This window comes from Streptomyces sp. NPDC056486 (genome assembly GCF_042795295.1).
GTDB lineage: Bacteria > Actinomycetota > Actinomycetes > Streptomycetales > Streptomycetaceae > Streptomyces.
Genome location: NZ_JBHTSF010000064.1, coordinates 1 through 51,352, shown reverse-complemented (window position 1 = coordinate 51,352; position 51,352 = coordinate 1). Strand labels below are relative to the sequence as shown.

Here is a 51,352-nt window from a genome sequence, read left to right as displayed (position 1 = left end):
CAGCCAGACCCCCGCTCCTCAAACGCCGGAGGGCTGAATTCTCAGCCCGTCCGGCGATTGAGGACGAACTCGGCGGAGCCGGTGATGACGGTACGCACAAGGCACAGGGCCCCCGCGCCGAGCGGGTTTGTGGGAAGGGGCGGGGTTGGGGAATGAATCAGTTCGCCTGAACCCGCACCCGGATTTCCCCATCAGGCCCCGCCAGGAAAACCGGCGTCCCGGCCCCGCCAAGGTCCCGCACAGCGGCAAGGTCCTCGGCAGACAGCGCCTCCTCGGCGGAGACGACCGCCGCTGCTTCCAGGGACTCCGCGCCGGAGGCGACAGCCATCGCGACGGCGGTACGCAGAGCGGAGAGCTTCAGGGAGTCGAGCGACACCGTCCCGGCGACATACGTACGCCCCGTCTCGTCCCGCACAGCGGCCCCCTCGGCCACCCCGTTCCGCGCCCGCGCCGAACGAGCCAGCGTAACGATCTTCCGGTCCTCAGCATCAAGCGCGTCAAGCGCGGCACTCTCGGTCATACGCCGAGCATACGGAGCAGAGAGAGCTACATGGCCATCGGGGCCACGGGATACATGGACCCCCGGCGTCCCTCGGGCGACGCGAGCCACTCCAGTTTCGCCGCCGTATCCGCCTCCGCCAACGGCGTGTGCAGCACGATCGTCAGGTCGGGCCGCGCCGGCACCCGCAACGCCGTCGACTCGACGTGCAACGCCCCCACCAGCGGATGGATGAGCTCCTTGTGGACGACCCCCGCGGGCCGCACATCCCGCCGCTCCCACAGTTCGGTGAACTCCTCGCCCGCCGACTCCCGCAGCTCGGCGAGGACCGCCTGGAACCCCTCGTCGTCCGGCGTCTCGGAGCACGACGCACGGAACTGCGCGACGACGTTCTCCGCGTTGGTCCGCCAACTCACGCTCCGGGAGCGGTAGATGGGGTCGGTGAAGAAGTCCACGAGGCAGTTCTGGGTGATCTCGGGGCGCATCCCGAAGACCATCCCGGCCGCGTCGTTGTACATGACGCAGTTGTAGTAGCGGTCCATGATGTGCGCCGGGTACGGCATCCATGTGTCGATCAGGCGCTGCAGCCCCTCGCACATGTCCCGGTCGGCCTGCTCGACCTCGGGCGCGGGCGGATTGAGCCCGGCGAGCACGTACAGATGCCGCCGCTCGGCGCTCGACAGCTTCAGGACGCGCCCCACGGAGTCCAGGACCTGCGGCGACACCGAGATGTCGCGGCCCTGCTCGAGCCACTGGTACCAGGAAGCGCCGACCCCTGCGAGCACGGCGACCTCCTCGCGGCGCAGCCCCGGCGTACGCCGCCGCGCCCCGCCGTCCGGCAGCCCCGCCTCCGCCGGGCTGACCCGGGCGCGGCGGCTCATCAGGAACTCGCGCAGTTCACCGAGCCTCCGTGCCTTGGACGCGTCCTGCGGCACCCTCGCCACTGCCTCACTCGTCCCCGCCATGCGCAGTCCCCCCTGCCTGGTGTTCCGACCACCAGCATAAGTTCTGGCTCCCCACGGCTATTCCTGACGCCCGAAGCTCATCTCATGGCGATCGACACCACCACTCCCCCGTCCACCAAGGCCACGGCCCCCACCACGCAGCCCCATGCGGACCAGGCCCCCAAGCTCTCCTCCCGCGACAAGCTCGTCCTCTTCGTGCTCTGCGCCGCCCAGTTCATGGTCGCGCTCGACTTCTCCGTGCTTAACGTGGCGCTGCCCGTGCTCGGCGCCGACCTGGGCATGAGCCAGTCCGCGCTGCAGTGGGCGGTGACCGCGTTCGCCCTTCCCTCCGGTGGCTTCCTGCTGCTCTTCGGCCGCACCGGCGACCTGTTCGGGCGGCGCAAGCTGTTCCTCGGCGGCCTCGCCCTGTTCGGCCTCGCCTCGGTGCTCGCGACCTTCGCCTGGGACCCGGCGTCGTTCCTCGCCGGGCGCGCGCTGCAGGGCGTGGGCGCGGCGGCCATCGTGCCGACCGGCATGTCGCTGCTCACCACCACGTTCCCCGAAGGCCCCCAGCGGGACCGGGCGCTGGGGATATCCGGCACGCTGCTCTCGCTCGGCTTCACGGTCGGCATGGTGCTCGGCGGCGTACTGACCGACACGCTCGGCTGGCGCTCCACGATGGGCCTGCTGACCCTCTTCGTGCTGATCGTGCTGCCGCTCGCCCCGGGCCTCCTGCCCGAGTCCCGCACCCCGGACCGCCCCCGCCTCGACATCCCCGGCGCGGTCACGGTCACCGGTGGTCTGCTCGCCCTGATCTACGCGCTCTCCACGGCCGCCGAACGCGGCTTCGGCGGCACGGACGTCATCGTCACGCTGATCACCGGCATCCTGCTGCTCGCGGCCTTCGGATACATCGAGTCGCGCGCCGCGTCCCCCCTCGTCTCGCTGCCGATGCTGCGGCGGCGGACGGTCGCATGGGGCAATCTCGGCGGCCTCGTCACCTTCTCGATGATGTCGGCGGTCATCTTCGCCCTCACGCTCTACCTCCAGGAAGTCCTGAAGCTCTCCGCCTTCCAGACGGGTCTCGTCTTCGGCGTGCAGGGCGTGCTCTCGGTGGTCTCCGGTATCTACGCGCCCAAGGTCATCAGCCGCTTCGGAGCGCGCCGCACCCTCGCCGTATCGCTCCTGGGTCAGGGCCTGTTCATCGCGTCGCTGCTCGGCATCGACGACGGCACCGGCTCCGTCTGGCTCGCCACGGCGGGCGTATCGGTGGCGAGCATGTTCCACCTGGGCGCGATCATCTCGTACGGCGTGACCGTCACGTCGGGTGTCCCGGACGAGGAGCAGGGCCTGGCCACGGGCCTGGTGACGTCCACGCAGCAGGTGGGCATCACGATCGGCATCCCCCTCCTGGGGGTCCTCGCGACCACGAGCACGGATCTCCTGGCCGGGACGCGGACGGTCCTCCTGATCGACGCGGCCGTGGTGCTCGTGGCGGCGGCCCTGGTCACGGTGGGCCTGCGCACCCGACGTAACGCCTAGGTCCTCGTCACGCCTAGGGCCGGTCGAGCCGCAGTCGTACCGCCTTCGGAAGACCCGCGACCACCAGGTCGTACGAGTCCTCGACAAGCTCCCGGACCTGCTGGTCCGGGAGCTTCGCGTCGACCGTCACGGTGTTCCAGTGCCGCTTGTTCATGTGCCACCCCGGCGCGATCTCCGGGTGCGCGGCCCGCAGCTGGACCGCGATCTCAGGCTCGCACTTCAGGTTCACGGTCAGCGGCTTCGCGTCCAGCGAGCTGAGCGCGAACATCTTCCCGGCGACCTTGAACACCGAGGCGTCGGGGCCGAACGGAAACTCCTCGACCACGTCGTTGAAGGACAAGCAGAACGCGCGCAGTTCCTGCGGCTTCACGCCGACGTCTCCTTCTCCGCGCCCTCGGGCGCGACCGGCTCCACGAGCACCGTCACGATCTTGTTCCGCCGCCCCGCCGCGGACTCCGCGGTGAGCCGCAGCTGTCGGCCGTCCGGCAGCGGCACAAGGGCCGACGCGTCGGCGATCGGCACCCGGCCGAGCGCCTTGGCGAGCAGGCCGCCCACGGTCTCGACGTCCTCGTCGTCGAACTCGTCGAGCCCGAAGAGCTCGCCGAGGTCACCGATGTCCAGGCGCGCGGTGACGCGGTAGCAGCCGTCGTCGAGCTCTTCGACGGGCGGCAGTTCACGGTCGTACTCGTCGGTGATCTCGCCGACGATCTCTTCGAGGATGTCCTCGATGGTGACGATCCCGGCCGTGCCGCCGTACTCGTCGATGACGACGGCGACGTGATTGCGCTCCTGCTGCATCTCGCGCAGCAGGTCCCCCGCGTTCTTCGTGTCGGGCACGAACGTCGCCGGGCGCATCGCCGTCGACACCAGGTCCGACTCGCTGTCGCGGTTGATGTGCGTCTTGCGGGCGAGGTCCTTCAGATACACCATGCCGACGACGTCGTCCTCGCTCTCGCCCGTCACCGGGATGCGGGAGAAGCCGGAGCGCAGGGCGAGGGTGAGCGCCTGGCGGATCGTCTTGAAGCGCTCGATGGCGACCAAGTCCGTGCGGGGCACCATGACTTCGCGTACGAGGGTGTCGCCGAGCTCGAAGACGGAGTGCACCATGCGGCGCTCGTCGTCCTCGATGAGGGATTCCTTCTCCGCGAGGTCGACCATCGCGCGCAGCTCGGCCTCGGAGGCGAACGGGCCGCGCCTGAAGCCCTTTCCGGGCGTGAGCGCGTTGCCGATGAGGATCAGGAGCGGCGGGATCGGGCCCATCACGCGGGCAAGGGGCAGCAGGACGTACGCGGCGGCCGTCGCCGTGTTGAGCGGGTGCTGGCGCCCGATGGTGCGCGGCGAGACGCCCACGGCCACGTACGACACGAGGACCATCACCGCGATGGCGACGGCGAGCGCCTGCCAGGTCTCGGTGAACTCGTTCAGGCAGGCGTACGTCACCAGGGACGCCGCGGCCATCTCGCACGCGACGCGCACGAGCAGCGCCACGTTGAGATAGCGGGTGGGGTCGGCGGCGACCTGCGCGAGCTTCGCGCTGCCGCGCCGCCCGGAGCGGACCGACTCCTCCGCCCGGAAGCTGGAGGTACGGGCGATGCCCGCCTCGGCACAGGCCGCGAGCCAGGCGACGACGACAAGGGCGACGGCGCCCGCGATCAGCTGGAAGCTCATGGCGTCAGGAGACGGTGGGCGCCGGAGACGGCCCGGTCAGGCCGTTCTCGGCGCGCCAGCCGTCGACGATGGCCGCCTGGAGGCCGAACATCTCGGCCTTCTCGTCCGGCTCCTCATGGTCGTACCCGAGCAGGTGGAGCACCCCATGGACGGTGAGCAGCTGGAGCTCCTCGTCCATGGAGTGCTCGGTGGGCGATTCCTTGCCCTGCCTGAGGGCGACCTCGGGGCAGAGCACGATGTCGCCGAGGAGGCCCTGCGGGGCCTCCTCCTCGTCCTTGGCGGGCGGACGCAGCTCGTCCATCGGGAAGGACATGACGTCCGTCGGTCCCGGCAGGTCCATCCACTGGACGTGCAGCTGCTCCATGGCGTCGGCGTCCAGCACGATCACCGAGAGTTCGGAGAGCGGGTGGATGCGCATCCGCGCGAGGGCGTAGCGGGCGATGTCGAGGATCGCCTGCTCGTCGACCTCGGTTCCGGATTCGTTGTTGACGTCGATCGACATGGTGCGGCTTCCGCTACTTCCCGTTTTTCTTGTTCTGCTGACTGTCGTCGTACTTCTCGTACGCGTCGACGATACGGCCGACCAGCTTGTGCCGTACGACATCGTGGGACGTGAGCCGCGAGAAGTGCACGTCGTCGATGCCCTCCAGGATGTCCTGGACCTGCCGCAGACCCGACTTGGTGCCGTTCGGCAGGTCGACCTGGGTGACGTCGCCCGTGATCACGATCTTCGACTCGAAGCCGAGGCGCGTGAGGAACATCTTCATCTGCTCGACGCTGGTGTTCTGCGCCTCGTCGAGAATGATGAACGCGTCATTGAGAGTTCTACCCCTCATGTACGCCAGCGGGGCGACCTCGATGGTCCCCGCGGCCATCAGGCGCGGGATCGAGTCGGGGTCGAGCATGTCGTGCAGCGCGTCGTACAACGGCCGGAGATACGGGTCGATCTTCTCGTAGAGCGTGCCCGGCAGGAAGCCGAGCCGCTCGCCGGCCTCGACGGCGGGGCGGGTCAGGATGATGCGGTTGACCTGATGGGCCTGGAGCGCCTGCACGGCCTTGGCCATGGCGAGGTACGTCTTGCCGGTGCCCGCGGGGCCGATGCCGAACACGATGGTGTTCTTGTCGATGGCGTCGACATAGCGCTTCTGGTTGAGCGTCTTGGGGCGGATCGTGCGGCCGCGGGACGAGAGGATGTTCTGCGTGAGGACCTCGGCCGGGGTCTCCGGACCGTCGCCCTCTCCCGCCTCGTCCGCCCTGAGCATGGCGATCGAGCGTTCCACTGCGTCCTCCGTCATCGGCTGACCGGTGCGGAGCACCAGCATCATCTGATCGAACAAACGCTGGATGAGGGTGACTTCATGGGCGTCACCGACAGCGCTGATCTCATTGCCCCGGACATGGATGTCGGCCGCCGGGAAGGCCTTCTCGATCACGCGCAACAGGGCGTCTCCGGAACCGAGCACCGTCACCATCGGGTGGTTCGCCGGGACGGTGAAGTGTGCTCGTGACTGGCCCTGGGCAGGGGTACGAGCTGTGGGTGTCTGAGTCATGGGCCGGCACTATGGCCTGCTCATCCTCCTCATGCGGGGCTTGGTGGCCGCTCGACAGCCTTGCACTGACAAGAGTACGACGCCCCACTGTCACCGCCGTAGGGCTTTTCCACTCCGGTGACGCACAGCTGTACGACCTGTTACGCCGACCTGAACCCGATGGTGGGCACAGCCCGCCGCAGCGGCCACGGACGGGTGGCCTCCGGAAGCAATCCCTCCAGGAACCCGTACCGCCGCAGCGCCACCGGGTCCTGGTCGTCGACCTCCCGCACGGTCCGCCACCACGTGGCGACCTCCGCCCAGCCCGGCGCCGAGAGGGACCCCCCGAACTCCTGCACCGAGAGCGCCGCCGTGAGCCCCGCGAAGGCTAGCCGGTCCGCGAGGGGCCACCCGGCGAGGGTGCCGGTCACGAAGCCCGCCACGAAGACATCACCGGCCCCCGTCGGATCGAGCGCCTCCACCGCGATGGCCGGAACCTCGGCGGTCTCGCCGGTCCTGCCGTCCACCGCGTACGCCCCTTCCGCACCCAGCGTCACCACAGCGAGCGGTACGTGCTCGGTCAGTGCACGGGCGGCGGCGCGGGGGCACTGGGTCCGGGTGTAGCGCATGGCCTCTTCCGCGTTCGGCAGGAAGGCCTCGCAGTGCTCCAGGTCGGCGAGGCCCGCCAGATCCCAGCGCCCGGTGTCGTCCCATCCGACGTCGGCGAAGATCCGCGTGCCCGTGCGCGCGGCCTCGGCGATCCATGGCGCGCGTGTGCCGGGCGTCAGGGAGGCGACGGCGGCACGCGCGCGTGGCGGGCAATCCGGGGCGCCGCCGTCCGGCGAATCGGCGTCGGGGGGCGGCTCGTGCCCGTGGCTGACCATGGTCCGCTCGCCCTCGTACGCCATGGAGACGGTCACCGGGGAGTGCCAGCCGGGCACGGTGCGCGACGTCTGGAGGTCGATGCCCTCGCCCTGTTCGAGCGCGTCCCAGCAGTACTCCCCGTAGTGGTCGTCCCCGAAGGCCGCCGCGAGCGAGGTGCGCAGGCCGAGCCGCGAGAGCGCGGTCGCCATATTGGCGACGCCTCCTGGGCTCGACCCCATCCCGCGCGCCCAGGACTCCGTGCCGCGTACGGGCGCGGAGTCGAGTCCGGTGAAGATGATGTCGAGGAAAACCGTCCCGGTGAGGAAGACGTCACAGAGCGGATCGCCTGCTCTGCGACTTGCCTTGAGCGGGTCGATGCTGGGTTTGAGAGGTACGACCATGCAGGAAACGTAACGGACGAAGCTGATGGGGGCGGCGCTTACGGGCGTGGCCCGCAGGGAGCCAACGCCGGACGAGCTGGAAATTCAGCCCGTCCGGCGCTTGTCCTCGCCCTACTCGCCGAGCTCCGCCTCAACGAGATCGGCGGCCCGAGCCGTCCCTCCTTCGGCCCGCACCTCGGCCTTGAGCCGGGCGGCCCGAAGCGCGACGTCGGGGTCGGAGGTCAGCTCGAGGAGAGCAGTCCGCAGCGCGTCCGGCGTCGCATCGGCGGTGTCGATCCTGCGCGCGACGCCCAGCTCCACGAGCCGGTCCGCGTTGAGAGGCTGCTCGGCGCTCTGGGGCACCACGATCATCGGCACTCCGCTGAACAGCCCCTCACTGCTGCTGCCCATGCCCGCGTGCGTGACGAACGCGTCGGCCTGCTCCAGGATCGCCAACTGCGGCACCCACGAACGCACTTCCACATTCGCCGGCACATCCCCGAGCTCCGCGGGATCCACGTGCTTGCCGATCTGCAGCACCACGTGCCACCCCGCGAGCCCGCCGAAAGCGGCCACGCAGTTGCGGTAGAAGTCGGGCTGCTGGGTGAACGCGGAGCCGAGCGACACGAGCAGCACCTTCTCGGCGCCATCGGGCCGCTGCCAGCTCCCCTGCCCCGACCGGTCCCCGAAGCAGGGCCCGACGAAGTCGACCCGCTTCGGATCGACCCGGTCGGCGGACAGTTGCATGGCCCGGGGGATCATCGCGACGGCACGGTCTGGCGTCCCCGAGAAGGTGCCGACGTCCAGGGTCGTGGCGCCGTTCCCCGCGAGCCACTCCCCGAACCGCGCCTCAAGGTCGAGGGCCCCGGGAAGCTGCCGGATCTGCGCCCCGACCTCCTCCTGGTAGCCCTCCCAGGCCACAAAGGTGGGCGACAGCTGCACGAACGGCCGCTGCTGCCCTTCGGCAAGGGCACGGGCGACGTACGCGCCGATGTCGTACAGATACAGGTCGGCGGGGTCGTCGTCGTAGAACGAGCGCAATTGCGGGAGCACCGCCATCGCGTCGTCCAGAAACAGACCGCTGGCGGCGATCCCGTCCTCGGGCCAGATGTTGTCCTTGAACGGCAACGTCGAGACGCACGGGACGAGTTCGGCGCCGGTGGGCTCGATCAGCTCGCGGGTCGCCGGGTCGTTCGCGTACGTCACCCGGTGGCCGCGCGCCACCAGCTCGCGGATGATCTCCAGGCCGGGCAGCACGTGGCTGACCATCGGCACACCGACCATGGCGATATGGGCACGGCGACGGGACGGTCGAGGATTCATGAGATGGGTTCCTTCGTGTGGTTCGACTGCTACGGAAGAGGACACGACGGCCCGGCGCAGCCGCTGATCAGCGGGGCGCTCGGGCCTATGACGGCGTGTCAGCCGTAGAGCTGAACCATGGAATCCATGAGCGGACCATAACTCCGCCCCGACGATCAGTCGAACGAATATTCCGCGACCTCGGCGAGGTACCGGGTGCGCAGCGCCTCGTCCTCCGCGCTCCCGTCGAGGAAGGACGCCTCGAAGGAGTTGCGGGCGAGCTTGCGCAGCCGCTCCTGGTCGAGCCCGAGGGCTTCCCGTACGGCGTGGAAGGTGTCGTCGACATAGCCGCCGAAGTACGCCGGGTCGTCGGAGTTGACCGTGCACAGCAGCCCGGCGTCCATCATCCGCGCCAACGGATGCTCTTCGAGTACGTCGATGGCGCGCAGCCTGACGTTGGACAGCGGGCAGAGCGTGAGCGGAATCCGCTCACGCACGAGGCGCTCCACGAGCTCCGGGTCCTCGACACACCGCAGCCCGTGGTCGATGCGCTCGACACCGAGCACGTCCAAGGCCTCCGTGATGTACGCGGGCGGACCTTCCTCGCCCGCGTGGGCGACCCGGCGCAGGCCGAGCGCGGCGGCGGCCTCGTACACCTCACGGAACTTGGCGGGCGGGTGCCCGACCTCGGCGGAGTCGAGGCCGACGCCGATGATCCGGTGCAGATGGGGCCTCGCGGCCTCCAGCGTCTCCAGAGCCGATTCGCCCGACTGGTCGCGGAGGAAACACATGATGAGCCGGGTCGAGATCCCGTGCCGCTCCTCGCTGCGTTCCAGGGCGCGCCCGAGCCCCTCGATCACGGTGCCGATACCGACGCCGCGCACCATGTGTGCCTGCGGGTCGAAGAAGATCTCGGCGTGCCGCACGCCCTGCTGAGCGGCGCGCGCCAGATAGGCGTCGGCAAGCTCTTCGAAGTCGTCCTCGGTGAGCAGCACGGCCATCAGCCCGTAGTACAGATCAAGAAAGGACTGCAGGTCGTCGAAGAGATAGGCCTTGCGCAGCTCTTCGGTGTCCGCGTACGGCAGGGTGACGCCGTTGCGGGCGGCGAGGGCGAAGGCCAGCTCGGGTTCGAGCGTCCCCTCGATGTGGAGGTGGAGTTCGGCTTTGGGAAGGGGCATGACGGCGGCTCACTCAGGTGGTTCGTTTGGGCAGAGGTACACGCAACAGGTCTTGTGCGACGGTGAGTTCACCGTCGAATCCCGCATCCCGGGCCTGCTGCTCGAAAACGCCGGGGTCGGGGTAGCGCTGGCTGAAGTGGGTCAGTACGAGATGCCGCACACCGGACTGCACGGCGACCCGGGCGGCCTGCCCCACGGTCAAGTGCCCGTGATCGAGGGCAAGCTGCTCGTCCTCGTTCAGGAAGGTGGACTCGATGACGAGCATGTCGCAGCCGTCGGCAAGGGCGTGGACGCCGTCGCACAGCCGGGTGTCCATCACAAAGGCGAACCGCTGTCCCCGCCGGACCACGCTCACCTCGTCGAGTGTGATGCCCCGCAGCACACCGTCGCGCTGTAGGCGGCCCACGTCGGGTCCGGAGATGCCGCGCTCGGCGAGCAGCTCGGGGATGATCCGCCGCCCGTCGGGTTCGGTGACCCGATAGCCGAAGGACTCGACGGGGTGTGAGAGCTTGACGGCGTCGAGCGCGTAGGAGGGAGCGACGGCCAACGGCCCATCTCCCGCGACGGGTTCGACGACGAGCTGGACGGTCTCGCGATAGGCGGTGGAGTACCGCAGCCGGTCGAAGAAGTGCTGACCGGAGCGCGGGAAGTGCACGGTCACGTCGTGCGGGACCCGGTCCAGGTTGATCCGCTGGATGACGCCGGGCAGGCCAAGCGAGTGGTCACCGTGGAAGTGCGTGACACAGATCCGGTGCAGATCGTGCGCGGCGACCCCGGCACGCAGCATCTGCCGCTGCGTGCCCTCGCCGGGGTCGAAGAGGATGCCCTGGCCGTCCCAGAGCAGGACGTAACCGTTGTGGTTGCGGTGCCGGGTGGGGACCTGGCTTGCGGTGCCCAGGACCACGAGTTCACGTACGGACAAGGCGAGTTTTCCCGTTATCCCGGAGGCCACTGCAGGCCGCGTCCGCCGAGGACGTGGGCGTGCGCGTGGAAGACGGTCTGGCCCGCGCCGGCGCCGGTGTTGAAGACGATGCGGTAACTCTCCGCCTTCTCCTCGGCGGCGACCTCGCCGGCCTCGCGCAGGACGTCGGCGGCGATGGCGGGTTCGGCGGCGGCGAGGGTGGCGGCGTCAGGGTAGTGCGCCTTGGGGATGACCAGTACGTGGGTGGGGGCCTGCGGGTTGATGTCCCGGAAGGCGACGGTCGTGGCCGTCTCCCTCACGAGGGTCGCGGGTACGTCACCTGCGACGATCTTGCAGAACAGGCAGTCTGCCTGCGGTTCTCCCGCCATTGTTGCGCCTCCGCTTCTCACTGATTCACTATGCCCCCGCATGCTATCCGGGCTGCGCCCACGCCCGGCCCCTCCCCTCAGCCCCCGGCACCCCTTCCTCCCCGAACAGACCTCTCCCACCCACCCGCCCGATCACCCCGCATCCACTCCCTGACGAACAAGCTCTCCCGCCCACCCGCCCGATTACCCCGCGGTGCCAAAGGGTGGGGGATGGCACGGGCGGGGGCGGGTGCGATCGGTGCGGACGGGGTGGGGGGCGCGTACAGCAGGTGGGGGTGGGCGGGCGACCTGCACAGCGGGGGCGGGTGCGATCGGTGCGGACGGGGTGGGGGGCGCGTACAGCAGGTGGGAGTGGGCGGGCGACCTGCACAGGCGGGGGCGGGTGCGATCGGTGCGGACGGGGTGGGGGGCGCGTACAGCAGGTGGGGGTGGGCGGGCGACCTGCACAGGCGGGGGCGGTGCCGACGGTGAGCGCGGCGCGGGGCCGCACGTACAGCAGCGCGGCTGGGTGGGTGATCTGCACAGTAGGGGCACCCGGGCCGCAGCGATTCGTGCAGGCGAAGGCCGGGGCGGTGGACGGCGGCTGGGGCGCGACCTGCCCCAGCCACACGCGGCCAGCCCCTACCCGCCCGCAGTCGGCCGCGCACGCGAGGGGACGTGTCGGTATGTCTGCCCGGAGCACGGTACTCAGCGCTCCCCCAGCCGAAGCGGGCAACGACCAGTAGCGGATAGCGAGGACGGACATACCGGCGCGGCCCCGCCCCCACAGACGGACCCGCACCGCAGTACCCGCACCCGCCCCCGGCGAGAACCCGCACCCCACCTCAGACCCCCGGCAGCTCCGGTGCCGTCTTGGGCGGCGTAGCCGATAGCGCGGCAAGCGCCAGGCGGATCGCCTCGTCCAGTTGCGGGTCCCGGCCCGCCGCGTAGTCCTCCGGGGTCGTCACCACCTCCACGTCCGGGTCAACCCCGTAGTTCTCGACGCCCCACCCGTACCCCTCCAGCCAGAACGCGTACTTCGGCTGGGTCACCAGCGTCCCGTCCACCAGCCTGTACCGGCTGTCGATCCCGATCACCCCGCCCCACGTCCGCGTTCCCACCACGGGCCCGATCCCAAGGGCCTTGATCGCCGCGTTCACGATGTCCCCGTCGGAACCGGAGAATTCGTTGGCGACGGCAACGACAGGCCCGCGAGGCGCGTCCGCCGGGTAGCTGAAAGGCTGCGCACCCCGCGGCAGGTCCCAGCCCACGATCTTCCGGGCGAGCTTCTCCACCACCAACTGCGACGTGTGCCCGCCACGGTTCTCGCGGACGTCCACCACGAGCCCGTCCCGGGCCACCTCCACCCGCAGGTCCCGGTGGATCTGCGCCCACCCGGGCGCCTGCATGTCCGGCACGTGCAGATACCCGAGCCGTCCGCCGGACCGCTCGTGGACGTACGCACGCCGGTCCACGACCCACGCGTGGTAGCGCAACGGCTCCTCGTCGTCCACAGGGATCACCACCGCGTGGCGCGGATCGCCGCCGCCCGCGGGCGACACCGTCAACTCCACCGGCTTCCCCGCCGTCCCCACCAACAACGGCCCAGGACCCGTCACCGGATCGACCGGCCGCCCCGCGACGGCCAGCAACGCGTCCCCGGCCCGCACGGCGACCCCGGGCGCGGCGAGGGGCGAGCGAGCGGCGGGGTCCGACGTCTCGGAGGGGAGGACCCGGTCGATCCGCCACGCCCCGTCCGCGCCCCGCGAGACATCCGCGCCGAGCAGCCCCTGCCGCACCGCCGGGCTTCCCCAGGCCCCGCCCCCGATGACGTACGCGTGCGATGTCCCCAGCTCTCCGGCGACTTCCCACAACAAGTCCACGAGGTCGTCGTGCGTGGCCACCCGGTCGAGCACCGGACGGTAGCGGTCCAGTACGCCGTCCCAGTCGATCCCGCCCAGGTCGGGCCGCCAGAAGTTGTCCCGCATCAACCGCCCGGCCTCGTCGTACATCTGCCGCCACTCCGCGGCCGGATCGACCGTCTGGCGGACCCGTGTGAGGTCGACGGTGATGTTCGAGTCGGAGCTCTCGTCGCCGGAGGCCCGCCGGTCGCTGGGCACGACCTTCAGCTTCCCGTCGGCCCACAGCAGCACCCGCTTGCCGTCACCGCTGACGGCGAAGTGATCGGCGTCCGACGACAGTTCCTCGATGCGCTGCTGGACGAGGTCGTAGCGTTCGAGCTCGGTCTGCGGGTCGGGGTCCGACGGGGTCGCGCGGGATGCGCCGAGGACGCCCCGCACGGGGTGCCGCAGCCACAGGACGCCGTCCTTGGCGGCCCTCATGGTCGAGTAACGGGCGGCCTCCACCGGGAACGGCACGATGCGGTCCGCGAGCCCGTCCAGGTCGATGCGCGTGACGGGCGAGCCCTCGCTGTCCGGGGTCTCGTCCTTGTCGGGTGCCTCGAAGGGGCGTCCGTGCCGCTGCGGCCCGAAGGGAGAGGGCGTAGTAGCCGCCAGCGTGATCAAATACGGCCGCGATCCGCCGACGAAGGCGAGGTCGAAGACGTGCTCGTCGTAGACGGGGTCGAAGGCCCGCGCGGACAGGAACGCCAAGTGCTTGCCGTCGAGGGTGAACGCGGGCGCGTAGTCGCGGAAGCGCAGCGGCGTCGCCTCGGACACGGAGAGGTCGGCCGTGTTCGCCAGCTTCAGCTGCCGCAGCGGCCGCGGCCCGGGATGCGACCACGCGAGCCAGGCCGAGTCCGGCGAGAAGACGAGCCCGCCGGCATCCCCGTGCTCACCGCGGTCGACCTCCCGCACCTCCCCGCTCTCCCGCTCCACGAGCAGCACCCGCCCGTCGTGCGAGGCGACGGCGGCCCTGCTGCCGTCGGGCGCCATGGCGAGCCCGAGCACCCTGCCCAGCTGGCCTGCGGCGATCCTGCGCGGCGTCGCCCCCGGTGAGAGCCCCGTGGCGGGCGCGAACTGGAGCGCGTCGTCGCCCTCCGCGTCCGTCACCCAGACGACGTGTTCCTCGCCGTCGACGCGGAACGTCCGCGGCAGCCGCGCCCGCACCCCGTGCTCGACGGCGAGCGCGCGGGCGGGCCCCTCCCGGTGGGTCACCCAGTGCACGCCGCCGCGCACGGAGACGGCGCTGCCCCGCCCCGTGTGGTCGGGGGCTGCGGCGCCGAACCAGCGCGCCGCGCTCACGGGGAACGGCTGGAGGTCGGTGCGCTGGCCGCCGAGGCGGATGTCGACGCGGCGCGGCTCGGCGTCCACCAGGTCGTCGAGGAGCCAGAGTTCACCCGCCGACGCGTAGACGACCCGCGTGCCGTCGGTAGCCGCGTGCCGGGCGTAGAAGCCGTCGATACCGGTGTGCCGCCGCAGATCGGAGCCATCGGCCAGCGAGGAGTAGACGGCGCCGACACCCTCGTGGTCGGAGAGGAAGGCGATCCGTCCCCGAGCTCTCGGCTCCGCTTGAGCAGGGGAGGCCCCAATCCCCACCCACAGCGGGTACTCGATGTTCCCGTCGAGCTCTTCATGGACGCGTACGAAGCGGGCCTCGCCACCCGCGCCGACATCGCCCGCGGCCCCGCTCCGGATCCAGAGCTTGCCCGCCGTGCCGCCGCGGTACCGCTTCCACCAGGCGGCCTCGCGCCCCATCGGCGCGGAGAGCAGCAGGACCTGGCCGTCCCGCGGGCCGTGCGCGACATCGCCCACGATGCCGTACGGCAGGGTGTCCGCAGGGCCGCCGTCCAGCGGTACGGCCCGCGCCCAACTGCGGCGCAGCGAGGCCTGGCCGTACGTGCTGACCGCGAGGACCTGTCCGCCCGGAGTCCAGCCCCGCACCGACGTACGCGAACTCCCCCAGTACGTGAGCCGCTTGGAGGAGCCGCCGTCGACCGGCGCGACATGCACCTCGGGGGCACCGTCACGGGTGGACGTCCAGGCGACGGTCGTCCCGTCCGGGGAGATGCGGGGGTGGTTCACGGGCATGTTGTCGGCGCTGACGCGCCACGCCCGACCACCGTCGAGAGGCGCGACCCAGACGTCGTCCTCAGCCGTGAAGGCGACCAACTCGCCGCGCAGATGCGGAAACCGGAGATACGCAGAGTGCCCAGTCAGTGTCACAAAGCCAGCCTAGGCAGCCGCGGCGGACCCGGGCAGCGTTTTGGATCTCTTGCCTGCACACGAGGTCAAGTCGGCATGGATCATTTGCCCTTGAAGCACGAGCATGTCGGATCGGGCGTCTGTGCCGGTGGATCGGGCGTGGCGGTCACCGTGACGGTCGCTGCGGGCGGCTGATCCGGCTGGTCGCCGCCGTGGTCACCACCGTTGTCGTCGCCGTTGTCACTCCCGTTGTCGTCGCCGCCGTCGTCCCAGCCGCCGTTGCCGCCTCCGTTGTCGCCGTTGTCGCTCCCGTCGTCACCTCCGGAGCAGTCGCCGAGGACGTCGACGCGGAACCACACCTTGTCCTCGACCTTGGCGGTCAGGCTCCCGCGCACACAGTGCCCGTCGACGACGGACCACACCGTGCCCCTGACGGTGATGTCGCTGGTGTCGTCGGAGCCTTTGCCGTCCCCGTCCCTGGCCTGCCCCTGGCAGTCCACCGTGACGTCGCGGTTCTCCTCCGGATCTTCGCTGGACGGTGTGACCCTGTCCTTGTAGCGGGCGGTGCAGCTGAGCCACAGCACGTCGAGATGCTGCCGCTCCAGCTCCTTCGTCGCCTTCTCGTCGGTGGTGACGGCGACGGCAGCGGTGTTCGTGCCCCCGTCGACGGGATCGCACGCGGCGACCCCGATCACTGCCGCCCCCGCGAACCCGACGGCGTACAGCACCCGTCGGCGGCGTCCGCGTACGGCCACCGCACGATCACGTATGCGCCTCAATGCCCCCATAGGCGGCAGAGTGCCAGTGCGGGCGGCCTGACGATAGTCGCCTTTGCGTCCACTCCGGAGGCCGTGAAACGTGCGAACCCCCCGGAAAAGAACGTGCCGGGCGCTCGCCCCGCCCGTAGCCTCCCCCGCATGAGAAAGGACCGCAGACTCCGCCGCCTGGTGGTCGACGACCGCACCACCTACCTGTGGTCGTTCCGGCACCGCCACGACAGCGCCGCAGGCACGGGCGGCGCGGACTGCCGTCACGTCCTGACCCTGTACCGCGAGGGCAGCCGATTCCGCACGGCGATCGTCTTCAGGGAAGGGCCCGGGCGCATCATCTCCGAGGGCCACTGGGAGCACGGTTCGCTCGTGGACATGGGCGAGGATGGTGCCGACCGGAAGTGGCTCAACCTTTACGAGCCCGGAGCCGTCCGCCTGCTCGTCGACGAGGCGGCGGCGCGCGGACTGCTGCCGCGAGGCGCCGACGGATCATCGCGGGATCTTGACGGATGGACCTTGTTCGACGGCGCCCTCAACCGCGAAGCAGCAGCCACTCCTGCAACTCCACCAGGTTCCCCTCCGGGTCCTTGAGATGGGCCACCCGCATGCGGTCCGTCAGCGGCGCGGGGCCCTGGGCGATGGTTCCGCCGCGCTCGACGATCCCCGCGCAGTACGCGTCGAGGTCGTCGACTCGCAGCACCACGAGTGAGCGGTGGCCGGTCGCCGACTCCTCAAGCTCGTCGAGGATCCGGGCCATCATCGAGCGGTCCTGGAGCGCGATCCCGGCGGAGCCGGTCGCCGGGCTGAATTTCTCGTACGGTCCCCCCACCGCCCCCGACTGCGGCTTGAGGCCGAGGATGTCGGCGTAGAAGTGATAGCAGGCGCTGAAGTCCGATACGAGCAGCCGCACTTGGGCCAGTTCCACGACAACCCCCTTACCCGGCGCGGGGGTTCAGGACCAGCGGCCCGTGCGTCCCAGGAGCAGTGCGGCCGCCGCCGTCCCCGCGGTCGACGTACGCAACACGCTACGCCCCAGGCGGTACGGCTTGGCGCCCGCTCCCGCGAACGCCGCGAGCTCGTCCGGAGAGACACCGCCCTCGGGGCCGACCACCAGGACGATGTGCCCGGCTGCCGGAAGATCCGCCGTGGCGAGGGGTTCGCTGCCCTCCTCGTGCAGGACGGCGGCGAAGTCGGCCGTGGCGAGCAGCGCCGCAACCTGCTTGGTCGACGCGGCCTCCGCGACCTCGGGGAAGCGCACCCGGCGGGACTGCTTGCCCGCCTCGCGCGCCGTGGCGCGCCACTTGCCGAGCGCCTTGAGCCCGCGCTCGCCCTTCCACTGCGTGATGCAGCGGGACGCCGACCAGGGCACGACCCTGTCGACGCCGGTCTCCGTCATGGTCTCGACGGCGACTTCGCCGCGATCACCCTTCGGCAGCGCCTGCACGACGGTGATCCGGGGCTCCTGGGGCGCCTCCTCCTGCACGGAGTCCATGCGCAGGATCAGCCGGTCCTTGCCCTCGGTGTCCAGGACCACGCAGTCGGCCCAGCGCCCCGCCCCGTCGGTCAGGACGACGTCCTCACCGGCGTGCAGCCGCTTCACCGATACGGCATGACGCCCTTCGGGACCATCGAGTACGTAGCGTCCGTCGCCGCCCGCGACAGTGTTCTCGAAGGTCTCGACCACGAAGACGGGCGCGGTCACGCCTGGCCTCCGGGCTTGCTTCCCTGCGGCCCTCCGGACGCCAACGCGGCCTTCGCGTCGGCCAGTTCGGCCGCGAGGACCTCCACGAGCTGCCCGGCCCCGAGCTCCCGCGCCATGCGGTGCCCCTGCCCGGCCCAGAGCGCCATGCCCTGCGCGTCACCGGCCTTGGCGGCGGCCTTGCGCAGGCCGCTGGTGAGGTGGTGTATCTGGGGGTAGGCGGCGGGGGCGTAACGGCCGTGCTCGCGCATGAAGCGGTTGACCAGGCCCCGCGCGGGGCGGCCGGAGAAGGCGCGGGTCAGTTCGGTGCGGGTGAACAGCGGGTTGGTCATGGCCTGCTTGTGCAGGACGTTCGCGCCCGACTCGGGGCAGACCAGGAAGGCCGTGCCGAGCTGCGCCGCGTCGGCGCCCGCCGCGAGCACCGCGGCGATCTGCGAGCCGCGCATCAGTCCGCCTGCCGCGACGATCGGGATCTGCACGGTGTCGCGCACCTGCGCGATGAGCGAGAGGAGGCCGAGCCCGGCGCCGTCCGTCTCGGGGTTGTCGCGGTGCGTGCCCTGGTGGCCGCCCGCCTCGATGCCCTGCACACACACGGCGTCGGCGCCGGACCACTGGGCGGTCTGTGCCTCTTCGGGCGTGGTGACGGTGGCGACGGTGATCGTGCCGACCCTCGCGAAGGAGTCGAAGACGTCGCGGGTGGGGCACCCGAAGGTGAACGACACCAGCGGCACCGGGTCCTCCAGGAGGATCGCGAGCTTGGCGTCGTAGCCGTCGTCCCGGCCGCTGTCCGGGTCGCCGAGCTGCGTCTCGTACCAGGTGGCCTCACCGGCGAGCTGGTTGCGGTAGACGTCGATGGCGGCGGCATCGGCGTACTCGGGCTGCGGCATGAAGAGATTCACGCCGAACGGCCGGCTCGTGAGTCCCCGCAACTGTTTGATCTCCTGGTACATCCCGTCGGCGGTTTTGTACCCGGCGGCGAGATATCCGAGCCCCCCGGCCTCGGAAACGGCCGCGGCGAGCTGGGGGCACGAAGCGCCGCCCGCCATAGGGGCCTGCACGATCGGAAGGCGGCAGAGATCGGTCAGTGCGGAGGACATGAACGCATCGTGCCATGCCCCGGGCAACCGTCCGAATCGCGCCTTGCAAGGGCCCCGTCAGGGGCGCGGGGAACGGCGCGAGCAACCACGTACGGCCCCCGGCCGAAGACGGCAAATGCCCCCGGCGCGGGGATCCGCAACCGGGGGCACAAGGAAGACACCGCTCAAGGCGCTACCGCCCGTTGAACGCATCCTTCAACCGCGAGAACAAGCCCTGCTGCCCCGGCTGGAACTGCCCCGTGGGCCGCTCCTCGCCCCGCAGCACCGCGAGCTCCCGAAGGACCCGCTCCTGCTCCACGTCCAGCTTGGTCGGCGTGAGGACCTCGACGTGCACGATGAGGTCACCTCGCCCGCCGCCCCGCAGGTGCGTGATGCCCCTGCCGTGCAGCGGAACCGACTGACCGGACTGCGTGCCCGGCCGGATGTCGACCTCTTCCAGGCCGTCCAGCGTCTCAAGAGGCACCTTGGTGCCCAGAGCCGCGGCCGTCATCGGAATAGTGACCGTGCAGTGCAGGTCGTCCCCGCGCCGCTGGAACACGGCGTGCGGCAGCTCGTGGATCTCCACGTACAGGTCACCGGCGGGGCCGCCGCCGGGGCCGACCTCGCCCTCACCCGCGAGCTGGATCCGCGTGCCGTTGTCGACACCGGCGGGGATCTTCACGGTGAGCGTCCGCCGCGACCGGATGCGGCCGTCGCCGGCGCACTCCGGGCACGGGGTGGGCACGACCGTGCCGAATCCCTGGCACTGCGGGCACGGCCGCGAGGTCATGACCTGACCGAGGAAGGACCGCGTGACCTGCGACACCTCACCGCGACCGCGGCACATGTCACACGTCTGAGCGGATGTCCCCGGCGCGGCACCTTCACCGCTGCAGCTCGTACAGACGACCGCAGTGTCGACCTGTATGTCCTTGGTGGTCCCGAAGGCCGCCTCGTCCAGGTCGATCTCGAGCCGGATCATGGCGTCCTGGCCACGGCGCGTGCGCGACCGGGGGCCACGCTGCGACGCCGTCCCGAAGAACGCGTCCATGATGTCCGAGAAGTTGCCGAAGCCACCGGCTCCGAAACCGCCCGCACCGCCGCCGCCCGCCTGGGACAGCGGGTCACCGCCGAGGTCGTAGACCTGCTTCTTCTGCGGGTCCGACAACACCTCGTACGCGGCGTTGATCTCTTTGAAGCGCTCCTGAGTCTTCGGATCCGGATTCACGTCCGGGTGAAGCTCTCGCGCAAGCCTCCGGAAGGCCTTCTTGATTTCGTCCTGGGAAGCGTCGCGGCGCACGCCTAGTACGGCGTAGTAGTCCGTGGCCACTTACGACTCCGCCAGGATCTGTCCGACGTAACGTGCCACTGCGCGTACTGCTCCCATCGTTCCCGGATAGTCCATGCGGGTCGGGCCGACCACGCCGAGTTTGGCTACTGCCTCGCTGCCCGAACCGTAGCCGACGGAGACCACTGAAGTAGAGCTGAGTCCCTCATGGGCGTTCTCATGACCGATCCGTACGGTCATGCCCGAATCTGTGGCCTCGCCAAGCAACTTGAGCAGGACGACCTGCTCCTCAAGGGCCTCTAGTACGGGCCTGATGGTGAGGGGAAAGTCATGTCCGAAGCGGGTGAGATTGGCCGTTCCGCCGATCATCAGCCGTTCCTCGGTCTCTTCGACGAGGGTTTCGAGGAGCGTGGAGAGCACCGTCGCCACCGTGCCCCTGTCCTCCGCGTCGAAGGACTCCGTCATGTCCTGCACCAGCTGCGGCACGTCCGCGAAGCGACGGCCCGCGACCCTGCTGTTGAGCCGCGCCCGCAGATCCGCGAGCGAGGTCTCACCGAACGGGGCGGGGCAGTCGATCATGCGCTGCTCGACCCGGCCCGTGTCCGTGATCAGGACGAGCATCAGGCGGGCGGGAGCAAGCGAGAGCAGCTCCACGTGCCGCACCGTCGACCGGGTGAGCGACGGATACTGCACGACCGCGACCTGCCGGGTCAGCTGCGCGAGCAGCCGCACCGTGCGCGCCACGACGTCGTCGAGGTCGACGGCGCCGTCGAGGAAGTTCTGGATGGCCCTGCGCTCCGGCGCCGCCATCGGCTTGACGCCCGCGAGCCGGTCGACGAAGAGGCGGTACCCCTTGTCCGTCGGGATGCGCCCCGCACTCGTATGAGGCTGGGCGATGAACCCTTCCTCCTCGAGCGCCGCCATGTCGTTGCGGACGGTGGCCGGGGAGACCCCGAGGCTGTGCCGCTCGGTGAGCGCCTTGGAGCCGACGGGCTCCTCGGTGCCGACATAGTCGTGGACGATGGCGCGCAGCACTTCGAGCCTGCGTTCATTGAGCATCCGCGCACACCTCCACCTTTTTGCCCTGATACCTCTGTGTCCTGCGGCCCGCCTGGCACTCCCCTTGGGCGAGTGCCAGCCATTACCGCGCCCAGTGTACGGCCGTGAGGTACGACCCCGGCAAGGGCCGGACCCTCTATGTCGGTTCGACGGGCGGGGCAGCGGGCGGGGCAGCGGCTGCCAAGGCGCCCGTACAGGGCTAGCGTCGGCTTATGGACGTGGCACTGGCATGGGACGAGGCGGGCTGGGAGCGGCTCGCGCCGCACGTGGGGCGGCGGCGCCTCCCGGTCTGGGACTGTACTGCGGGCCTGGTGGTCGGCGGCGAATCGGCGCTGATGATCGAGGCGGGGGCGACCTTGCGCGAGGGGGCGGAGCTGCGCACGCAGGCGCGCGGCATCATCGGCGGGGGCCGCCGGGTCACCCATCTCGCCCTGACGCACCCGCACTTCGACCATGTCCTGGGCGCCGCGGCGTTCGCGGGCGTGGAGGTGTACGGCGCGGTGGGCGTCGACACGCTCCTGGCGCGGGGCCGCGACGAACTGCGCGCGTCGGCCGTCCGGCACGGGGTCCCGCCGGACGCCGCCGCGGAGGCCGCCGACCTGATCGTCCGGCCGCACCACTCGGTGTGCGGGGAGTGGACGCTCGACCTGGGGGGCGGGGTGCAGGTCCTGCTCGCGAACGTCGGCCCGGGCCACACGGGCCACGATCTGGCGGTCCTGGTCCCCGGCACGGACAGCTCTCCGGAGATCGTCTTCTGCGGAGATCTGGTCGAGGAGTCGGGCGAACCGCAGGCGGGCGACGACGCCGTACCGCAGCGGTGGCCCGCGGCGCTCGACCGGCTCCTCGACCTGGGCGGGGATGACGCGCTGTACGTGCCGGGGCACGGCGCGGTGGTGGATGCGGCTTTTGTCCGCGCGCAACGCGCCACACTGGCGGCCCGCTTCGGCGTGTCGTAGCCGGTCGTACGCCCTTTCTCTTATCGTCATGCGAATGCGCAAGTACTCCGCGGACCTGACTCCCCCCTGGAAGAAGCCGAAGCCCGTGCCGGAGGTCGCCGCCGACGCGGACCTCGTGGTGGAGGAGCTGAGCACCGGCTTCTGCGGAGCGGTGATCCGCTGCGAGAAGACGGCGGAGGGTCCGACGGTGACCCTGGAGGACCGCTTCGGCAAGCAGCGGGTCTTCCCGATGACTCCCGCGGGCTTCGACCTGGAGGGCCGGACGGTCACCCTCGTCCGCCCGTCCGCGGCTGCTCCTCGCGTACGTCCCACACGTACCGCATCCGGTTCGGTGGCCGTTCCGGGAGCGCGGGCCCGGGTCGCCCGTGCCGGTCGGATCTACGTCGAGGGTCGGCACGACGCGGAGCTCGTCGAGCGGGTGTGGGGCGACGACCTGCGGATCGAGGGCGTGGTCGTCGAGTACCTGGAGGGCATCGACGACCTCCCGGCGATCGTCAAGGAGTTCTCCCCCGGCCCCGACGCACGCCTCGGCGTCCTGGTGGACCACTTGGTGCCCGGCTCCAAGGAGTCGCGGATCGCGGCGGAGGTGAGTTCTTCATCGGCGCTGGTGGTGGGGCACCCCTATATCGACGTGTGGGAGGCGGTGAAGCCGTCGTCGGTGGGGATCGAGGCGTGGCCCCGGGTCCCGCGCGGCCAGGACTGGAAGACGGGCGTCTGCGAGGCGCTCGGCTGGCCCCTGAACACGGGGGCCGCGTGGCAACGGATCCTGGGCTCGGTGCGCAGCTACCGGGATCTGGAGCCGGCGCTCCTTGGCCGCGTGGAGGAACTGATCGACTTCGTCACGGGGACGGAGGGCTAGCCCGCCGCGGGCCGTGGTTCCGCCCTCGCACTGCACCACCGCTGCGCGGCGGATCTTTCCCGCCCACCCACCCGATTACCCCGCACTCCGGCGTTTGAGGGCCGGGGTATGGGGCGGAGCCCCTCCGCGGCGGAGCCGCTAATAGATACAGCCGGGAAGGGGCGGGGTTGGGGAAAGCCCCGCAGGGGCCGCCCGAACCGTCAGTCCACCAGGTCCCGCACCACCGCATCCGCCAGCAACCGCCCCCGCAGCGTCAGCACCGCACGCCCTTCCTCGTAGGGCCCGGCCTCAAGGAGCCCGTCCGCCAAAGCGCGCCCCGCAGCAACAAGCCCCGCAGGATGCAGCAAGGTCAACGGGCACCCTTCGAGCAGCCGCAGCTCAAGAAGGATCCGCTCCACCCGCCGGTCCTCCGCGGCGAGGATCTCCCGCCCGGCCCCCGGCGAGCGCCCAGCGGCAAGCGCCCCCGCATAAGCCCCGGGATGCTTCACGTTCCACCACCGCACGCCCCCCACATGGCTGTGGGCCCCCGGCCCGGCCCCCCACCAGTCGGCCCCCCGCCAGTACAACTCGTTGTGCAGGCAGCGCCCTGCCTCGGACGTGGCCCAGTTGGACACCTCGTACCAGGAGAATCCCGCGCCCCCGAGGACCTCGTCGGCGATCAGATACCGGTCCGCGTGGACGTCGTCGTCCGTCATCGGCACCTCCCCGCGCCGAATCCGCCGCGCCAGCTGCGTGCCCTCCTCGACGATCAGCGCGTAGGCGCTGACGTGGTCGGGTCCGGCGCCGATCGCCGCGTCGAGGGTGGTCCGCCAGTCGTCGTCCGTCTCTCCGGGTGTGCCGTAGATGAGGTCCAGGTTGACGTGCTCGAAGCCCGCAGCCCGCGCCTCCGCCACGCAGGCCTCGGGCCGCCCGGGCGTGTGCGTACGGTCGAGCACCTTCAGTACGTGCTGCTTCGCGCTCTGCATCCCGAAGGAGACGCGGTTGAATCCCCCGGCCCGCAGCTCGCTCAGGTACGCCGGGTCGACGGACTCCGGGTTCGCCTCGGTGGTGATCTCCGCGTCGTCCGCGAGCCCGAACTCCTCCCGCACGGCCCCCAGCATGCGGACGAGGTCGGATGCGGCGAGCAGCGTCGGCGTACCACCCCCGACGAAGACGGTCTGTACGGGGCGCGGGTCGTCGCCCAGGGTCTTGCGCGCGAGCCGCACCTCGTCGATCAGGGTGTCCGCGTAGTTGTCGCGTGAGGCGAGCACGCCGCCGGAGCCGCGCAGCTCGGTCGCGGTGTAGGTGTTGAAGTCGCAGTAGCCGCAGCGCGTGGCGCAGTACGGGACGTGGAGGTAGAAGCCGAGCGGACGGGCCTCCGCTCCCTGCAGGGCGGACGCGGGCAGCGCGCCGTCCTCGGGCATGGGCTCACCATCAGGCAGTGCGGAAGGCATACCTTCGATTGTCCCGCACCGCCGAGCAAGCCGACGCCGCACACAGATCCGCTCCTGCCAAAGCCGACTCCCAGCCGCACAAAACAGCCCGCCCGACGCGCCGCGCGGCAAGATCACTGCGCCTGCAACACCAGCACCGCCATATCGTCATCCAACGGCTTCTCCGAGAACTCGTGCACCAGCCTCTTGATCCGTTCCGCCACCAGGGCCGCGTCAAGGCCCTCGCAGCTCGCGAACGCCGTGGCGAGACCGTCGTCGTCGTCGAACATCTGGCGGCCGGCCCGGCGCTCCGTCACCCCGTCCGTGACGCAGAGCAGTGTGTCGCCTGTCCACAGCTCGAACGTTTCACTGACATATTTCGCCTCCTCGACAACCCCGAGCAGCAGCTGGGGCGCGGCCGCGGCCTGGACCGTGCCGTCCGGGGAGAGGAGGAGCGGCAGCGGATGTCCGGCGCTCGCCACCGTGCAGCGGACGCCGCCGCCGTCCATGGGCACCAGCTCGCCGTAGAGCAGGGAGAGGAAACGGGATGTGGCTCCGTCGGGCGGCACGCTCTGGCCGCCCGCGACCGCGACCACCGCCGCCGCCGCGTCCGCCGCCTCCGTCGCGTCGTCGAGGAGCAGCTGGTTGAGGCGGTCGAGGACCTCAGCGACCTTGTACCCCTCGCGGGCGAGCAGCCGCAGCCACGGCCGGGCGAGGCCGATCACGACGGCCGCCTCGACGCCCTTGCCCTGTACGTCGCCGAGCGCGAAGCACCAGCGGTCCTTGCCCGCCTGGAACACGTCGTAGAAGTCGCCGCCGGGGCCGCCCTTGTCCCGCGGCTCGTACACCACGCCGCTGTGCATCCCGGGGATGTCCGCGACGGAGCTCGGCAGCAGGCCGCGCTGCAGGACCTGGCTGATGGTGGCCTGCCGCTGGTAGCGGCGTGCCGCGCTGATGGCGAGCGCGACGCGGCGGCTGAAGTCCTCGATGAGGCCCGTGACTTCGTCGGCGAAGCGCATCTCCCCGGCCCGCCCGATGACGAGCGTGCCCAGCGAACCACCGCCCGCCATGAGCCGGTAGGCCAGGGCGGTGCCGGGCGCCTCACCGACCGGCCCCTCACCGGGCGACACCTCGCCGGGCCACGGCACGGGGACGGCGCCGGATCCCGCCGATTCGGGCAGCCGGGGCGGGTCCTTCTCCAGGCTGCGGCGCAGTTCCTCTATGCGCTGCTCGCTGGCGTGCCAGACGCGGGCGAGCCGCGTGCCCGTACCGCCGCCCGCCTCGCCGCGCGGCGCGGCATCCGATTCGTCGTCGAGCCACACCGCGCACCAGTCCGCGAGCCGCGGCACGAGCAGCTGCCCGGCGAGTGCGGCCACCAGTTCCTCGTCGAACTGCCCGGCGAGCAGATCGGACGCCTCGGCGAGGAAGGTGAGCGCGCCGCGGTTGACCCACTCCGTCTCGTGCGAGACGCGCTTCGGCAGCGGCGCGAGGATCTCCATGCCGCGCAGCCCGCGTTGCATCGCCTGTTCACTGGTGTACGGCTCGGTCTCCTGTACAGCTTGCGCACCTCCGACCGGAAGGCGGGCCCAGACGGTCTTGGTGCCGGTGCGGTAGGTGATGCCCCAGGAGTCGGAGAGGGCGGCGACGAGTCGAAGGCCCCTGCCGTACTCGGGTGTGCCCGCCGACTGTGGCCTGGACTCGCTGCGGACCGCGCGGGCGGGGTGGTGGTCGGACACCTCGATGACCAGGGTGTCGGTTTCCTCCCCCAGGCCCGCCTCGTCGAGCCGGCACAGCAGCTCGACCGTCGTGCCCGCGTGGACGACGGCGTTCGTGACCAGTTCACTGACCAGCAGCACGGCATCGTCCGCGACACGCTCCGTTATGCCCGCCGCCGCGGGAACGGAGAGCTCGGTCCAGTCGGCGAGGGCCGCACGCACGAACCTGCGCGCGGCGGCGGGCGCCAACGGGTTTCCGGGCAGCGATGTGCACACCACCGCCGGCGGGCCTGGCTGCTGGCCAGGCTGGGCGTACGCACGGAAAACGGTCTCCCGTTGCATCGGAATGGACCCCACGTTTCGGCTCCTGAGCAGTTCGGTCGAATACGCCTCAGGCGACACCGTCAGAGTGACAGACTGGCCATGCCCATAAGCACCGAGTTACCGAAGTGGGCCGCTATGAGTGAGAACAGTGCTATGCCCGCGCTCGATTCCGGTCGGATTCCGGCCCCGAAAGCGATACCTTCGCCGACGCTCGAACACAGTCCGGACAAGGTCTCGGCAACCCCGGAGCCCGCCCCGGAAGTGATCTCCGACCTGCGCCCGCTCCTGGCCGCCATGCGGGCGGCGCGGGACGGTGACTTCACGAAGGTCGCGGTGACCGGCCACGGCCTGACGGCCGAGCTGCACACCGTGTTCAACGAGATGCTGGACCGCTCACTCCACTTCGACGGCGAACTCGCCCGCGTACGCCGGGAGATCATCCGCCTCGGCCATCTCGACGAGCGGTTCTCCGCGAGCCCGGGGCAGGGCAGCTGGGCCTCGCGCATCCAGGACATCAACTCCCTGCTCAACTCGCTTGTCGCTCCCGCGGCCAACGCCACCCGTGTACTGAACGCGGTTGCGGGCGGCGACCTCACCCAGCGCGTGGACCTGCACGACGGCTCCCGCGAGCTGCGGGGCGACCTGCGGCGCCTGGGCCGCGCGGTGAACACGATGGTCGACCAGCTTTCGCTCTTCACGGGCGAGGTAACCCGCGTCGCCCGTGAGGTCGGCACGGAGGGGCGGCTCGGCGGTCGCGCCAAGGTGCGGGGTCTCTCGGGTAGTTGGCGTGACGTGACGGAGGCCGTGAACACGATGGCCGCCCGCCTGACCGCACAGGTGCGCGATATCGCCTTGGTGACGACGGCGGTGGCGCAGGGTGACCTGACACGGACAGTGACCGTCGAGGCGACGGGCGAGCTGCTCGAACTGAAGCTGACCGTCAACACGATGGTGGAGCAGCTCTCCGCGTTCGCGGCCGAGGTGACGCGTGTCGCCCGCGAGGTCGGTACCGAGGGCCAGTTGGGCGGCCGGGCACAGGCTCGCGGTGTGTCGGGGGTCTGGAAGGACCTCACCGACAACGTCAACTTCATGGCGTCGAATCTCACCTCTCAGGTGCGCAACATCGCCCAGGTCACCACGGCCGTCGCCAACGGCGACCTGAGTCAGAAGATCACCGTCGACGCCCGGGGCGAGATCCTGGAGCTGAAGTCGACGGTGAACACGATGGTGGACCAGCTCTCCGCCTTCGCGGACGAGGTCACCCGCGTCGCCCGCGAGGTCGGCACGGAAGGCAACCTGGGCGGTCGCGCTCAGGTGCGCGGTGTGTCGGGGGTCTGGAAGGACCTCACCGACAACGTCAACTTCATGGCGGACAACCTCACCTCTCAGGTGCGCAACATCGCCCTCGTGTCGACGGCCGTCGCCCAGGGCGACCTCGGCAAGAAGATCACGGTCGAGGCGAAGGGCGAGATCCTCGAACTGAAGTCGACCATCAACACGATGGTGGACCAGCTCTCCGCCTTCGCCGACGAGGTCACCCGCGTCGCCCGCGAGGTCGGCACGGAAGGCAATCTCGGCGGTCAGGCCCAGGTGCGCGGCGTCTCCGGCGTATGGAAGGACCTCACCGACAACGTCAACTTCATGGCGCTGAACCTCACGTCCCAGGTGCGCAACATCGCCCAGGTCACCACGGCCGTCGCCAACGGCGACCTGTCCAAGATGATCACGGTGACGGCGCGCGGCGAGATCCTGGAGCTGAAGGACACCGTCAACACGATGGTGGAGCAGCTGCGCGCCTTCGCTGACGAGGTGACCCGCGTGGCCCGCGAGGTCGGGACCGACGGCCGGCTCGGCGGGCGGGCCCAGGTGCTCGGTGTGTCGGGCGTGTGGAAGGACCTCACCGACAACGTCAACTACATGGCCGACAACCTCACGGGACAGGTCCGCAACATCGCGCAGGTCGCGACGGCGGTGGCCCAGGGCGACCTCTCCAAGAAGATCGACGTGGACGCGCGCGGCGAGATCCTGGAGCTGAAGACCACCATCAACACCATGGTGGACACGCTGTCCTCCTTCTCCTCCGAGGTCACCCGCGTGGCCCGCGAGGTCGGTTCCGAGGGTCAACTGGGCGGCCAGGCAAGGGTCGAGGGCGTCTACGGCACGTGGAAGCGTCTGACGACGAACGTGAACGAGCTCGCCCTGAACCTCACCACGCAGGTCCGCGCGATCGCCGAGGTCGCCTCGGCCGTGGCGCAGGGCGACATGACCCGCTCCATCACGGTCGAGACCCGCGGCGAGGTCTCCGAGCTCAAGAACAACATCAACGTCATGGTCTCCAACCTCCGCGAGACCACCCGCGCCAAGGACTGGCTGGAGTCGAACCTCGCCCGTCTCGCGGGTCTGATGCAGGGCCACCGCGACCTGATGGAGGTCGCGGACCTGATCCTGCGCGAGCTGACCCCGCTGGTGAACGCGCAGTACGGCGCCTTCTTCCTGGCCGATCCGGAGGCGGGTGAGGCGGCCAAGACACTGCAGATTCCGCCCGTCAAGGGACTCGCCTTCATCGCCGGGTACGGCTCCGGGCAGGGCTCGGTCGTCGACACGGGCGCCATGCCCGCGCACGGCCTGGTGCGCCAGGCCGCCCTGGAGAAGAAGCGGATCCTCGTCGACGAGGTGCCGCCCGACTACATCAAGATCATTTCGGGGCTCGGGGACGCGACGCCGGCCAGCCTGGTGATCATCCCCATCCTCTTCGAGGACAAGCTGCTCGGCGTCATCGAGCTGGCCACGTTCTCCCGCTTCTCGGACGTGCACCTCGCCTTCTTCGACCAGTTCGTGAGCACGATCGGCGTCGCGATCAACACGATCATCGCCAACTCCCGTACGGAGTCACTGCTCAGCGAGTCCCAGCGGCTCGCCACACAGCTCCAGGACCGCTCGGACGAACTCCAGCTCCAGCAGGCGGAGTTGCAGCGCTCGAACGCCGAGCTGGAGGAGAAGGCGGCGCTCCTCGCCACGTCTTCGCAGTACAAGTCGGAGTTCCTCGCGAACATGTCGCACGAGCTGCGCACGCCGCTGAACTCCCTGCTCATCCTGGCCCGGCTGCTCTCCGACAACCCCGACAGCCATCTCTCCGACCAGGAAGTCCAGTTCGCGACCACGATCCACCGCTCGGGCTCCGACCTCCTCCAACTCATCAACGACATCCTGGACTTGTCGAAGATCGAGGCGGGCCGGATGGACGTACGCCCCAAGAAGCTCCCCCTGATCAAGGTCCTCGACTACGTCCACGCGACGTTCCGCCCGCTCACCCTCGACCGCGGGCTCGCCTTCGAGGTGTCGGTCGGCGAGGACGTGCCGCGCGAGATGTTCTCCGACGAGCAGCGGCTCCAGCAGATCCTGCGCAACCTCCTGTCGAACGCGGTCAAGTTCACCGCGACCGGCCGCGTCGAGCTGCGCGTGAGCCGCGTCAAGAACACCGGTGACCGGCTCCACGACGGCGACCGGCTCTGCTTCGCCGTCAAGGACACCGGCATCGGCATCCCGGCCGACCAGCTCCCGGCCATCTTCGAGGCGTTCCAGCAGGCCGACGGCACCACCAACCGCAAGTACGGCGGCACCGGCCTCGGCCTCTCCATCAGCCGCGAGATCGCCGGACTCCTCGGCGGCCGCATCACCGCGGAGAGCAGCCCGGGCCAGGGCTCCACCTTCTCGCTGTACGTCCCCGTGGTGCACCCCGGACACGGGCCCGCAGCAGCGGCGTACGCGGCGACCAGGGAACTGACGACGCCGGAGCCGCACGACGAGCGGGTCACCATGTCCCCGCACACCTTCCACGAACAGAACGACAGCTGGCCGACCCCCACCAAACTGGAGGAGTACAGGGAAGGCCCGGCCGGCCGCATATTGCGTGGGCGCCGCGTCCTGATCGTGGACGACGACATCCGCAACGTCTTCGCGCTCACCCATGTACTGAGCCGCGTCGGCATGCCTGTCCTGTACGCGGAGAACGGCCGCGAAGGAATCGAGACCCTGGAGCGCAACCCCGACACCGACCTGATCCTGATGGACATCATGATGCCGGAGATGGACGGCTACGAAACCATCACCGCGATCCGCCGCACCCCACGCTGGGCCGGCCTTCCCATCATCGCGCTGACCGCCAAGGCGATGCCCGGCGACCGCGAGAAGGCCATCGAACAGGGTGCAAGCGACTATGTACCCAAGCCTGTGGATGTGGACCAGTTGCTCACCGTCGCCTGCGCGCTCCTTGCCCCCGAGAGCAACGGCACGGACGAGCCGGACACACCCGCAGCAGAAGAGAAACCCGTTGTTCCGGAACCGGCAGGCACTCTCGGGGAGGCTGCCGTTCCGCCGACGACCGAGTGAGGCACCATCACCATGAGCACTGAGGTCATGACCGACAACCGCGCGAGCATCCTTCTTGTCGATGACATGGAGGACAATCTGATGGCGCTCGAAGCTGTCCTGGGGTCCCTCAACGAGCCTCTGGTACGCGCGCGTTCGGGCGAGGAGGCGATGAAGGCGCTGCTGCGGCAACGATTCGCCGTGATCCTCCTGGACGTACGCATGCCGGGGATGGACGGCTTCGAGACCGCGTCGAACATCAAACGGCTCGACCAGACCAAGGACGTGCCCATCATCTTCCTGACGGGCACCGACAACGACTCGGGCTATGCCTTCCGGGGCTACGCGACGGGCGCCGCGGACTACCTCACCAAACCCTTCGACCCCTGGGTACTGCGTTCCAAGGTCACCGTCTTCCTCGAACTGCACCGCAAGAACCAGCAGTTGGAGAAGATCCTGGCGCGCGAGCAGCAGCAGTTCGCCGAGCTGGCGGCCCGCCTCTCGGCGATCGAGACCCACATGGCCGCGAGCAGCCTGGGTGATGTCCTGGAGCTGCGCCACCACGTGACACACATGGAGGACCTGGTGAAGGAGATGCGGCGCGGGCGGGGTGTCTGACCCAACTGACCCAGGGGTCGGACACCCCGCCCGCGTACGGGAGTCGAGGCTCAGGCCTCGCGGGATCCCGCGTACATCTCGTCGATCAGGTGCTTGTACTCGCGCTCGACGACCGGGCGCTTCAGCTTCAGACTCGGCGTCAGCTCACCGTGCTCGATGTCCAGGTCACGGGGCAGCAGCTTGAACTTCTTGACGGTCTGCCAGCGCTGCAGACCTTCGTTGAGCTGCTTCACATAGCCCTCGATGAGCCCGACCGTCGCCGGGGCCGAGACCACGTCGGCGTAGCTCTTGCCGTCCAGGCCGTTGTCCTTGGCCCAGGCCAGGATGGCAGGCTCGTCGAGCGAGATCAGGGCGGTGCAGAAGTTCCGGTCGGCGCCGTGCACCAGGATGTTGGAGACGTAGGGGCAGACGGCCTTGAACTGGCCCTCGACCTCGGCCGGCGCGATGTACTTACCGCCGGAGGTCTTGATCAGGTCCTTCTTGCGGTCGGTGATCCGGAGGTAGCCGTCCTCGGACAGCTCGCCGATGTCCCCGGTGTGGAACCACCCGTCGGACTCAAGGACCTCGGCCGTCTTCGCGTCGAGGCCGTGGTAGCCCTCCATGATGCCGGGGCCGCGCAGCAGGATCTCGCCGTCGTCCGCGATCCGGACCTCGGTGCCGGGCAGCGGCTTGCCGACGGTGCCGGTGCGGTAGGCCTCGCCGGGGTTGACGAAGGAGGCGGCCGACGACTCGGTGAGGCCGTAGCCCTCCAGGATGTGGATGCCCGCGCCGGCGAAGAAGTAGCCGATGTCGGGTGCGAGCGCGGCCGACCCGGAGACGGCGGCGCGCAGACGCCCGCCGAAGGCCTCCCGCAGCTTGGAGTAGACGAGCGCGTCGGCGACCTTGTGCTTGGCGCCGAGCGCGAAGGGCACGGACGCGTTGCCGGTCCTGCGGAAGTTGTCCTGGCTGACCTTCGCGTACTCGCGGGAGACGTCCGCCGCCCACAGGAAGATCTTGTACTTGGCGCCGCCACCGGCCCGCGCCTTGGCCGCGACCCCGTTGTAGACCTTCTCGAAGATGCGCGGCACGGCGGCCATGTACGTCGGCTGCACGACAGGCAGGTTCTCGATGATCTTGTCGACGCGGCCGTCGACCGCGGTGACGTGCCCCAGCTCGATCTGCCCCGAGGTCAGCACCTTGCCGAAGACGTGCGCGAGCGGCAGCCACAGGTACTGCACGTCGTCCGGGCCGAGAAGACCGGTCGAGGCGATGGCCTTCGCCATGTACGACCAGTTGTCCTGCGGAAGGCGCACACCCTTGGGGCGGCCCGTGGTGCCGGAGGTGTAGATGATCGTGGCGAGCTGATCCTTGGTGATCGCCGCGATCCGGTCCTTGACGGCCTCGGGGTTCTTCTCCAGATGGGCGGCGCCGCGCGCCTCCAGATCGGCGAGGGTGAGCACCCAGCCGTCGGGGTCGCCGTCGGCGGGTCCCGCACCCTCGGTGTCGATCACCACGACGTGCCGAAGATCGGGCAGCTCGGCCCGCTTCTCGCGCGCCTTGGCGAGCTGCGCGGCGTTCTCGGCGATAAGGACCCGGCTGCCGGAGTCGGCCAGGATGTAGGTGGACTCCTCGGCATTGGTCTGCGGATACACCGTGGTGGTGGCCGCGCCCGCGCAGAGGATGCCGAGGTCGGCGAGGATCCACTCGACCCGCGTGGAAGAGGCGAGCGCCACCCGGTCCTCGGGCGCGAGGCCGAGCTCGATCAGACCCGCGGCAATGGCGTAGACACGCTCGGCGGCCTGCGCCCAGCTCAGCGACTTCCATTCGTCGGGGCCATCGCCCGAGACAGATGGCACGGGATAGCGGTAGGCCTCTGCGTCGGGCGTGGCCGCCACGCGCTCCAGGAAGAGATGCGCCACGGACGGCGGACGGTTCTCGATCAAGGTCTGTGTGTCGCTCACGACATCCTCCGGACCCGCGACATGGCGGCGACTGGCTGGCGGCTGCTGGTCTTGTTTAACTTGCGAGTAACCTACGAGCAGTGATCAGAGTAGAGCGCTGAAGCCCAGCGCGTAAGGGGCTTCTGCCTGTCACTTCATACAAGAACGGGTCCGCCGCGCAAGAGCGCGACGGACCCGCTGAGATGCCCCTGTGCTCCCCGTGCCGGACGGGACCAGAGTTACTTCTTCGCCTTGCCCGGACCGCTGTCGTCGCTGGAGAGCACCGCGATGAAGGCTTCCTGCGGCACCTCGACGGAGCCGACCATCTTCATGCGCTTCTTGCCCTCCTTCTGCTTCTCGAGCAGCTTGCGCTTACGGGAGATGTCACCGCCGTAGCACTTGGCGAGTACATCCTTACGGATGGCGCGGATGGTCTCGCGGGAGATGACCCGGGAGCCGATGGCGGCCTGAATGGGGATCTCGAAGGCCTGCCGCGGGATGAGCTCCCGCAGCTTGGCCACCAGGCGCACGCCGTACGCGTACGCGGCGTCCTTGTGCGTGACGGCGGAGAACGCGTCGACCCGGTCGCCGTGCAGCAGGATGTCGACCTTCACCAGGTCGGCGGACTGCTCGCCGGTGGGCTCGTAGTCCAGGGACGCGTAACCGCGGGTCTTGGACTTCAGCTGGTCGAAGAAGTCGAAGACGATCTCGGCGAGGGGGAGGGTGTAGCGGATCTCCACCCGGTCCTCGGAGAGGTAGTCCATGCCGAGGAGAGTGCCGCGACGGGTCTGGCACAGCTCCATGATCGAGCCGATGAACTCGCTCGGCGCGAGGAGAGTGGCGCGCACGACGGGCTCGAAGACCTTGTCGATCTTGCCCTCGGGGAACTCGCTCGGGTTGGTGACCGTGTGCTCGGTGCCGTCCTCCATGTCCACGCGGTAGACCACGTTGGGGGCGGTGGCGATCAGGTCGAGCCCGAACTCGCGCTCGAGGCGCTCACGGATCACGTCGAGGTGGAGAAGCCCCAGGAAGCCCACGCGGAAGCCGAAGCCGAGCGCGGCCGAGGTCTCCGGCTCGTAGACGAGAGCGGCGTCGTTGAGCTGCAGCTTGTCGAGGGCCTCGCGCAGGTCCGGGTACTCCGAGCCGTCCAGCGGATAGAGACCCGAGAACACCATCGGCTTGGGGTCCTTGTAACCGCCGAGGGCCTCGGTCGCGCCCTTGTGCAGGGAGGTGATCGTGTCACCGACCTTGGACTGACGGACGTCCTTCACGCCGGTGATGATGTAGCCCACCTCGCCGACGCCGATGCCGTCGGACGGGGTCATCTCGGGGGACGACACACCGATCTCGAGCAGCTCGTGCGTGGCCCCGGTGGACATCATCCGGATCCGCTCACGCTTGTTGAGCTGACCGTCGACGACACGTACGTACGTCACGACGCCGCGGTAGGAGTCGTACACGGAGTCGAAGATCATCGCGCGCGCGGACGCGTCCGCGACACCGACCGGCGGCGGAACCTCGGCGACGACCTTGTCGAGCAGCGCCTCGACGCCCATGCCGGTCTTCGCGGAGACCTTAAGGACGTCGTCAGGGTCGCAGCCGATGAGGTTGGCGAGCTCCTCCGAGAACTTCTCCGGCTGGGCGGCCGGCAGGTCGATCTTGTTCAGCACCGGAACGATCTTGAGGTCGTTCTCCATCGCCAGGTAGAGGTTGGCGAGAGTCTGCGCCTCGATGCCCTGCGCCGCGTCGACGAGGAGGACCGTGCCCTCACATGCCGCAAGCGAGCGCGACACCTCGTACGTGAAGTCCACGTGCCCCGGGGTGTCGATCATGTTGAGAATGTGGGTCTTGCTCTGCTCGGGCCCCTCCGTGGGGGCCCAGGGCAGACGCACCGCCTGGGACTTGATCGTGATGCCGCGCTCACGCTCGATGTCCATGCGGTCGAGGTACTGGGCGCGCATCTGCCGCTGGTCGACCACACCGGTCAGCTGGAGCATGCGGTCGGCGAGCGTGGACTTGCCGTGGTCGATGTGCGCGATGATGCAGAAATTACGGATCAGAGCCGGGTCGGTACGGCTCGGCTCGGGCACATTTTTAGGGGTCGCGGGCACGCAGGGTCCTGTCTCTTGAGGCGCCTGTCGCCTCGGGTCGGATCTATACGTAGATTCCATGGTCCCACGGGTGGGGCACTGGACCCGGATCGGGCAGGTCAGGGTGGGGAGACGAGCCCGGGACGTAACCGGGACGAGACCGGATTGGGTCGGTCGTGGGGCTGCTGGTAATCTGGGCAGCTGTGTCTCCTGACCCTCTCGGCCCCTCGCGGTTCTGATGGCCCTGAGGCACGTGTCAAACAAACTCATCTGCAGTACCTCTGCAGAACCTGAACCTGAAAAGGCTCTTTCGTGGCGAACATCAAGTCCCAGATCAAGCGGATCAAGACCAACGAGAAGGCGCGTCAGCGCAACAAGGCGGTCAAGTCTTCTCTGAAGACCGCGATCCGCAAGGCCCGCGAGGCCGTTGCCGCGGGTGACACCCAGAAGGCCGTCGAGGCCACGCGCGTTGCTTCGCGCGAGCTCGACAAGGCCGTCTCCAAGGGCGTCATCCACAAGAACCAGGCCGCCAACAAGAAGTCGGCGCTTGCTTCGAAGGTCGCGACCCTCCAGAGCTGAAGCCCTTGCCCCGGCTCGCCGGGGCGCTGATCAATCCTCACCGCGAGGGTAATTCGAGCCCTCTACCTCGAATCGCGGACAGACCACGCAGTACGCCACGCTGCGACGATGCCCCCGGCCCACTCCGGGGGCATTGCTGTGTCCGGGGACGAGGCCCGTCAGGGGCGCGGGGAGTCAGCTGCGGGGGCGTGCCCCTTCAGGGGCGCGGGGAACTGCGCGACCAGCCACGACCTACCCGCAGGCTCCGAGCGGCACACCGACCGGTATATCGGCGCAGTCTCAGCGACGCGCCCTCGCCGCGCGGGCGACGGCCACGACGGCCTTCTCCAGGGCGTACTCCGGATCGTCCCCGCCCCCCTTGACCCCCGCATCGGCCGCCGCGACAGCGGTGAGCGCGGTGGCCACCCCGTCGGGCGTCCAGCCCCGCATCTGCTGCCGAACCCGGTCGATCTTCCAGGGCGGCATGCCCAGCTCACGGGCGAGGTCGGCAGGCCGCCCGCCCCGCGCGGAGGAGAGCTTCCCGATCGCCCGCACGGCCTGTGCAAGCGCGCTGGTGATCAGGACGGGGGCGACGCCGGTCGACAGGGACCAGCGCAACGCCTCGAGCGCTTCGGCGGCCCGGCCCTCCACGGCACGGTCGGCCACGGTGAAGCTGGAGGCCTCGGCGCGGCCCGTGTAATAGCGGCCGACGACCGCCTCGTCGATCGTGCCCTCGACGTCCGCGACCAGCTGGGACACCGCCGCCGCGAGCTCCCGCAGATCACTGCCGATCGAGTCGACCAGGGCCTGGCACGCTTCCGGCGTCGCCGAACGGCCCAGGGCGCGGAACTCGCTCCGTACGAACGAGAGCCGGTCCGAGGCCTTGGTCATCTTGGGGCAGGCGACCTCACGGGCCCCCGCCTTGCGGGCGGCGTCGAGCAACGCCTTGCCCTTGGCCCCGCCCGCGTGCAGCAGGACAAGGGTGATCTCCTCGGCCGGCGACCCGAGATACGCCTTCACGTCCTTGACCGTGTCGGCCGACAGATCCTGCGCGTTGCGTACGACCACGACCTTGCGCTCGGCGAAGAGCGAGGGGCTTGTCAGCTCGGCGAGCGTGCCGGGCTGCAGCTGGTCGGAGGTGAGGTCGCGCACATCCGTGTCCGCGTCGGCGGCACGGGCGGCCGCGACCACCTGCTGCACGGCGCGGTCGAGGAGGAGGTCCTCCTGGCCCACGGCGAGCGTGAGAGGAGCGAGCGGGTCGGCGGTATCTGTCTTCCTGGCCATCGCGGTAAAGCATCCCACGCGGCACTGACAGCGAGTCCCGTGCAGCCCGCCCCATACCGGAGAATGGGGAGGTGACCGACGTACGACATGTCCTGGTGCTGCCCGACCGCGATACCGCGGAAGAAGTGGCGGAAGAACTCCCCGACCGTTTCGGCGTGCGTGAGCAGCCTCAACTCGTCCGTGACGCCCTGGCCGGCGAGGACGACGCCGAGGACGCCCAGTGGCTGGTCGTGGTCGAGGACCCCGAGCGGCGCCTCGACCGCACGGCGCTCGATGAACTGGCGGCGGAACACGAGGGCTGGCTCGAGGCCCCCTGACGGCGTCAGCTCTTGGGCAGGACCTGGATGTCGAGGTCGATCGTGATGCTGGGGCCGACCGCCGCGATGCCGCGGGCCAGCATCGTCTGCCAGTTGATCGTGAAGTCGTCGCGGTGCAGCTCGGTGGAGGCGCGGCAGGCGACGCGGGTCTCACCCTCCAGGCCGTGGCCCACCCCGAGGTACTCCGTCTCGAGCGTGACCGTACGCGTCACGCCGTGCAGCGTGAGGCCGCCCGTGATCGCCCAACGGCTGCCGCCCTTGTGCACAAAACGGTCGCTGTAGAACTCCATCGTCGGGAAACGCTCCACGTCGAGGAAGTCACCGGATCGCAGGTGGTCGTCCCGCATCTTCACCGCGGTGTCGATGGAGGCGGCGTCGATGACGACATGCATCGCGGAGTCCTCCATACGCTCCCCCAGCCGTATGGCGCCCGCGAAGCTGTTGAACCGGCCGTGGATACGGGCAAGCCCGATGTGCCGCGCGGAGAAGGCGACCGACGAGTGCAGGGGGTCGAGCTCCCAGTCACCGGGCTCGGGCAGCGCCGGGGGCCGAGCTATCTGGAGCATGACGTCACCGAGCGAGGCGTGCGCGCTCTCCCCGACCGTGGCGTTCGCCCGGTACGGAGTGAAACCCTCCGCCGAGACCGCCAGGCGGTAGTCCCCGGCCGGAACAGTCGCGACGAACGAACCGAACGGGTCGAGGCCCCCGCCGACGACCTTGCGCCCCATGGCATCGCTGACCGCGAACTCCGCGTGCCGCACGGGCTCATTGACGGGATCGAGCACCCGGCAGCTGAGCACGCCCGCATGGGGCGGAACCGCCACGGCGGACAAGGGCCCTCCGACCCGTGCTGCCCGGCCCGCCAGTCCTGGCCGACCCGCCAGTCCTGCCCCACCGGCTCGTCCTGCCCCACCGGCCCGATCGGTCCGACCGGCTCGATCGGTCCGACCGGCTCGGTTCCTGCGGTCTCCCAGCCAACGGCCGAACATATGCGACACACCCCCGCGCACCTTGACAACTCATATCCCGAAGGGGCATTCGATCACCGTTGCGGCATTCGATGCAACACGAACCCACTTCGCTGCAATTCGGTTGAGTCCGACGACCTCGACCCGGCGTCTCGTCAGGGCGGTCGCGTGGCCACCTCCAGCGTCGGAGCCGCTCCGCCCACCGCCTGAGCCGCCGATCCGCCGGTCGGCCCGACGACCGCGATCGAGCCGTTCGTGTCCGTCCGCAGTACCTCCGCTCCCCCGGCCCGCAACGCCGCGACCGTGCGGGGCGCCGGGTGTCCGTATGAGTTGTCCCTGCCGCAGGAAATGAGAGCGAGGCGCGGCGCGGTCCGCCGCATAAGTCCGGGGTCCTGATACGCCGAGCCGTGGTGGGCGACCTTGAGCACGTCCACGGGTGGCAGCGCCGCCGCGGCCGGTGTGCGCGACAGGGCTCGCTGAGCGGGCGGCTCCAGATCGCCGAGCAGCAGCAGGGTCACCCCCTTGGCACGGACGAGCAGGGTGACGCTGGCGTCGTTCGGGCCGTCGGGAGCCGACACCTGTCCCGGGCCCTCCGCCACCGGCCAGAGCACCTGCCAGTCGAGTGCGCCGCCACCGGCACGGCGCCGCTCCCCCGCCACGGCGCGGGTCACCGGAATTCGATGGGCGGCCGCCTGGTCACGTACGAACCGCGCCTGCTCGGGTGGCTCTTGATACCCCGTCGTCTGGATCGCCCCCACCGAACGCCCCCGCAGCACGCCCGGCAGGCCCGCCACGTGGTCCGCGTGAAAGTGGGTCAGCAGGACGAGCGGTACACGGGTCACGCCGAGCGAACGCAGACAGCGGTCCACTAGCACCGGGTCAGGACCCGCGTCGACGACCACTCCCGCCCCGTCACCGGCGGCGAGCACGGTGGCATCCCCCTGACCCACGTCGCACATGGCAAACCGCCAGCCCGGCGGCGGCCAGCCCGCGATCACCCGGACGAGGGGCGGGGGTTGCACGATCGCGAGGAGGAGCAGCAGGGCACAGGCCGCGCTGAGCCAGGGGTGCCTGACGAGCCTGCGGCCGACCAGCACCACACCGACCGTGGCCAGGGCGAGCAACAGACCGCCACGCCAGCCACCGGGCCAGTCGACTCCGCTCCCCGGCAGAGCCGCACCCGTGCGGGCGATGTCAGCGATCCACGCGGCCGGCCAACTCGCCCACCATGCGACAAACTTGGCGACCGGCATGGCCAACGGAGCCGTCGCGAGTGTGGCGAAGCCAAGGACTGTGGCGGGCGCGACAGCCACCTCCGCGAGGAGGTTGCAGGGGATCGCCACCAGGCTCACCCGTGCCGCGATGACGGCGACGACCGGCGCGCACACCGCCTGCGCGGCGCCCGCGGCGGCCAACGCCTCGGCCAGGCGCGGGGGAACTCTGCGTCTTTGAAGGGCGGCGCTCCACCTCGGGGCGAGGGTGAGCAGGGCGCCGGTGGCAAGGACAGAGAGCAGAAAGCCGGGGCTGCGGGCCAGCCACGGGTCGTAAAGGACCAGCAGCAGTACGGCTGCGGCCAGGGCAGGAATCAGCGACCGACGCCGTCCCGTACCGATGGCGAGCAACGCGATCACCCCGCAGGCCGCGGCCCGCAGCACGCTCGGGTCCGGTCGGCAGACGATGACGAAGCCGAGAGTGAGGGCGCCGCCGATCAGCGCGGTCGCCCGCAGCGGGATCCCGAGGCGGGGTGCGATACCCCGCCGCTCGGCGCGCTGAGCGAGGCCCGGCGGGCCGATGAGCAGCGCGAGGACGATCGTGAGATTCGCCCCACTCACAGCCAGGAGGTGCGTCAGGTCAGTTGCCCTGAAGGCCTCTTCCAGCTCGGGCGGCACGCGGGAGGTGTCCCCGACCACAAGGCCGGGCAACAGTGCCCGGGCATCGGGCGGCAACCCATCAGTGGCCTCCCGCAGCCCGCCCCGCAACCGTCCCGCCATGCGCTGCGGCCCCGACGGCGCCTCGATCACCCGCGGTGTCTGCTCTCCGGCCACTCGCACCACCGCCGCGATGCGGTCACTTTGCGGCAAGGGAGGCGACAGGCCCGCCCGGACGCGCAGCCTGGTCGAAGGCAGGAGCGCGAGCCAGCGCGCCTTGCTCCAGGGGCCGACGGATTCCCCGTCGGCGGATTTCCCGTCGGCGGCATCCCCGTCGCCGGCCCCGCTCCCCTGCCCACGCCCGTCCCCGTCCCCATCCCCGCCCTCTGCAAAGACCAGGACCGGGGTGCGGGTGACAGAGGTCTTGCCGTCATGCATCGTGACTCGGACGATCTCCGCGTCCAGCATGACGGAGGGCGGCAGGGCCCGAGCTCCCGGGACGCGGGGCCGGGTGAGCCGGGGGTCGGACGTGACCTCCAACTCGACCTCCGCCTCGGAGTATTGGCGGGCCAGGGCAGGGACCGGTCCCCGGTGCAGGTCGGCCCCGTGCAGCGCCGCGGAGGTAGCCCCTGCCGCGGCACAGAGGAGAACCGTCGCCGCCGAGACCCGCCGCCAGGGCCGCTCCCGCCGCCCCGGGGCATCCGGTGACTCCGGTGGCGCTGGTGGCTCTGGTGGCGCGGGTGGCGCTGGTGGGTCCGACGGCTCTGGCGGCTCGGGTAGCTCCGGTGGTTCTAGTGGCTCCCGCCCCTCTCCATCCGCCGACCGCCCCCGCACCGTCCACGTCACCAACAGGGCGCCTGCCACCCCCACACAGACCGCCACGGCTGCGATCACCCAGCGGGGCGGGGCATCCAGCGCCAGGGCCGCCGTTGCCCAGGCCGCGAGGGCCGGTGGCACGAGGCGCAGGTCCAGCGGGCCCTCCTGGCGAGGGTGAGCGTCCCCGAGCCGACCCCCGGGCGGGGTGTCAACGGTGGTGTGGTCCGGGACCATTGAGGCTCGGGACACCTCGGCCGCCCGACTCCTCGCATCGGCCGCCCGACTCCTCGGCCTCATGGCCGCACGAGATTCTGCAGGTCGGCGTAGCGCTTGTCGCCGATTCCGTTGACCTCGCGCAGTTCGTCCACCGAGCGGAAGCCACCGTGTTCCGTGCGGTAGTCGATGATGTGCTCGGCCAGCACGGGCCCCACGCCCGGCAGCTCGTCGAGCTGCTCGGCCGTGGCCGTGTTGAGGCCGACCTGCGCGGCGGGAGTCGCTCCCGTCGGCCCGGCGCCCGCCTCCGCGCCAGGCACCGCAGGAGCCGCCGCCGGAGCGCCCACGGCCACCTGCTCGCCATCGATGAGCAGGCGGGCACGGTTGAGGCCGTCCGTGTCCGCGCCGGGGCGGACCCCGCCCGCGGCCTTCAGCGCGTCGGCCACCCGGGAACCCGCGGGCAGCCGCAGAATCCCGGGGCTGCGGACTTTGCCGCTGACGTCCACGACGATCCCGCCGCCGCTCGCACCGGGCACACCGCCTGCGCCTGCCGCCGGTCGGCCACCGCCCTCCGGAGGAGGCGGGGCTCCCGGGGACGGAGACGGCTCCCCGACCCGATCGGGCGCCGCACCGACCACGTCCGGCGCCCGCACCGGCTGCGTACGCCCTGCCCAGAAGTGCTGGGCGGCGAAGACCGCGGCAAGGACGAGGACCACCGCGAGGGCGACCAGACTCCGCCGCTCTAGACCGCACCGCAGTTGCAGCCACAATGGCAACCGCTCCCGCACGGCAAGCCGCACCCGCCCCCACAACGGCGCCACGAACTCGCCACCGGCCGCGGGCGGCACCGGTTGTTGCTGAGCCTGAGCCCGGGGCTGAGCCTGATCCCGGGGCTGTGCCTGAGCCCGGGACTGTGCCTGAGCCCGGGACTGCGACACCGGCTGAGGTCGCGGCACGACCCGTGAGGGCGGCACGACCTGCTGCTGCGCCTGAGCCACTGCAACGTCCTGCACCTGCGGCACGGCCCGACGCCGCCGGGCATCCCGCGCCGGAGATGACGTCACCGCCGCAGCCTCGGGCCGCGACACAGCCCGTGACACAGCCCTTGAGGGACGAACGGCCTGCGAATGCGGTACAGCCCCCGACTGCTGCACCGCCGACCGATACGGCCGCATGTCCCGCGGCAGCGGCCCGGCCTGCGTCTGCCCCTGCCCCTGCCCCTGCCCCGCATCCTCCAGCATCGGCTGACGCCATCGCGTGCCCTGCCGCTCCGGATGCGGCGCCGTCACAGCCTCCGGCGGCCGAAATGCCTGCGGCTGCGGCTGCGGCTGCGGGACCAGCCAACCCTGACCCTGCGTCCGCCTCGCGCCCTCCAACCCCCCTCCGCCACTACCCCGTTCAAGCTCGGTGAAGAGTGACTCCGCGCGCTGTCGTAACGCCAGCGCCCGCGCCTCCCCCGAAGCGTGTCTGCGCCTTGCCGCCCTCCTGCGAGCGTGGCGATATCGGTCGGAGCCGTCAGCAGCGCGGCCGTCAGCGACGCGACCGTCGGATGCGGGGCCGCGCCCCGGTCCACTCGTGGCGGCAGGTGTCCGTGAAAGTGATCGAAGTGCCATGCCGACGACGCTAGACACCGCGGCAGAATCTTGTTGATCTTGGTCAATTCCCGTGGATTACCGGGCAGTTGTGGATAAGCCCGTCACTCGCAAGAGCGACCATGAGTGACCATGAGAGAAACAAACCTGCCCCCTCACCCTCACCAGGGCGAGACCACAGCCCCCAGCAACCCGGGCCCCGTATGCGCCCCGATCACCGCCCCGACCTCGCTGACGTGCAGCTCCGCAAGGCCGGGCACCCGGTCCCTGAGCCGGTCCGCGAGGGTCGAGGCGCGTTCGGGCGCCGCCAGATGATGCACCGCGATGTCGACGCGGTCCGCGCCTGCCCGCTCGATCACGATCTCCTCGAGGCGGGCGATCGCCTTGGACGCCGTCCGCACCTTCTCCAGCATCTCGATGCGCCCGCCGTCCAGCTGAAGCAGCGGCTTCACGGCAAGGGCCGAGCCCAACAGCGCCTGTGCCGCACCGATCCGGCCGCCCCGGCGGAGATAGTCCAGCGTGTCGACGTAGAAGTACGCGGACGTGTTCGCGGCCCGCTTCTCCGCCGCGGTCACCGCCTCGTCCACCGAGCCGCCCGACTCGGCAGCCTCTGCCGCCGCGAGCGCGCAGAAGCCCAGGGCCATCGCGACCATGCCGGTGTCCACCACCCGCACGGGCACCGGCGCACCCTTCGCCGCGAGGACCGCCGCGTCGTACGTGCCCGAGAACTCGGCGGACAGATGCAGCGAGACGATGTCCGTCGCACCCGATTCGGCGACCTTGCGATAGGTCTGAGCGAAGACTTCCGGGCTCGGCCGCGAGGTGGTCACGGAGCGCCGTTTCTGCAGCGCCAGAGCCAGGGAGCGGGCGGAGATCTCGGTGCCCTCTTCGAGTGCCTGGTCGCCGAGGACCACGGTCAGGGGTACCGACGTGATGCCGTGCCGCTCCGTCGTCCGCTGCGGCAGATAGGCCGTTGAATCCGTGACGATCGCGACATGACGGGACATGCGGTGGAGGTTACCTGCCTGGGCCCGACGGCGGCAGCCCGACCCCTTGCGGCCCAGTCTGCCAGTCGCGCTCCGGGCTCTGCCGCACGGCCCGCGCGGTCACGTCGTGCTCTCGGGCCTGGCCTGCTTCTCCCAGGGATAGGAGGGTCGCGCCGCCGGCGGAGTGATGGCGGGCCGCGCCTGCTCCCCCGACGACTTCGGCTGCTCCGACGGCTCCGACGGCTCCGACGGCTCCGTCCACGTCTGCTCCGCCCCCTTGCCCACGTCCGCCTGCTCGGGCTCGGGCCACGCGGCGGGGGTCTGTGTGGGCGCCGGTTCCTTCGTCCAGTGCCGCAGGGCGCCCGTCTCCAGGTCGATCTGCGAGCTCAGCGATTCCAGATCGTCGTCCGCGAAACGGTGGGCCCTTTCGCGCACCGCCCACCGCAGCGAGTCCGCCGACTTCGTGATCTGCGTCGTACGCTCGCGCAGCGCGGGGAGCCGCTGGGCCAGGGCCTTCTTGTCCGGGTCCCGCTCAAGGCGCCTGAGCTCTTCGTCCAGCTCGTGCCCGTGCGCGCTCAGCCGCTCGAAGAGCCCCAGGGACTCCTTCAGCGAGACGTCTTCCACGACACCCGCCTGCAGGGCGTCCTGTGTGGCCCGCATCGACGTACGCAACGAGAGCCTCAGCTGGGCCACTTCGGCGGCCGGGCCCACCTGCGCGAAGCTCCTCGCGCGCAGCGTCGTGTCCTCCACCGACCGGCGCGCCTGCGAGATCGTGCGGTCCACACCGCGCTTGGCGGCACCGACCGCCTTCACCGTCATGTACACACCAAAGACCAGAAACAGCACTACGAGCAGCGCCACGATCACGCCCACGGCTTCCATGACGCTCCTCCCGGGTCCTGCGGCGAGTTCCGCACCGACCCTTCCACGGTAAACGCAAAGGGCAGGCCGAGGGTTCCGGCAGAACCCCCAACCTGCCCGTAGGGGACTACCCTCACGTCCCCTCGCGCAGCCCCTACCGCGTACCTCTAGGCCGGAACGATGTCCGCCTAGGCCGGAACGATGTTCACCAGCTTCGGTGCCCGCACGATGATCTTGCGGATCCCGGCACCGTCCAGCGCCGCCAGAACCCTCTCGTCACCCAGGGCCACCTTCTCCAGCTCCTCGTCCGTGATCGACGGGGAGACCTCCAGGCGCGCCCTGACCTTGCCCTTGATCTGCACGACGCAGGTCACGGTCTCGTCCACGACGTACGCCGGGTCGGCCACGGGGAAGTCCTGGTGGACGACCGAGTCGGTGTGGCCCAGCTTGCGCCACAGCTCCTCACCGACGTGCGGAGCCAGCGGGGCGATCAGCAGCACCAGGCGCTCGGCGACCGAGCGCGGCAGCGAGCCGCCTTCCTTGGTCAGGTAGTTGTTCAGCTCGGTGATCTTGGCGATGGCGGTGTTGAACCGCAGGCCGTCCAGGTCCTGGCGCACGCCGTCGATCGCCTTGTGCAGGGCGCGCAGCGTGCCATCGGCGATGTCGGACTCCGCGGCGTCCGCGACCGTCACCTCACCGGTCGACTCGTCGACGATCAGACGCCACATGCGCTGCAGCAGTCGGTACTGGCCGACCACGGCACGCGTGTCCCACGGGCGCGAGACGTCCAGCGGGCCCATCGCCATCTCGTACAGACGCAGGGTGTCCGCGCCGTACTCCTCGCAGATCTCGTCCGGAGTGACCGCGTTCTTCAGGGACTTGCCCATCTTGCCCAGCTCGCGCTTGACCGGCTCGCCCTCGAAGAAGTACTGGCCGTCGCGCTCCTCGACCTCGGTGGCCTGGACCGGGAAGCCACGGCTGTCGCGGTACACGTAGGCCTGGATCATGCCCTGGTTGAACAGCTTGTGGAACGGCTCGCAGGACGAGATGTGCCCCAGGTCGAACAGCACCTTCGACCAGAAGCGGGCGTACAGCAGGTGCAGCACCGCGTGCTCGGCGCCGCCGACGTACAGGTCGACGCCGCCCGTCGGCTGACCCTCGCGCGGACCCATCCAGTACTGCTCGATGGCCGGGTCGACCAGCTTCTGGTCGTTGTGCGGGTCCAGGTAACGCAGCTCGTACCAGCACGAACCGGCCCAGTTGGGCATCGTGTTGGTCTCGCGGCGGTACTTCTTGGGGCCGTCGCCCAGGTCCAGGGTGACGTTGACCCAGTCCTCGTTGCGGGACAGGGGCGTCTCCGGAGAGGTGTCCGCGTCGCCCGGGTCGAAGGTGCGCGGGGAGTAGTCGTCGACCTCCGGCAGCTCCAGGGGCAGCATCGACTCGGGCAGCGAGTGGGCGATGCCGTCCTCGTCGTAGACGATCGGGAAGGGCTCGCCCCAGTAGCGCTGGCGGCTGAACAGCCAGTCGCGCAGGCGGAAGTTGACGGTGCCCTCGCCGATGCCGCGGGTGGCCAGCCAGCCGGTGATGCGCGCCTTGGCGCCGGCGACGTCCATGCCGTCCAGCGAGATCTCCTGGTTGGCGGAGTTGATCAGCTTCGCCTCGTAGGAGGAGAAGGCGTCGTCCCACGTCGACGTGTCGGTGCCGCGGCCGTCGGACGGCTCGACCACGCAGCGCATCGGCAGGTGGAAGGCGCGCGCGAAGGCGAAGTCGCGGTTGTCGTGCGCCGGGACGGCCATGATCGCGCCGGTGCCGTAGCCCATCAGGACGTAGTCGGCGATGAAGACGGGGACCTGCTCGCCGCTGACCGGGTTGGTGGCGTAGACGCCGGTGAAGACGCCGGTCTTCTCCTTGGCGTCGGCCTGGCGCTCCACGTCGGACTTGGAGGCGGCGAACGCGCGGTACTTGGCGACGGCCTCGGCCGGAGTGGCGTGCCCGCCGGTCCACGTCTCGTGGGTGCCCTCGGGCCAGGCGTCGGGGACGACCTTGTCGACCAGCTCGTGCTCGGGGGCCAGGACCATGTAGGTCGCGCCGAACAGGGTGTCCTGGCGGGTGGTGAAGACGGTGATGGCCTCGTCCCCGGAGCCGACAGGGAAGTCGACGCGGGCGCCTTCGGAGCGGCCGATCCAGTTGCGCTGCTGCAGCTTGATGGCCTCGGGCCAGTCCAGGCCGTCCAGGTCGTCGATCAGGCGGTCCGCGTAGGCGGTGATGCGCATGTTCCACTGGCGCAGCTTGGCCTTGAAGACGGGGAAGTTGCCGCGCTCGGAGCGGCCGTCCGCGGTGACTTCCTCGTTGGCCAGGACGGTGCCCAGGCCGGGACACCAGTTGACGGGGGCGTCAGAGGCGTACGCCAGGCGGTACTCGCTCAGCAGGTCGGCGCGCTCATTGGCGGTCAGCTCGCTCCACGCGCGCGTGGAGCCCGGTGCGGCACCGGTGCCCGGTACGGCACGCTCACCGCTGTCGAACTGCGCGACCAGGTCGGCGATCGGGCGGGCCCTCTTCGCCTCTCCGTCGTACCAGGAGTTGAAGATCTGTACGAAGATCCACTGGGTCCACTTGTAGTAGTCCGGGTCGATCGTCGCGAAGGAACGGCGCTTGTCGTGGCCCAGGCCCAGACCGCGCAGCTGCGTCTTCATGTTCTCGATGTTGGCCTCGGTGGAGACCCGGGGGTGCGTGCCCGTCTGTACGGCGTACTGCTCGGCGGGCAGGCCGAAGGCGTCGAAGCCCAGGGTGTGCAGGACGTTGTGGCCCGTCATGCGCTGGAAGCGCGCGTAGACGTCCGTGGCGATGTATCCCAGCGGGTGGCCGACGTGCAGGCCCGCACCGGAGGGGTAGGGGAACATGTCCATGATGAACTTCTTGGGCTTGGCGACCAGCGCGGCCTGCGCATCGTCGGCCGCCGCCAGGTCGCCGCTCGGGTTCGGCGCCTCGTACGTGCCGTCGGCGTCCCAGAAGTCCTGCCAGCGTGCCTCGATCTCGGCGGCCAGGGCAGCCGTGTAGCGGTGCGGCGCGGCCACCTCGGTGGCGGCAGCAGAATTCGTCTCGCTCATGATTCTCAAAGCTCCATCGATCGTCTCTGCCTGCGGAAATGACCGTCCCGGCCAAATGAAAAAGCCCCTCACACAGGAGGGGACGCCGCGCCGATGCCGACCGCGATTTTCCGGCGGTCGGGACTGATCAGCGCGGCCCGCTAAGCAGAAGGCGTACGGCACGCATGGCGTCAGGGTACCGCAGCGCTCGCGCGGCCCGCGACGAGGTTCCACCGCACCGCTCCGGGCCACCCCCTGGCCCACCGGAGGTCCGAAACCCGACCTTTGGCCAAAGGTTACTCCGCGTACCGACCGCTATCGGGGCAACACCAAGATCGAGTCGCGTTTAGATAACGACGCAATAACTCAAACCTCGTACTCACTGGTATGCGGCCACTTAGCATGCGGCGATCGAGCCATTTCGGAGTCGCCCCCATGAACCCTCTGAATCCTCCTCACGAAACCCGCACCAACCGCTCCAACCGCAAGAGCCGTTCGTTCGCAGCCTTCCCCGAACCGAGCAGAACCACGCGCGGAGTCCTGACCACCGCCGCACTGCTGCTCATACCCCTGCTCGTCATAGTCGGGAGTGACGCCTTCCGCGCCGCCCTCGACTTCACCACCGGCGTCCTGTCCCTGGTCTCCCTGACCGCCGCCGTCGTCTGGGGCCTGGTCGCCACCGACCGGCTCTTCCTGCACTCCCGTCAGCGACTGCTCGCCCAGGCCGTGCACCGGGCCACCGCCGTCGCCTCCATCGGGTTCCTTCTGCTGCACGTCAGCGTCAAACTCGCGCTCGACCACGTATCGCCGGTCGGCGCCCTCATCCCCTTCGGGCTCGGCTTCTCCGGCAGCGACGGCCTCATCGGCCTCGGCTCGCTCGCCGGGCTCCTCATGGTCGTCACCGCCGTCACCGGGGCCCTGCGCAGCGCCTTCGCGTCGCCTGCCCAGGTCGCTTCGCGCTGGCGGGCGCTGCACATGCTCGCCTACCCCGCCTGGTGTTCGGCGCTTGTCCACGGCCTGTACGCGGGACGCGCGCCCAAGCCGTGGGTGATCGCCCTGTACTGCCTCTGCCTGGTCGCCGTCGCGGGTGCGGTCGCGTTGCGCGCGTCCCCGCTGCCGGTCAAGCGGAAGGTGGCCGCCCGGATCTTTGCCCTCCTCGAACCGGAGGGCAGGGCGGGCAGCAGGAAGCCCGTACGCCGGGACACCACCGAGTCCCCGCTCCCCGGTACGGCCGCCGATCCCGGCCGTGCCCCCGAATCCGTGCCCGACCCCCCGGTGGTCGGCATCGCGGCGGCCTACCGCGTCCTCGCCTCCACCAACCAGCCCACGGAGGTCATCCCCCGCACCGATCCCCCGATGGATCCCCCGCCCCGCTGGCCGTCCCCGTCCCCGCCTCCCCCGGCCGAGGCTCCGCACATTCCGTACGACACCTCGTACGACACCCACACCACGGCGTACGACTCCCCCGACGCCGCCTACCGCTCCCACGACACCGCGTACGACCCTCAGTACGACGCGGCCCACAACCCTCCGTACGAGGCCCCGTACCAAGCCCCGTACGACAGCGGTCCCGCCACCGAACCGCTGCCCCACACCTTCCAGGCGCCGAGCTCGGGCGAGCCCTGGAACGCCGCCACCGGAGGACCCAAGTGAACGCGTCGCTGCCCGACGTCCCCGAAGTCCGCGTCGTCGGGCTTCCGCTCCTGACCTCGGGCTTCGATCTGGTCGAGCGCCTTGATCTGGCGATGCACCTGAAGGTGCACGGCCCGCTCGAACCCATGGCGGGCGAGTCCCTCGCCGGCCTCTCCGAGGCCATCTCGCTGCGCGGCAGGGGCGGCGCGGGCTTCCCTTTCGCCAAGAAGCTGCGCTCGGTCGCCGACGCGGCGATACGTCGCGGCGTGCGCCCCGTGGTCGTCGTCAACGGCAGCGAGGACGAACCCGCCTGCCGCAAGGACACCGTCCTGATCAACCGCGCCCCGCACCTCATCCTCGACGGCGCTCTCCTTGCCGCCGAGGCCCTGGGCGCCCGCACGCTCGTCGTGGGCGTGACACGGGACTCCACCGAGTCCTCGATGCTCGCCGCGCTCGCCGAGCGCGGCCTCACCAACCGGCGCGGATCGACCATCCGCGCGCGCGTGCAGCGCAATCCGGTACGCATGGTGACCGGAGAGTCCTCGGCCCTGGTGCGCTCGGCGGACGGCGGGCCACCGGTGCCGCCGGGGCGCAAGGTGCGCACCTCCGACTCCGGAGTGGGCGGCGCGCCCACGCTGCTGTCCAACGCGGAGACCTTCGCGCAACTCGCGGTCGCCGCCCGGATAGGCGCCGACCGCTACTGCCGCACCGGCCTGCGGGAGGAGCCGGGCACGGTGCTGCTCACCGTCTCCGGAGCCGTCGCGAGGCCCATGGTGGTCGAGGTCCCCACGGGAGTGCCCCTGCGGTACGTCCTGCAGCTCGCCGGTGCCCCGCCGCTCCCCCAGGGCGTCCTGACGGGCGGCTATCACGGCAAGTGGCTCGACGCGGTCACCGCACACGACGCCGTCGTCTCACGCGCCTCCCTGGAGGCCTGCGGCGGCGCGCTCGGCGCGGGCGCGATCCTGCCGATCGGACCCGGCACCTGCCCGCTCGGGGAGTCGCTGCACGTGGCGAACTGGCTGGCCGGTGAGAGCGCGGGCCAGTGCGGCCCCTGCTATCTGGGTCTTCCCGCGGCGGCCCGCGGTCTCGCGGACGTCCTGGACGGCGGCGGCCCCACCGCTCTGGAGGCGCTGCGCGAGGTGACACGGGCCGTGAAGCGGCGCGGCGCCTGCAAGCACCCCGACGGCACGGCGGCCTTCATCGACTCCAGCATCTCGGCATTCACGGACGACCTCGCCGCGCATGTCCTCGGCGGCGGCTGCGGCCGCCCCGTGGAGGGCGTCCTGCCGCTCCAGGAGGAGGCACCGCAGGCCGAGGCTCCCAGCGGCCGCAGGCTCGCCGTCGACTGGACGCTCTGCCAGGGCCACGGGCTGTGCGCGGACATCGTCCCCGAGCTGATCCAGCTGGGCCCCGACGGCTTCCCCGCGGTGGCGGAAGCATCCGTACCGCGCTACTCCGAAGCGCGCGCCGAACGTGCCGTACGCCGCTGCCCCGCACTCGCCCTGCGCATCGAGGAGGACCCGTCCATCCCCGCACCGCGCACGGCGCTGCCGCTCGCGCTCCCGCCGGGCCGCGGCCGTGGCCGCAGGGCGCTCGGCAGCGGGCGAAAGTGACCCACCGGGTGACGCACTAGGAGACACACGAAAGCGGGCCACCCGATCCGGGTGGCCCGCTCTCATCTGCTGTGGAGCTAAGGAGAATTGAACTCCTGACCTCCTGCATGCCATGCAGGCGCTCTAC

Annotated in this window: 39 protein-coding genes; 10 read left to right on the top strand and 29 right to left on the bottom strand. The window is 70.3% G+C overall.

Annotated elements, in window-relative coordinates; all coding sequences use genetic code 11:
* Positions 1-157 precede the first annotated feature (157 nt).
* Positions 158-520, bottom strand: a complete 363-nt coding sequence (locus ACFQ7F_RS24355) for a cytidine deaminase (RefSeq protein ID WP_383273790.1) — start codon at positions 518-520, stop codon at positions 158-160.
* A gap of 26 nt (positions 521-546) precedes the next feature.
* Positions 547-1,464, bottom strand: a complete 918-nt coding sequence (locus ACFQ7F_RS24350) for a helix-turn-helix transcriptional regulator (protein WP_383273788.1) — start codon at positions 1,462-1,464, stop codon at positions 547-549.
* Between the two features lie 84 nt (positions 1,465-1,548).
* Here ACFQ7F_RS24350 and ACFQ7F_RS24345 point away from each other — a divergent pair, with 84 nt between their 5' ends.
* Positions 1,549-2,985 (top strand): MFS transporter, encoded by a 1,437-nt coding sequence (locus ACFQ7F_RS24345; RefSeq protein WP_383273786.1) that lies wholly within the window; start codon positions 1,549-1,551, stop codon positions 2,983-2,985.
* Between the two features lie 13 nt (positions 2,986-2,998).
* Here ACFQ7F_RS24345 and ACFQ7F_RS24340 read toward each other — a convergent pair whose 3' ends face one another.
* From ACFQ7F_RS24340 to ACFQ7F_RS24290, 11 genes are all read right to left on the bottom strand, one after another.
* Positions 2,999-3,355, bottom strand: coding sequence for an MmcQ/YjbR family DNA-binding protein (locus tag ACFQ7F_RS24340; RefSeq protein WP_383273784.1), 357 nt, complete (start codon positions 3,353-3,355; stop codon positions 2,999-3,001).
* Entirely contained in the window at positions 3,352-4,653 is a 1,302-nt protein-coding gene (locus tag ACFQ7F_RS24335) for a hemolysin family protein (protein WP_383273782.1), read from the bottom strand. Before ACFQ7F_RS24335 ends, ACFQ7F_RS24340 begins: the two co-directional genes overlap by 4 nt.
* Before the next feature lie 4 nt (positions 4,654-4,657).
* On the bottom strand, positions 4,658-5,155 hold the full coding sequence (ybeY, locus tag ACFQ7F_RS24330) for an rRNA maturation RNase YbeY (protein ID WP_383273780.1): 498 nt from the start codon (positions 5,153-5,155) through the stop codon (positions 4,658-4,660).
* A gap of 13 nt (positions 5,156-5,168) precedes the next feature.
* Positions 5,169-6,203, bottom strand: coding sequence for a PhoH family protein (locus tag ACFQ7F_RS24325; protein ID WP_383273778.1), 1,035 nt, complete (start codon positions 6,201-6,203; stop codon positions 5,169-5,171).
* A 140-nt stretch (positions 6,204-6,343) separates the two neighbouring features.
* Positions 6,344-7,447 (bottom strand): carbohydrate kinase family protein, encoded by a 1,104-nt coding sequence (locus ACFQ7F_RS24320; protein ID WP_383273776.1) that lies wholly within the window; start codon positions 7,445-7,447, stop codon positions 6,344-6,346.
* 111 nt (positions 7,448-7,558) lie between these two features.
* Positions 7,559-8,749, bottom strand: coding sequence for a macrolide family glycosyltransferase (locus tag ACFQ7F_RS24315; RefSeq protein WP_383273774.1), 1,191 nt, complete (start codon positions 8,747-8,749; stop codon positions 7,559-7,561).
* Between the two features lie 155 nt (positions 8,750-8,904).
* Positions 8,905-9,906: an adenosine deaminase gene (locus ACFQ7F_RS24310; RefSeq protein WP_383273772.1), complete on the bottom strand. Its 1,002-nt coding sequence runs from the start codon at positions 9,904-9,906 to the stop codon at positions 8,905-8,907.
* A 13-nt stretch (positions 9,907-9,919) separates the two neighbouring features.
* Positions 9,920-10,828: a ribonuclease Z gene (locus ACFQ7F_RS24305; RefSeq protein WP_383273770.1), complete on the bottom strand. Its 909-nt coding sequence runs from the start codon at positions 10,826-10,828 to the stop codon at positions 9,920-9,922.
* A gap of 14 nt (positions 10,829-10,842) precedes the next feature.
* Complete coding sequence (locus tag ACFQ7F_RS24300; protein ID WP_383273768.1) at positions 10,843-11,196, bottom strand: histidine triad nucleotide-binding protein; 354 nt, start codon at positions 11,194-11,196, stop codon at positions 10,843-10,845.
* 824 nt (positions 11,197-12,020) lie between these two features.
* Positions 12,021-15,293 carry a S41 family peptidase gene (locus tag ACFQ7F_RS24295; RefSeq protein WP_383273798.1) on the bottom strand — a complete coding sequence of 1,091 codons (3,273 nt, stop codon included), beginning with the start codon at positions 15,291-15,293 and terminating at the stop codon, positions 12,021-12,023.
* A gap of 86 nt (positions 15,294-15,379) precedes the next feature.
* Positions 15,380-16,066: a hypothetical protein gene (locus ACFQ7F_RS24290; RefSeq protein WP_383273766.1), complete on the bottom strand. Its 687-nt coding sequence runs from the start codon at positions 16,064-16,066 to the stop codon at positions 15,380-15,382.
* A gap of 129 nt (positions 16,067-16,195) precedes the next feature.
* Here ACFQ7F_RS24290 and ACFQ7F_RS24285 point away from each other — a divergent pair, with 129 nt between their 5' ends.
* A complete protein-coding gene (locus ACFQ7F_RS24285; RefSeq protein WP_383273764.1) occupies positions 16,196-16,639 on the top strand; it encodes a hypothetical protein in 444 nt (147 codons plus the stop codon).
* Here ACFQ7F_RS24285 and ACFQ7F_RS24280 read toward each other — a convergent pair.
* The 5 genes from ACFQ7F_RS24280 to hrcA all read right to left on the bottom strand — a co-directional run bounded on the left by ACFQ7F_RS24280 (position 16,581) and on the right by hrcA (position 21,170).
* Positions 16,581-16,973 carry a VOC family protein gene (locus tag ACFQ7F_RS24280; protein ID WP_383273762.1) on the bottom strand — a complete coding sequence of 131 codons (393 nt, stop codon included), beginning with the start codon at positions 16,971-16,973 and terminating at the stop codon, positions 16,581-16,583. The two genes, ACFQ7F_RS24285 and ACFQ7F_RS24280, sit on opposite strands and share 59 nt — an antisense overlap.
* Before the next feature lie 27 nt (positions 16,974-17,000).
* Entirely contained in the window at positions 17,001-17,750 is a 750-nt protein-coding gene (locus tag ACFQ7F_RS24275; RefSeq protein WP_383273760.1) for a 16S rRNA (uracil(1498)-N(3))-methyltransferase, read from the bottom strand.
* Positions 17,747-18,844 (bottom strand): nitronate monooxygenase, encoded by a 1,098-nt coding sequence (locus ACFQ7F_RS24270; RefSeq protein WP_383273758.1) that lies wholly within the window; start codon positions 18,842-18,844, stop codon positions 17,747-17,749. The genes ACFQ7F_RS24275 and ACFQ7F_RS24270 overlap by 4 nt, the downstream gene beginning before the upstream one ends.
* A gap of 172 nt (positions 18,845-19,016) precedes the next feature.
* A complete protein-coding gene (gene dnaJ, locus ACFQ7F_RS24265; protein ID WP_383273756.1) occupies positions 19,017-20,153 on the bottom strand; it encodes a molecular chaperone DnaJ in 1,137 nt (378 codons plus the stop codon).
* The gene (hrcA, locus tag ACFQ7F_RS24260; protein WP_249589973.1) at positions 20,154-21,170 is read right to left on the bottom strand and encodes a heat-inducible transcriptional repressor HrcA; all 1,017 of its coding nucleotides are present in this window, start codon (positions 21,168-21,170) and stop codon (positions 20,154-20,156) included.
* Positions 21,171-21,382: 212 nt separating this feature from the next.
* On the opposite strand from hrcA, the gene ACFQ7F_RS24255 reads away from it, so the two are divergent.
* Together ACFQ7F_RS24255 and ACFQ7F_RS24250 are read left to right on the top strand one after the other, a co-directional pair.
* On the top strand, positions 21,383-22,126 hold the full coding sequence (locus ACFQ7F_RS24255) for an MBL fold metallo-hydrolase (RefSeq protein WP_383273754.1): 744 nt from the start codon (positions 21,383-21,385) through the stop codon (positions 22,124-22,126).
* A 34-nt stretch (positions 22,127-22,160) separates the two neighbouring features.
* Positions 22,161-22,985 (top strand): DUF3097 domain-containing protein, encoded by an 825-nt coding sequence (locus ACFQ7F_RS24250; protein WP_383273752.1) that lies wholly within the window; start codon positions 22,161-22,163, stop codon positions 22,983-22,985.
* Positions 22,986-23,185: 200 nt separating this feature from the next.
* Here ACFQ7F_RS24250 and hemW read toward each other — a convergent pair whose 3' ends face one another.
* Both hemW and ACFQ7F_RS24240 read right to left on the bottom strand, forming a co-directional pair.
* Positions 23,186-24,418, bottom strand: coding sequence for a radical SAM family heme chaperone HemW (hemW, locus tag ACFQ7F_RS24245; RefSeq protein WP_383273750.1), 1,233 nt, complete (start codon positions 24,416-24,418; stop codon positions 23,186-23,188).
* 113 nt (positions 24,419-24,531) lie between these two features.
* A complete protein-coding gene (locus ACFQ7F_RS24240) occupies positions 24,532-26,469 on the bottom strand; it encodes a SpoIIE family protein phosphatase (protein ID WP_383273748.1) in 1,938 nt (645 codons plus the stop codon).
* 261 nt (positions 26,470-26,730) lie between these two features.
* On the opposite strand from ACFQ7F_RS24240, the gene ACFQ7F_RS24235 reads away from it, so the two are divergent.
* Both ACFQ7F_RS24235 and ACFQ7F_RS24230 read left to right on the top strand, forming a co-directional pair.
* Positions 26,731-30,825 carry a HAMP domain-containing protein gene (locus tag ACFQ7F_RS24235; protein WP_383273796.1) on the top strand — a complete coding sequence of 1,365 codons (4,095 nt, stop codon included), beginning with the start codon at positions 26,731-26,733 and terminating at the stop codon, positions 30,823-30,825.
* Between the two features lie 12 nt (positions 30,826-30,837).
* Positions 30,838-31,422 (top strand): two-component system response regulator, encoded by a 585-nt coding sequence (locus tag ACFQ7F_RS24230; RefSeq protein ID WP_383273746.1) that lies wholly within the window; start codon positions 30,838-30,840, stop codon positions 31,420-31,422.
* A 50-nt stretch (positions 31,423-31,472) separates the two neighbouring features.
* Here the strand turns inward: ACFQ7F_RS24230 and ACFQ7F_RS24225 are convergent, their stop codons facing one another.
* Both ACFQ7F_RS24225 and lepA read right to left on the bottom strand, forming a co-directional pair.
* Complete coding sequence (locus ACFQ7F_RS24225; RefSeq protein WP_383273744.1) at positions 31,473-33,362, bottom strand: AMP-dependent synthetase/ligase; 1,890 nt, start codon at positions 33,360-33,362, stop codon at positions 31,473-31,475.
* Positions 33,363-33,580: 218 nt separating this feature from the next.
* The gene (gene lepA, locus ACFQ7F_RS24220; RefSeq protein ID WP_383273742.1) at positions 33,581-35,452 is read right to left on the bottom strand and encodes a translation elongation factor 4; all 1,872 of its coding nucleotides are present in this window, start codon (positions 35,450-35,452) and stop codon (positions 33,581-33,583) included.
* Between the two features lie 291 nt (positions 35,453-35,743).
* On the opposite strand from lepA, the gene rpsT reads away from it, so the two are divergent.
* Complete coding sequence (gene rpsT, locus ACFQ7F_RS24215; RefSeq protein ID WP_383273740.1) at positions 35,744-36,010, top strand: 30S ribosomal protein S20; 267 nt, start codon at positions 35,744-35,746, stop codon at positions 36,008-36,010.
* A gap of 279 nt (positions 36,011-36,289) precedes the next feature.
* Here rpsT and holA read toward each other — a convergent pair whose 3' ends face one another.
* Entirely contained in the window at positions 36,290-37,273 is a 984-nt protein-coding gene (gene holA, locus ACFQ7F_RS24210; protein ID WP_383273738.1) for a DNA polymerase III subunit delta, read from the bottom strand.
* Between the two features lie 71 nt (positions 37,274-37,344).
* Between holA and ACFQ7F_RS24205 the strand changes: the two genes are divergently transcribed.
* On the top strand, positions 37,345-37,590 hold the full coding sequence (locus ACFQ7F_RS24205; protein ID WP_383273736.1) for a hypothetical protein: 246 nt from the start codon (positions 37,345-37,347) through the stop codon (positions 37,588-37,590).
* A gap of 5 nt (positions 37,591-37,595) precedes the next feature.
* Here the strand turns inward: ACFQ7F_RS24205 and ACFQ7F_RS24200 are convergent, their stop codons facing one another.
* The 6 genes from ACFQ7F_RS24200 to leuS form a co-directional block, all read right to left on the bottom strand.
* A complete protein-coding gene (locus ACFQ7F_RS24200) occupies positions 37,596-38,579 on the bottom strand; it encodes a YceI family protein (RefSeq protein WP_383273794.1) in 984 nt (327 codons plus the stop codon).
* Between the two features lie 134 nt (positions 38,580-38,713).
* A complete protein-coding gene (locus tag ACFQ7F_RS24195; RefSeq protein ID WP_383273792.1) occupies positions 38,714-41,476 on the bottom strand; it encodes a ComEC/Rec2 family competence protein in 2,763 nt (920 codons plus the stop codon).
* 59 nt (positions 41,477-41,535) lie between these two features.
* Entirely contained in the window at positions 41,536-42,303 is a 768-nt protein-coding gene (locus ACFQ7F_RS24190) for a helix-hairpin-helix domain-containing protein (RefSeq protein ID WP_383273734.1), read from the bottom strand.
* A gap of 905 nt (positions 42,304-43,208) precedes the next feature.
* Positions 43,209-44,054, bottom strand: a complete 846-nt coding sequence (locus ACFQ7F_RS24185; protein WP_383273732.1) for a DegV family protein — start codon at positions 44,052-44,054, stop codon at positions 43,209-43,211.
* A gap of 99 nt (positions 44,055-44,153) precedes the next feature.
* On the bottom strand, positions 44,154-44,915 hold the full coding sequence (locus ACFQ7F_RS24180; protein ID WP_383273730.1) for a hypothetical protein: 762 nt from the start codon (positions 44,913-44,915) through the stop codon (positions 44,154-44,156).
* A 167-nt stretch (positions 44,916-45,082) separates the two neighbouring features.
* On the bottom strand, positions 45,083-48,001 hold the full coding sequence (leuS, locus tag ACFQ7F_RS24175) for a leucine--tRNA ligase (protein ID WP_383273728.1): 2,919 nt from the start codon (positions 47,999-48,001) through the stop codon (positions 45,083-45,085).
* A gap of 414 nt (positions 48,002-48,415) precedes the next feature.
* Between leuS and ACFQ7F_RS24170 the strand changes: the two genes are divergently transcribed.
* Positions 48,416-49,633, top strand: a complete 1,218-nt coding sequence (locus ACFQ7F_RS24170; protein ID WP_383273726.1) for a cytochrome b/b6 domain-containing protein — start codon at positions 48,416-48,418, stop codon at positions 49,631-49,633.
* Positions 49,630-51,225: a ferredoxin gene (locus ACFQ7F_RS24165; protein ID WP_383273724.1), complete on the top strand. Its 1,596-nt coding sequence runs from the start codon at positions 49,630-49,632 to the stop codon at positions 51,223-51,225. Before ACFQ7F_RS24170 ends, ACFQ7F_RS24165 begins: the two co-directional genes overlap by 4 nt.
* Positions 51,226-51,352 lie beyond the last annotated feature (127 nt).

Coding starts and splice junctions, on each gene's coding strand:
- ACFQ7F_RS24235 (WP_383273796.1), top strand. CDS start 26,731: ATGCGGGCGGCGCGGGACGGTGACTTCACGAAGGTCGCGGTGACCGGC.
- ACFQ7F_RS24315 (WP_383273774.1), bottom strand. CDS start 8,749: ATGAATCCTCGACCGTCCCGTCGCCGTGCCCATATCGCCATGGTCGGT.
- ACFQ7F_RS24200 (WP_383273794.1), bottom strand. CDS start 38,579: ATGTTCGGCCGTTGGCTGGGAGACCGCAGGAACCGAGCCGGTCGGACC.
- ACFQ7F_RS24250 (WP_383273752.1), top strand. CDS start 22,161: ATGCGCAAGTACTCCGCGGACCTGACTCCCCCCTGGAAGAAGCCGAAG.
- ACFQ7F_RS24355 (WP_383273790.1), bottom strand. CDS start 520: ATGACCGAGAGTGCCGCGCTTGACGCGCTTGATGCTGAGGACCGGAAG.
- ACFQ7F_RS24350 (WP_383273788.1), bottom strand. CDS start 1,464: ATGGCGGGGACGAGTGAGGCAGTGGCGAGGGTGCCGCAGGACGCGTCC.
- holA (WP_383273738.1), bottom strand. CDS start 37,273: ATGGCCAGGAAGACAGATACCGCCGACCCGCTCGCTCCTCTCACGCTC.
- ACFQ7F_RS24170 (WP_383273726.1), top strand. CDS start 48,416: ATGAACCCTCTGAATCCTCCTCACGAAACCCGCACCAACCGCTCCAAC.
- ACFQ7F_RS24320 (WP_383273776.1), bottom strand. CDS start 7,447: ATGGTCGTACCTCTCAAACCCAGCATCGACCCGCTCAAGGCAAGTCGC.
- ACFQ7F_RS24335 (WP_383273782.1), bottom strand. CDS start 4,653: ATGAGCTTCCAGCTGATCGCGGGCGCCGTCGCCCTTGTCGTCGTCGCC.
- ACFQ7F_RS24285 (WP_383273764.1), top strand. CDS start 16,196: ATGAGAAAGGACCGCAGACTCCGCCGCCTGGTGGTCGACGACCGCACC.
- ACFQ7F_RS24230 (WP_383273746.1), top strand. CDS start 30,838: ATGAGCACTGAGGTCATGACCGACAACCGCGCGAGCATCCTTCTTGTC.
- ACFQ7F_RS24255 (WP_383273754.1), top strand. CDS start 21,383: ATGGACGTGGCACTGGCATGGGACGAGGCGGGCTGGGAGCGGCTCGCG.
- ACFQ7F_RS24310 (WP_383273772.1), bottom strand. CDS start 9,906: ATGCCCCTTCCCAAAGCCGAACTCCACCTCCACATCGAGGGGACGCTC.
- ACFQ7F_RS24345 (WP_383273786.1), top strand. CDS start 1,549: ATGGCGATCGACACCACCACTCCCCCGTCCACCAAGGCCACGGCCCCC.
- hemW (WP_383273750.1), bottom strand. CDS start 24,418: ATGCCTTCCGCACTGCCTGATGGTGAGCCCATGCCCGAGGACGGCGCG.
- ACFQ7F_RS24290 (WP_383273766.1), bottom strand. CDS start 16,066: ATGGGGGCATTGAGGCGCATACGTGATCGTGCGGTGGCCGTACGCGGA.
- ACFQ7F_RS24185 (WP_383273732.1), bottom strand. CDS start 44,054: ATGTCCCGTCATGTCGCGATCGTCACGGATTCAACGGCCTATCTGCCG.
- hrcA (WP_249589973.1), bottom strand. CDS start 21,170: ATGCTCAATGAACGCAGGCTCGAAGTGCTGCGCGCCATCGTCCACGAC.
- ACFQ7F_RS24300 (WP_383273768.1), bottom strand. CDS start 11,196: ATGGCGGGAGAACCGCAGGCAGACTGCCTGTTCTGCAAGATCGTCGCA.
- ACFQ7F_RS24325 (WP_383273778.1), bottom strand. CDS start 6,203: ATGACTCAGACACCCACAGCTCGTACCCCTGCCCAGGGCCAGTCACGA.
- ACFQ7F_RS24195 (WP_383273792.1), bottom strand. CDS start 41,476: ATGGTCCCGGACCACACCACCGTTGACACCCCGCCCGGGGGTCGGCTC.
- ACFQ7F_RS24270 (WP_383273758.1), bottom strand. CDS start 18,844: ATGTCCTCCGCACTGACCGATCTCTGCCGCCTTCCGATCGTGCAGGCC.
- ybeY (WP_383273780.1), bottom strand. CDS start 5,155: ATGTCGATCGACGTCAACAACGAATCCGGAACCGAGGTCGACGAGCAG.
- ACFQ7F_RS24180 (WP_383273730.1), bottom strand. CDS start 44,915: ATGGAAGCCGTGGGCGTGATCGTGGCGCTGCTCGTAGTGCTGTTTCTG.
- leuS (WP_383273728.1), bottom strand. CDS start 48,001: ATGAGCGAGACGAATTCTGCTGCCGCCACCGAGGTGGCCGCGCCGCAC.